This window comes from Streptomyces vulcanius, from assembly GCF_042653945.1.
GTDB classification, from domain to species: Bacteria; Actinomycetota; Actinomycetes; order Streptomycetales; family Streptomycetaceae; genus Streptomyces; species Streptomyces mangrovi.
Window position 1 is genome coordinate 56128 of sequence record NZ_JBHSFK010000035.1, and the last position, 53908, is coordinate 110035.

64 protein-coding genes (2 of these 64 running past the window's edge) are annotated in these 53908 nt (G+C 70.2%); 23 read left to right on the forward strand and 41 right to left on the reverse strand.

The genetic code is table 11. The features are described 5' to 3' along the window. Positions 1 to 7 carry the beginning of a winged helix-turn-helix domain-containing protein gene (locus ACFPIH_RS39890; protein ID WP_381182923.1) on the reverse strand. It extends 866 nt beyond the left edge of the window, so the window shows 7 of its 873 coding nt (coding positions 1-7); the start codon lies at positions 5 to 7; the stop codon falls past the left edge of the window. 172 nt (positions 8 to 179) lie between these two features. Between ACFPIH_RS39890 and ACFPIH_RS39895 the strand changes: the two genes are divergently transcribed. Next, the gene (locus ACFPIH_RS39895) at positions 180 to 362 is read left to right on the forward strand and encodes a hypothetical protein (protein ID WP_381182921.1); all 183 of its coding nucleotides are present in this window, start codon (positions 180 to 182) and stop codon (positions 360 to 362) included. On the opposite strand, the gene ACFPIH_RS39900 is transcribed toward ACFPIH_RS39895, so the two are convergent. After that, positions 353 to 1084, reverse strand: a complete 732-nt coding sequence (locus ACFPIH_RS39900) for an HAD family hydrolase (RefSeq protein WP_381182919.1) — start codon at positions 1082 to 1084, stop codon at positions 353 to 355. The two genes, ACFPIH_RS39895 and ACFPIH_RS39900, sit on opposite strands and share 10 nt — an antisense overlap. A 29-nt stretch (positions 1085 to 1113) precedes the next feature. Further along, positions 1114 to 2013 (reverse strand): FadR/GntR family transcriptional regulator, encoded by a 900-nt coding sequence (locus ACFPIH_RS39905; RefSeq protein ID WP_381182917.1) that lies wholly within the window; start codon positions 2011 to 2013, stop codon positions 1114 to 1116. A gap of 160 nt (positions 2014 to 2173) precedes the next feature. On the opposite strand from ACFPIH_RS39905, the gene ACFPIH_RS39910 reads away from it, so the two are divergent. Beyond that, on the forward strand, positions 2174 to 2368 hold the full coding sequence (locus ACFPIH_RS39910) for a hypothetical protein (RefSeq protein WP_381182915.1): 195 nt from the start codon (positions 2174 to 2176) through the stop codon (positions 2366 to 2368). On the opposite strand, the gene ACFPIH_RS39915 is transcribed toward ACFPIH_RS39910, so the two are convergent. From ACFPIH_RS39915 to ACFPIH_RS39925, 3 genes are all read right to left on the reverse strand, one after another. Then, positions 2358 to 3266: a winged helix-turn-helix domain-containing protein gene (locus tag ACFPIH_RS39915; RefSeq protein WP_381182913.1), complete on the reverse strand. Its 909-nt coding sequence runs from the start codon at positions 3264 to 3266 to the stop codon at positions 2358 to 2360. The two genes, ACFPIH_RS39910 and ACFPIH_RS39915, sit on opposite strands and share 11 nt — an antisense overlap. A 296-nt stretch (positions 3267 to 3562) precedes the next feature. Next, positions 3563 to 4810, reverse strand: a complete 1248-nt coding sequence (locus ACFPIH_RS39920) for a GNAT family N-acetyltransferase (RefSeq protein WP_381182911.1) — start codon at positions 4808 to 4810, stop codon at positions 3563 to 3565. Between the two features lie 63 nt (positions 4811 to 4873). Further along, the gene (locus ACFPIH_RS39925; protein WP_381182909.1) at positions 4874 to 5440 is read right to left on the reverse strand and encodes an RsiG family protein; all 567 of its coding nucleotides are present in this window, start codon (positions 5438 to 5440) and stop codon (positions 4874 to 4876) included. A 165-nt stretch (positions 5441 to 5605) separates the two neighbouring features. On the opposite strand from ACFPIH_RS39925, the gene dtd reads away from it, so the two are divergent. Continuing rightward, on the forward strand, positions 5606 to 6031 hold the full coding sequence (gene dtd / locus ACFPIH_RS39930) for a D-aminoacyl-tRNA deacylase (protein ID WP_381182907.1): 426 nt from the start codon (positions 5606 to 5608) through the stop codon (positions 6029 to 6031). Here dtd and ygfZ read toward each other — a convergent pair. The 6 genes from ygfZ to ACFPIH_RS39960 all read right to left on the reverse strand — a co-directional run bounded on the left by ygfZ (position 6028) and on the right by ACFPIH_RS39960 (position 10665). Continuing rightward, positions 6028 to 6993, reverse strand: coding sequence for a CAF17-like 4Fe-4S cluster assembly/insertion protein YgfZ (gene ygfZ / locus ACFPIH_RS39935; protein WP_381182905.1), 966 nt, complete (start codon positions 6991 to 6993; stop codon positions 6028 to 6030). The two genes, dtd and ygfZ, sit on opposite strands and share 4 nt — an antisense overlap. Before the next feature lie 9 nt (positions 6994 to 7002). Next, complete coding sequence (locus ACFPIH_RS39940) at positions 7003 to 7446, reverse strand: Fur family transcriptional regulator (protein WP_381182903.1); 444 nt, start codon at positions 7444 to 7446, stop codon at positions 7003 to 7005. 16 nt (positions 7447 to 7462) lie between these two features. Next, positions 7463 to 8038 carry a heme-binding beta-barrel domain-containing protein gene (locus tag ACFPIH_RS39945; RefSeq protein ID WP_381182901.1) on the reverse strand — a complete coding sequence of 192 codons (576 nt, stop codon included), beginning with the start codon at positions 8036 to 8038 and terminating at the stop codon, positions 7463 to 7465. A gap of 196 nt (positions 8039 to 8234) precedes the next feature. Continuing rightward, positions 8235 to 9179 carry a hypothetical protein gene (locus tag ACFPIH_RS39950; RefSeq protein ID WP_381182900.1) on the reverse strand — a complete coding sequence of 315 codons (945 nt, stop codon included), beginning with the start codon at positions 9177 to 9179 and terminating at the stop codon, positions 8235 to 8237. After that, positions 9176 to 9919 (reverse strand): hypothetical protein, encoded by a 744-nt coding sequence (locus ACFPIH_RS39955; protein ID WP_381182898.1) that lies wholly within the window; start codon positions 9917 to 9919, stop codon positions 9176 to 9178. The genes ACFPIH_RS39950 and ACFPIH_RS39955 overlap by 4 nt, the downstream gene beginning before the upstream one ends. After that, entirely contained in the window at positions 9916 to 10665 is a 750-nt protein-coding gene (locus ACFPIH_RS39960) for a hypothetical protein (RefSeq protein WP_381182896.1), read from the reverse strand. The genes ACFPIH_RS39955 and ACFPIH_RS39960 overlap by 4 nt, the downstream gene beginning before the upstream one ends. Before the next feature lie 81 nt (positions 10666 to 10746). On the opposite strand from ACFPIH_RS39960, the gene ACFPIH_RS39965 reads away from it, so the two are divergent. Beyond that, positions 10747 to 11109 carry a DsrE family protein gene (locus ACFPIH_RS39965; RefSeq protein ID WP_381182894.1) on the forward strand — a complete coding sequence of 121 codons (363 nt, stop codon included), beginning with the start codon at positions 10747 to 10749 and terminating at the stop codon, positions 11107 to 11109. Here the strand turns inward: ACFPIH_RS39965 and ACFPIH_RS39970 are convergent. The 9 genes from ACFPIH_RS39970 to ACFPIH_RS40010 form a co-directional block, all read right to left on the reverse strand. Next, on the reverse strand, positions 11103 to 11483 hold the full coding sequence (locus ACFPIH_RS39970) for a VOC family protein (RefSeq protein ID WP_381182892.1): 381 nt from the start codon (positions 11481 to 11483) through the stop codon (positions 11103 to 11105). The two genes, ACFPIH_RS39965 and ACFPIH_RS39970, sit on opposite strands and share 7 nt — an antisense overlap. A gap of 10 nt (positions 11484 to 11493) precedes the next feature. Then, on the reverse strand, positions 11494 to 11754 hold the full coding sequence (locus tag ACFPIH_RS39975; protein WP_381182890.1) for a DUF3099 domain-containing protein: 261 nt from the start codon (positions 11752 to 11754) through the stop codon (positions 11494 to 11496). Between the two features lie 198 nt (positions 11755 to 11952). Then, on the reverse strand, positions 11953 to 12240 hold the full coding sequence (locus tag ACFPIH_RS39980; RefSeq protein ID WP_020122955.1) for a DUF1416 domain-containing protein: 288 nt from the start codon (positions 12238 to 12240) through the stop codon (positions 11953 to 11955). 50 nt (positions 12241 to 12290) lie between these two features. Next, on the reverse strand, positions 12291 to 13130 hold the full coding sequence (locus ACFPIH_RS39985) for a sulfurtransferase (protein ID WP_381182888.1): 840 nt from the start codon (positions 13128 to 13130) through the stop codon (positions 12291 to 12293). Between the two features lie 140 nt (positions 13131 to 13270). Further along, positions 13271 to 13354, reverse strand: coding sequence for a putative leader peptide (locus ACFPIH_RS39990; protein ID WP_351766844.1), 84 nt, complete (start codon positions 13352 to 13354; stop codon positions 13271 to 13273). A gap of 229 nt (positions 13355 to 13583) precedes the next feature. After that, positions 13584 to 14324, reverse strand: coding sequence for an LmeA family phospholipid-binding protein (locus ACFPIH_RS39995; protein ID WP_381182886.1), 741 nt, complete (start codon positions 14322 to 14324; stop codon positions 13584 to 13586). Positions 14325 to 14435: 111 nt separating this feature from the next. Further along, positions 14436 to 15485, reverse strand: a complete 1050-nt coding sequence (locus ACFPIH_RS40000; RefSeq protein ID WP_381182884.1) for a hypothetical protein — start codon at positions 15483 to 15485, stop codon at positions 14436 to 14438. A gap of 2 nt (positions 15486 to 15487) precedes the next feature. Next, positions 15488 to 15742: a MoaD/ThiS family protein gene (locus tag ACFPIH_RS40005; RefSeq protein WP_381182882.1), complete on the reverse strand. Its 255-nt coding sequence runs from the start codon at positions 15740 to 15742 to the stop codon at positions 15488 to 15490. A 55-nt stretch (positions 15743 to 15797) separates the two neighbouring features. Continuing rightward, on the reverse strand, positions 15798 to 16646 hold the full coding sequence (locus ACFPIH_RS40010; protein WP_381182880.1) for an alpha/beta hydrolase: 849 nt from the start codon (positions 16644 to 16646) through the stop codon (positions 15798 to 15800). 181 nt (positions 16647 to 16827) lie between these two features. On the opposite strand from ACFPIH_RS40010, the gene ACFPIH_RS40015 reads away from it, so the two are divergent. The 6 genes from ACFPIH_RS40015 to ACFPIH_RS40040 all read left to right on the forward strand — a co-directional run bounded on the left by ACFPIH_RS40015 (position 16828) and on the right by ACFPIH_RS40040 (position 22554). Further along, the gene (locus ACFPIH_RS40015; protein ID WP_381182878.1) at positions 16828 to 17607 is read left to right on the forward strand and encodes a response regulator transcription factor; all 780 of its coding nucleotides are present in this window, start codon (positions 16828 to 16830) and stop codon (positions 17605 to 17607) included. A 116-nt stretch (positions 17608 to 17723) separates the two neighbouring features. Beyond that, on the forward strand, positions 17724 to 18746 hold the full coding sequence (locus ACFPIH_RS40020) for a LacI family DNA-binding transcriptional regulator (protein ID WP_381182876.1): 1023 nt from the start codon (positions 17724 to 17726) through the stop codon (positions 18744 to 18746). A 142-nt stretch (positions 18747 to 18888) separates the two neighbouring features. Further along, on the forward strand, positions 18889 to 20028 hold the full coding sequence (locus ACFPIH_RS40025; protein WP_381182874.1) for a S1C family serine protease: 1140 nt from the start codon (positions 18889 to 18891) through the stop codon (positions 20026 to 20028). Positions 20029 to 20057: 29 nt separating this feature from the next. Beyond that, on the forward strand, positions 20058 to 20267 hold the full coding sequence (locus ACFPIH_RS40030; protein WP_381182872.1) for a hypothetical protein: 210 nt from the start codon (positions 20058 to 20060) through the stop codon (positions 20265 to 20267). Between the two features lie 125 nt (positions 20268 to 20392). After that, positions 20393 to 21130 carry a response regulator transcription factor gene (locus tag ACFPIH_RS40035; RefSeq protein ID WP_381182870.1) on the forward strand — a complete coding sequence of 246 codons (738 nt, stop codon included), beginning with the start codon at positions 20393 to 20395 and terminating at the stop codon, positions 21128 to 21130. Next, positions 21127 to 22554 (forward strand): sensor histidine kinase, encoded by a 1428-nt coding sequence (locus ACFPIH_RS40040; RefSeq protein ID WP_381182869.1) that lies wholly within the window; start codon positions 21127 to 21129, stop codon positions 22552 to 22554. Before ACFPIH_RS40035 ends, ACFPIH_RS40040 begins: the two co-directional genes overlap by 4 nt. Here the strand turns inward: ACFPIH_RS40040 and ACFPIH_RS40045 are convergent. From ACFPIH_RS40045 to ACFPIH_RS40075, 7 genes are all read right to left on the reverse strand, one after another. Further along, positions 22529 to 22804, reverse strand: a complete 276-nt coding sequence (locus ACFPIH_RS40045) for a hypothetical protein (RefSeq protein ID WP_381182867.1) — start codon at positions 22802 to 22804, stop codon at positions 22529 to 22531. The genes ACFPIH_RS40040 and ACFPIH_RS40045 overlap by 26 nt on opposite strands. Continuing rightward, positions 22801 to 22986 carry a hypothetical protein gene (locus ACFPIH_RS40050; RefSeq protein ID WP_381182865.1) on the reverse strand — a complete coding sequence of 62 codons (186 nt, stop codon included), beginning with the start codon at positions 22984 to 22986 and terminating at the stop codon, positions 22801 to 22803. The genes ACFPIH_RS40045 and ACFPIH_RS40050 overlap by 4 nt, the downstream gene beginning before the upstream one ends. Positions 22987 to 23176: 190 nt before the next feature. After that, complete coding sequence (locus tag ACFPIH_RS40055; protein ID WP_381183018.1) at positions 23177 to 23263, reverse strand: DUF397 domain-containing protein; 87 nt, start codon at positions 23261 to 23263, stop codon at positions 23177 to 23179. Then, complete coding sequence (locus ACFPIH_RS40060) at positions 23247 to 23720, reverse strand: DUF5753 domain-containing protein (RefSeq protein WP_381182863.1); 474 nt, start codon at positions 23718 to 23720, stop codon at positions 23247 to 23249. The genes ACFPIH_RS40055 and ACFPIH_RS40060 overlap by 17 nt, the downstream gene beginning before the upstream one ends. Before the next feature lie 434 nt (positions 23721 to 24154). Further along, a complete protein-coding gene (locus tag ACFPIH_RS40065) occupies positions 24155 to 24280 on the reverse strand; it encodes a hypothetical protein (RefSeq protein ID WP_381182861.1) in 126 nt (41 codons plus the stop codon). A gap of 56 nt (positions 24281 to 24336) precedes the next feature. Further along, positions 24337 to 24735, reverse strand: a complete 399-nt coding sequence (locus ACFPIH_RS40070) for a hypothetical protein (RefSeq protein WP_381182859.1) — start codon at positions 24733 to 24735, stop codon at positions 24337 to 24339. Further along, complete coding sequence (locus tag ACFPIH_RS40075) at positions 24732 to 25019, reverse strand: hypothetical protein (protein WP_381182857.1); 288 nt, start codon at positions 25017 to 25019, stop codon at positions 24732 to 24734. Before ACFPIH_RS40075 ends, ACFPIH_RS40070 begins: the two co-directional genes overlap by 4 nt. A 136-nt stretch (positions 25020 to 25155) precedes the next feature. Between ACFPIH_RS40075 and ACFPIH_RS40080 the strand changes: the two genes are divergently transcribed. Both ACFPIH_RS40080 and ACFPIH_RS40085 read left to right on the forward strand, forming a co-directional pair. Continuing rightward, positions 25156 to 27201, forward strand: coding sequence for a pectinesterase family protein (locus tag ACFPIH_RS40080; RefSeq protein WP_381182855.1), 2046 nt, complete (start codon positions 25156 to 25158; stop codon positions 27199 to 27201). Between the two features lie 61 nt (positions 27202 to 27262). Next, positions 27263 to 28000: a response regulator transcription factor gene (locus tag ACFPIH_RS40085; protein WP_381182853.1), complete on the forward strand. Its 738-nt coding sequence runs from the start codon at positions 27263 to 27265 to the stop codon at positions 27998 to 28000. A 352-nt stretch (positions 28001 to 28352) separates the two neighbouring features. On the opposite strand, the gene ACFPIH_RS40090 is transcribed toward ACFPIH_RS40085, so the two are convergent. Then, positions 28353 to 30161, reverse strand: coding sequence for a bifunctional metallophosphatase/5'-nucleotidase (locus ACFPIH_RS40090; protein WP_381182851.1), 1809 nt, complete (start codon positions 30159 to 30161; stop codon positions 28353 to 28355). 156 nt (positions 30162 to 30317) lie between these two features. Here ACFPIH_RS40090 and mshD point away from each other — a divergent pair, with 156 nt between their 5' ends. After that, the gene (mshD, locus tag ACFPIH_RS40095; protein WP_381182849.1) at positions 30318 to 31244 is read left to right on the forward strand and encodes a mycothiol synthase; all 927 of its coding nucleotides are present in this window, start codon (positions 30318 to 30320) and stop codon (positions 31242 to 31244) included. 24 nt (positions 31245 to 31268) lie between these two features. On the opposite strand, the gene ACFPIH_RS40100 is transcribed toward mshD, so the two are convergent. The 5 genes from ACFPIH_RS40100 to ACFPIH_RS40120 form a co-directional block, all read right to left on the reverse strand. Beyond that, on the reverse strand, positions 31269 to 31892 hold the full coding sequence (locus tag ACFPIH_RS40100) for an ABC transporter (protein ID WP_385878604.1): 624 nt from the start codon (positions 31890 to 31892) through the stop codon (positions 31269 to 31271). Between the two features lie 83 nt (positions 31893 to 31975). After that, the gene (locus ACFPIH_RS40105; RefSeq protein WP_381182845.1) at positions 31976 to 33562 is read right to left on the reverse strand and encodes an ABC transporter permease; all 1587 of its coding nucleotides are present in this window, start codon (positions 33560 to 33562) and stop codon (positions 31976 to 31978) included. Next, the gene (locus ACFPIH_RS40110; RefSeq protein ID WP_381182843.1) at positions 33559 to 34440 is read right to left on the reverse strand and encodes an ABC transporter ATP-binding protein; all 882 of its coding nucleotides are present in this window, start codon (positions 34438 to 34440) and stop codon (positions 33559 to 33561) included. The genes ACFPIH_RS40105 and ACFPIH_RS40110 overlap by 4 nt, the downstream gene beginning before the upstream one ends. A 340-nt stretch (positions 34441 to 34780) precedes the next feature. Continuing rightward, complete coding sequence (locus ACFPIH_RS40115; RefSeq protein WP_381182841.1) at positions 34781 to 35620, reverse strand: cupin domain-containing protein; 840 nt, start codon at positions 35618 to 35620, stop codon at positions 34781 to 34783. Positions 35621 to 35726: 106 nt separating this feature from the next. Then, positions 35727 to 36275 carry an RNA polymerase sigma factor gene (locus tag ACFPIH_RS40120; protein WP_381182839.1) on the reverse strand — a complete coding sequence of 183 codons (549 nt, stop codon included), beginning with the start codon at positions 36273 to 36275 and terminating at the stop codon, positions 35727 to 35729. Positions 36276 to 36608: 333 nt separating this feature from the next. Here ACFPIH_RS40120 and ACFPIH_RS40125 point away from each other — a divergent pair, with 333 nt between their 5' ends. The 8 genes from ACFPIH_RS40125 (at position 36609) to pstB (ending at position 45888) form a co-directional block, all read left to right on the forward strand. Further along, positions 36609 to 36788 (forward strand): hypothetical protein, encoded by a 180-nt coding sequence (locus ACFPIH_RS40125; RefSeq protein WP_381182837.1) that lies wholly within the window; start codon positions 36609 to 36611, stop codon positions 36786 to 36788. Positions 36789 to 37351: 563 nt separating this feature from the next. Continuing rightward, complete coding sequence (locus tag ACFPIH_RS40130; RefSeq protein WP_381182835.1) at positions 37352 to 39805, forward strand: RNA degradosome polyphosphate kinase; 2454 nt, start codon at positions 37352 to 37354, stop codon at positions 39803 to 39805. Then, the gene (locus ACFPIH_RS40135; protein WP_381182833.1) at positions 39786 to 40970 is read left to right on the forward strand and encodes a CHAD domain-containing protein; all 1185 of its coding nucleotides are present in this window, start codon (positions 39786 to 39788) and stop codon (positions 40968 to 40970) included. The genes ACFPIH_RS40130 and ACFPIH_RS40135 overlap by 20 nt, the downstream gene beginning before the upstream one ends. 40 nt (positions 40971 to 41010) lie before the next feature. Next, complete coding sequence (locus tag ACFPIH_RS40140; RefSeq protein WP_381182831.1) at positions 41011 to 41469, forward strand: NUDIX hydrolase; 459 nt, start codon at positions 41011 to 41013, stop codon at positions 41467 to 41469. Between the two features lie 247 nt (positions 41470 to 41716). Further along, a complete protein-coding gene (pstS, locus tag ACFPIH_RS40145; protein WP_381182829.1) occupies positions 41717 to 42850 on the forward strand; it encodes a phosphate ABC transporter substrate-binding protein PstS in 1134 nt (377 codons plus the stop codon). A gap of 139 nt (positions 42851 to 42989) precedes the next feature. Next, entirely contained in the window at positions 42990 to 44003 is a 1014-nt protein-coding gene (gene pstC / locus ACFPIH_RS40150) for a phosphate ABC transporter permease subunit PstC (protein ID WP_381182827.1), read from the forward strand. Beyond that, entirely contained in the window at positions 44000 to 45064 is a 1065-nt protein-coding gene (gene pstA / locus ACFPIH_RS40155) for a phosphate ABC transporter permease PstA (RefSeq protein WP_381182825.1), read from the forward strand. The genes pstC and pstA overlap by 4 nt, the downstream gene beginning before the upstream one ends. A gap of 47 nt (positions 45065 to 45111) precedes the next feature. After that, complete coding sequence (gene pstB, locus ACFPIH_RS40160; protein ID WP_381182823.1) at positions 45112 to 45888, forward strand: phosphate ABC transporter ATP-binding protein PstB; 777 nt, start codon at positions 45112 to 45114, stop codon at positions 45886 to 45888. Between the two features lie 124 nt (positions 45889 to 46012). On the opposite strand, the gene ACFPIH_RS40165 is transcribed toward pstB, so the two are convergent. Together ACFPIH_RS40165 and ACFPIH_RS40170 are read right to left on the reverse strand one after the other, a co-directional pair. Then, positions 46013 to 47005, reverse strand: coding sequence for an inorganic phosphate transporter (locus ACFPIH_RS40165; protein ID WP_381182821.1), 993 nt, complete (start codon positions 47003 to 47005; stop codon positions 46013 to 46015). A gap of 7 nt (positions 47006 to 47012) precedes the next feature. After that, on the reverse strand, positions 47013 to 47633 hold the full coding sequence (locus ACFPIH_RS40170; protein WP_381182819.1) for a DUF47 domain-containing protein: 621 nt from the start codon (positions 47631 to 47633) through the stop codon (positions 47013 to 47015). 258 nt (positions 47634 to 47891) lie between these two features. On the opposite strand from ACFPIH_RS40170, the gene ACFPIH_RS40175 reads away from it, so the two are divergent. Next, positions 47892 to 48236, forward strand: a complete 345-nt coding sequence (locus ACFPIH_RS40175; protein ID WP_381182817.1) for a metal-sensitive transcriptional regulator — start codon at positions 47892 to 47894, stop codon at positions 48234 to 48236. Here the strand turns inward: ACFPIH_RS40175 and ACFPIH_RS40180 are convergent. Together ACFPIH_RS40180 and ACFPIH_RS40185 are read right to left on the reverse strand one after the other, a co-directional pair. After that, the gene (locus tag ACFPIH_RS40180; RefSeq protein WP_381182815.1) at positions 48222 to 48428 is read right to left on the reverse strand and encodes a hypothetical protein; all 207 of its coding nucleotides are present in this window, start codon (positions 48426 to 48428) and stop codon (positions 48222 to 48224) included. The genes ACFPIH_RS40175 and ACFPIH_RS40180 overlap by 15 nt on opposite strands. 96 nt (positions 48429 to 48524) lie before the next feature. Next, positions 48525 to 49370, reverse strand: coding sequence for an SCO4651 family lipoprotein (locus ACFPIH_RS40185; RefSeq protein WP_381182813.1), 846 nt, complete (start codon positions 49368 to 49370; stop codon positions 48525 to 48527). Positions 49371 to 49813: 443 nt separating this feature from the next. Here ACFPIH_RS40185 and ACFPIH_RS40190 point away from each other — a divergent pair, with 443 nt between their 5' ends. Next, on the forward strand, positions 49814 to 51364 hold the full coding sequence (locus ACFPIH_RS40190) for an FAD-binding oxidoreductase (RefSeq protein WP_381182811.1): 1551 nt from the start codon (positions 49814 to 49816) through the stop codon (positions 51362 to 51364). A gap of 77 nt (positions 51365 to 51441) precedes the next feature. Here the strand turns inward: ACFPIH_RS40190 and ACFPIH_RS40195 are convergent, their stop codons facing one another. The 3 genes from ACFPIH_RS40195 to ACFPIH_RS40205 form a co-directional block, all read right to left on the reverse strand. Continuing rightward, entirely contained in the window at positions 51442 to 52155 is a 714-nt protein-coding gene (locus tag ACFPIH_RS40195; protein ID WP_381182809.1) for a phosphatase PAP2 family protein, read from the reverse strand. 168 nt (positions 52156 to 52323) lie between these two features. Then, positions 52324 to 53331 carry a C40 family peptidase gene (locus tag ACFPIH_RS40200; protein ID WP_381182807.1) on the reverse strand — a complete coding sequence of 336 codons (1008 nt, stop codon included), beginning with the start codon at positions 53329 to 53331 and terminating at the stop codon, positions 52324 to 52326. A gap of 75 nt (positions 53332 to 53406) precedes the next feature. Then, positions 53407 to 53908, reverse strand: the 3' portion of a protein-coding gene (locus tag ACFPIH_RS40205; RefSeq protein ID WP_381182805.1) for a trypsin-like serine peptidase. The gene runs 221 nt beyond the window's last position; the window shows 502 of its 723 coding nt (coding positions 222-723); the start codon falls outside the window, past its right edge; its stop codon occupies positions 53407 to 53409.

The window sequence follows — 53908 nt, forward strand, 5'->3', positions numbered from 1 at the left end:
CGTCCACAGGGCGACCGTACCGCTCCCGGTCCACTGCCAAACCACTGACCGTCAAGTCTCAGGCAGGGTCGGCCGATTAAGGATCAGCGAGGCCGGGAAAATCCCACGCGAGGCGGCAACCAGTCCAATTGGACCGGAGGTTGCAAACTTCACTGACACCGGCAAGGAGGTGGAATGGCATGCTCCTGTGGTCCGTGTCACGGGAACTCCTCGGCCTCGCCCTGGGCAGTCTGGCGCAGGCAAGGTTCGGTACGGCGGGCCTGGTTCTTCTGATCATGCTCGGCGCGGGCGTACGGGCACGTCACAACGGCCTGGCCGTGACGGCGGCGGTCGCGCTGATGATCCTCGTGAGTCAGGCCTGATCCCTGACGAGTCGTAGGACCGCGTCCAGCGAGTTCACCACCGTCGTCGCGCCCGCTCCGCGCAGTGCCTTCTCCTTGTCCTGGTTACGCGCGTAGCCCAGGAAGGGAACGCCGGCGCCGCGGGCGGCCAGGAAGTCGGAGGGCGTGTCGCCGATCATCAGGGCGGTGTCGGGGGCGGAGCCCGTGGCGCGCAGGGCGCGGTGCAGACAGTGCGGGTGGGGCTTGAGGAGGTGGAGTTCCTGGGTGCGGCCGTAGATGTGCGGGGCGAAGCAGGAGTTGAGGCCGCGGGTGGTGAGGTACTTGGCCACCACCCGGGGCGAGTTGTTGGTGGTGATCGCCAGGCGCAGGCCCAGGGCCGCCCAGGTGCGTATCAGGGGGTCGGCGTACGCCGTCGGCATCGCCGAGGACGCGGCCCGCATTTCCTCCTGGGTGAGACGCTCCTCCAGTTCGGCCACCAGATCGCTGCCGGGATGTCTGCGGGCCACGGCACGCAGGACGGCGTGCGGATCGAGCGACTCGCGCTCGGCATCCGTCAGCAGGCCGTGCAGGCCCCGCCCTTCGAGCCACTCCACCAGGCCGTCGGCCACCCCTTCCGCCGAGTGGCCGGCGAAGAGCCGGCAGATCGGCCCGTCGAAGTCCCAGAGGACGACCCTCGCGCGCGTGATCGACTCCCGTAGATCCGCGGTCTCGTTCCGCTTCTCGTACCCGCTGTCGGCTGCCACCTGTTCAGTCTGCGTCGTATCAGAGGTCACTAGGAGAGTGTCAGGTCCGTCGTGATGGTTTCCCAGAGGGCGTCGAACCACTTCTGGGATTCCTCCACGAAGGCGGCGTCGCGCTGGCCTGCCGACCTCTCGAAGGAGAAGAGGAGGGACTCGGTGCCCAGCACGTCGTACATGTCGAGCGGCGGCCCCGTGTCGGGGCGCTCCTCGCGGCGCGTGACCATGTAGTACGCCATCAGCGCCTCCGTGCCGTTGAGCAGGTACAGCTTCACCGGCGGGGTGAACGGCAGCGCGCGGAAGGTGATGTCGACGTCGATGCCGTGGGAGCGCAGGGTCTGGAGGTTGTGGCGCAGGACGTGACCCTGGGCGTTGCGCATGGCCAGCCAGCGCTGGTGGACGGGGTCGTCGTCAGCGGTGGGGCCGGCGACCGGGACCGGGAAGGCGAGCGCGATGTCCCGGGACGGCAGCAGGATCCGGACGTCGATCTTCTGGGGGTGGATCACACCGCCGTGGATCAGGCGCAGGGGCTCGCCGAGGGCCGGGATCAGGCTCTCCGCGGTGAGACAGGCCGCGTCTATGCGGACGTGCGGGGCGGAGAAGGCGGCGGTGAGGCGGGGGGCCAGTCCGACCATGGTGGGCTGGGGCTCGTCGTGACCGGGGGCGGGCGGTTCGGCGATGCGCGGCGGGCTGCCCTTGCTGACGTTGGTGAGCAGTCCGTCGTCCTGGAGTGCGCGCAGGGCCTGGCGTACGGCGCCGCGCTCGACGCCGAACTCGTCGGCGAGCTCGGCCTGGGTGGGCAAACGGTCGCCGGCCTTGAGGTCGCCGCCGCGGATCCGCTCCCGCAGGACGTCGGCGATCTCCTGGGGCGAGGCCCCCCTTCTGTTGCCGTTCACTGCCACGCTCTCCGCCACGCTCTCCTGGGTCACGACCAAACGGTACAACTTAGATCCATCTAAAGGGAGTTGATTGAAAGTTGTTTAGAGGTTGTTGCCAAGTGGGGACAACATAGATGAAGTTGGCTACCAACTTAGCGAAGTTGCAGGAAGTTGGTAGGTGCTTCGCTTCCAGTGCTTTCGAAAGGGGGGAAACACCATGCCCGTCCTCGCCCTCGTCTCCGCCGTCGTCGTGGTCGGCGTCGAGCAGACCATCCAGTGGAAGTACGGCACCACAGGCGCCGTGGGTCTGCTGCTGCTCAGCGTCGGCATCAAGGTCAAGAGCCCGGCCATCAGCTCGGTCGGGGCCGTGATCCTCGCCCTTCTGGCCACCGGGCCCGCCGTCAGCTCGTGAGCAGCAGCTCCGAGCTGATCGTGTCCCACAGCGCGTCGAACCACAGGCGCGACTGTTCCACGAAAGCCGAGTCGCGCGGTCCGGCGCCCTGTTCGAAGGCGAACAGGACCGACCGCGTGCCCTCCGCGTCGTACATCTCCAGGTGCTCCTGATCGATCGTCTGTTCGCGGCGCTTCACCGTGTAGTACGCGAACAGCGCCTCCGTGCCGTTCAGCACGTACAACTTCACGGGCGGGGTGAAGGGCAGCGCGCGGAAGGTGACGTCGACATCGATGCCGTGCGTGGAGCGCAGCGTCAGCAGATTGTGCCGCAGCACCTGGCCCTGGGCGTTGCGATGGGCCAGCCAGTGCCGCTGGAGCCGCTCGGTGGCCGAGACGTCCACCGGAGTCGGGAACGCCAGTTCGATGTTCCTTGAGGGCAGCAGCACCCGGACGTCGATCTTGGCCGGTTTCAGTCGTTCGGCATGGATCTGACGCATCGCCTCGCCGATCGCGGCCGTGAGCGAGACCGCGGTCAGACAGAGGGCGTCCACCTGCACGTGATCCGCCGCGAAGGCCTCCGTGATCCGCGGGGGCAGGGCCGCCATCGAGGGCAGCGGGGTCGCGGCCGGGCCGATGAGCGGGCCGGCCGCGTCGGACCGGGGGGCGACGGTCGCCGGGCTTCCCTTGGAGACGTTGGTGAGCAGGCGCTCCGACTCCAGGATCCGCAGCGCCTGGCGTACGGCACCGCGCTCCACCCCGAACTCGTCCGCCAGCCTGGCCTGCGTGGGCATGCGTTCGCCCGGCCGCAGCACCCCGGTTCTGATGCGGGTGCGCAGCTCGTCGGCCACCTCGCGGTGCGAACGCTGCGGCCGTTCCGCCCTCCTCCGACCGTTGACGGAGGCATGTTCCGGCTCCACGTCCGAACAGTACAACTTCCCGCCATCTTTGGGCAGTTCAAAGAGAGATGGTTATAAGACGCTTCCAAGCGGACATAAGTACAGTGAAGTTGGCTGCCAACTTCGCTAACCTGGTAAAAATTCCAGACGGTTGGCTGATCGAGCTCCCTTCCGGAGGGGAGCCGGGAGCCCGACAGCCGGCACCGAGCACAGCCACAACTGCAGATCGCCGCACAGCCACAACCGAACATCGCACGCACAGCCACAACTGAACAGCTACGGATGCACAGACACCGATCCCGCTACCCGAGGGAGGTTCAGAACAGATCCGGGCACCAAGGCCGCCCGGACGTGCGCAGCAGGGCGTCCGCCCGTCGGGCGGCGCCCGCTCGTTCTTCCCTGATCCGGCCCAGCGCCGCGAGCCGCACCGCCGACTGGTCGCCCAACCAGAGCGACCCCAGCTCGGCCACGTCCAGCGTGAGATCGGCGCTGCGGCTCGTCGGCACACAGGACGCGCCCTCGGCGCCCGCGTCCAGCGCGAAGCGCCCGCCGGCCGGCCCCGCCCGGTCGACCACCTCCAGGACCAGACCGGCGCCCGTCCCGTCGTACGTCCGCGCCTCCATGGCCGCCACCACGTCCAGCAGCCGCACCCACAGCCAGTCCGCCTGCGTGGTGATGCTCGCCGCGCGCGGGTCCGGCAGGAGCAGCGGAAGCAGGTCGTCCGGGGAACGCCAGCCGGACTTCACCCGGGCGATCCAGTCGATGGAGCACAGGTAGTGCCACAGGGCGCGCTCCGCCGCCGGGGTCACCGACAGCAGCCAGTGCACCGAGGCGGTGTTCCACGGCTGCTTGCCGTCGGTCCACTCGTCGTCCGAGCCGTACGCGACCATGCCCTCGACCTCGCCGTCCGCCGAGCGGTACACCGCGTGGAAGGGCTCGGCCCAGTCACGGCCGTTCACGTTCAGCACCCCGGTGTTCATGTCCCACCAGCGCTCGTGCCGGCTGACCGCGCCGGGCTGGGCGCGCCGCAGCCGGTCGTGCAGCCCGGGGCCGAGCTTGCGGACCTCCTCGCCGTCGACCAGGTCGATCCGGCCGCCGCTCAGGGGGACCTCGCCACGCGGGTCGAGACCGGCACGGGCGACGTCGATCGTCCACTCGGTCATGGTCGTGGCCGGGCCGAAGCCGTACCGGCCGTAGATCCGGTACTCGGCGGCTATGAGGGTGGCGACGACGTCCCCGCGGTCCTTCGCCGCCGTCAGGTCCTCGGCCATCATGCGGGTGAGGAGGCCGCGCCGGCGGTGGGTGGGCGACACGGTGACGTTGGAGACGGCGTCGGCGGGGACGGAAGCGCCGCCCACCACCGTGAGCTCCTGCGGGAAGGAGCGGAACGTGGCCACACAGGCACCCTCGTCGAAGGCGCCGTAGGTACGGGAGCCGGAGTCGGCCAGCGAGGTCCTACGGTCGGCGAGGGCCTGCGGAGTGGGGTTCGGCGGGCGGAGGAAGCCCGTGTTCAGGGCGCGGATCCAGGCCGGCAGTTCGGGGTCGGTGATGAGGCGGACGTCCATGGCGTCACGGTAGGTGCGGGCCAGGACGACTGTCGCCGCAATTTCCCTCCTCCCGAGGACGGGCTACACCAGCAGGTCGTCCACCTGGGCCTCGCCCTCCCGGTATCTGCGGGTGATCTCCGCGCCGCAGTCGTCGGCCGTGCGCTGAAGACGCTGCCGGCACCGGGAGACCTGCTGTTCGTACCGGACCAGGCGGGCCATCGCCGTGTCGAGTTCGGGGTCGGTGCGGGCGCCGAGGTCGGAGAGTTCGACGTCGGAGAGCATGTCGGCGGCCAGCCGGCCGTACTCCTCGCTGTGCGGGGTGCCGAGCGTGACATGGCGGGCCGAGGAGCGGTGGCGGGCCGGGGCGTCGGTGAGGATCTCCGGCAGCCGGTCGACGACGGAGGCGGCGCCCGTCGGGGAACGCCGGGCCAGTTCGGCGCGCAGGATGTCGATACGTCCCTGCAGCAGCCGGCGCACGTAGCTGAGGTCCGCCTCGTCGCGCTGGGCGCCCTGGCGCAGGGTGCGCAGTTCGGGCAGGCTCAGCCGGCCCAGATCGTGCTCGGGCGGTTCCGCGGGCAGTGCGGGACTGTCGCCGCGCTGGGCGGGCGGCCGGTGTGTGGCCGGCCGCCCGGTACTCGGTGTGCTCATGGGTGTCCCTCTACCGTCCCCTCGACCGGCGCGTGGTGGAAGCATCGTGCCACCCCAAGTCGCCGCTATGTGACCGAGTCCCCCCGAACGGCCCCAGATAGTGCCTTAAGGAGCAAAAATGGGCCCTGCGCACGTGCGTGCGAGGCACCCGGCATGATGGTCCGCATGCGAGCGGTGGTGCAGCGCGTGGACGGCGCGAGTGTCGAGGTGGACGGCGAGACGGTCGGGGAGATCACCGGCGAGGGACTGTGCGTCCTGGTCGGGGTCACCCACGAGGACACCAAGGAGAAGGCCGCCCAGCTCGCCCGCAAACTGTGGTCGGTGCGGATGCTGCACGAGGAGAGGTCGTGCAGCGACATCGACGCGCCCCTCCTGGTCATCAGCCAGTTCACGCTGTACGGCGACGCCCGCAAGGGCCGCCGCCCCACCTGGAACGCCGCCGCTCCCGGACCGGTCGCCGAGCCGCTCGTCGAGGAGGTCGTGGCGCAGCTGCGGGCCCTCGGCGCGACGGTGGCGACGGGCCGGTTCGGCGCGCGCATGCGGGTCGCGCTGACGAACGACGGCCCGTTCACCGTGCTGCTGGAGATCTAGGGCTCGACCACCATTTCCTGGGCGGCGGCCGTCGTACCGGCGATCAGCGGGGCGTCCACCGGTACGTTCCGCTTCACCAGGGCGAGCGCCACCGGGCCCAGCTCGTGATGCCGTACGGACGTCGTGATGAAGCCGATCTTGCGACCGTCGGGGGCCTCGTCGGCGACGCGGAGCTCGGTGCCGGCGACGGGGAGGTGGACCTCGCTGCCGTCGAGGTGGAGGAAGACCAGCCGGCGCGGCGGCTTGCCGAGGTTCTCGACCCGGGCGACGGTCTCCTGCCCCCGGTAGCAGCCCTTCTGCAAGTGCACCGCCGTACCGATCCAGCCCAGCTCGTGCGGGATCGTGCGGTGGTCGGTCTCGAAGCCGACGCGGGGGCGGTGCTGCTCGACGCGCAGTGCCTCGTAGGCCAGGATCCCGGCCGCGGGACCGGCCTTCCCGGCGTACGCCTCCAGGTCCGCGCGCGGCAGGAAGAGATCACGGCCGTACGACGTCTCGCGTACGACGACCCCGTCCGGGACCTCGGCGATGGAGCCGGCGGGCAGGTACAGGACCGCGAACTCGTCCGTCCGGTCGGCGACTTCGACCCGGTAGAAGAACTTCATCGACTCCAGGTAGGCGATCAGCGCCTCCTGGCTGCCGGGCTCGACATGGGCCCAGACCGTCTCGCCGTCGTCGACCAGGTAGAGCGCGTGCTCGATGTGGCCGTGCGCGGAGAGGATCAGCGCCTCGGTGGCCCGGCCGACCGGCAGGTCGCTGACGTGCTGGGTGAGCAGCAGATGCAGCCAGCTCAGCCGGTCCTCGCCGGTGACGGCGACGACTCCGCGGTGGGAGAGGTCGACGAATCCGGTGCCGTCGGCGAGGGCGCGCTGCTCACGGAACAGGTCGCCGTAGTGGGCGGCGACGCTTTCGTCCACGCCCTCGGCGGGGACGGCGCCGGGCAGGGTCAGCAGAGGGCTCTTCATGTACCTAGCCTACGACTCGGTAGTTGAAGTCTTTAGCTTGAACGAGCAGTCCTGGCAGCGGCCGAAGATCGCGAAGTGCTTCATGTCGGTCTCGAAGCCGAAGGTCTCGCGCAGCTTGGCCGTGAAGTCGGCGGCCACCGCCACATCGGTCTCGATGACGTTGTCGCAGTCACGGCAGACCAGATGGATGTGGTGGTGCCGGTCGGCGAGATGGTAGGTCGGCGCGCCGTGCCCGAGATGGGCATGGCTGACCAGCTCCAGCTCCTCCAGCAGCTCCAGCGTCCGGTAGACGGTCGAGATGTTGACCCCCGACGCCGTCTTCCGTACTTCGCCGAGGATGTCGTCGGGGGTCGCGTGCTCAAGAGTGTCCACGGCTTCGAGCACGAGCTGCCGCTGCGGCGTCAGCCGGTAGCCGCGCTGCCTGAGATCGCTCTTCCAGTCGGTGCTCACCACACCACAGAGTCTAGGACTACTTGAAGAAAGCGATCCCGTCGTCCGGCATGTCGTCCGGAAGGGCCTTGGCCCAGCGTTCGACGTCCTCCGGGGTGACGACCTTCTTCAGGTGGGCCGACATGTAGGGGCGCAGCTCGACCTCGGGGGTCTGCTTCTCGCCGACCCACATGAGGTCGCTCTTGACGTAGCCGTAGAGCCGCTTGCCCCCGGTGTAGGGCCGCGAGGCAGCGGTACGCGCCACGGCGTCGGTCACCAGGTCGATCTGCGGCTGCTTGGCGGCGAGCTCGCCGTACCAGATCTCGATGACGCCGTCGTCGCGGGTCATCGTGACCTCGACCTTGCGGGCGCCGTCGATCCGCCAGAAGCCGGACTCGGACTCCAGGGGCCGGACCTTGTTGCCGTCGTTGTCCAGGACCCAGGTGTGGGAGTGGTACTCCAGGAAGTCCCGGCCGTCATGGGTGAAGGTGACCTCCTGCCCGAAGTTGCACTTCTGCGAGCCGGGGAAGTCGTGCACGCCCGCGCCCGCCCAGGTGCCCAGCAGGAAGGCGAGGGGGACGAGGTCCTTGTGGAGGTCGGACGGGATCTCGATCATTGGTCTTCCTAGACGTGGGTCAGCGCTGGCCCTGGTACAGCTTCTTCACGGTCAGACCGGCGAAGGCGAGCACGCCGACGCAGACCAGGACCAGCAGGGTTTCGAAGAAAGTCTCCACGGGTGCTCCTCGGATGAGCGTGTGCAAGGCCGGGCCCCAGCTTACGCGGCCGGGGCCCGGCCCTTCCTCCGAGGGGGCTCAGCCCAGCAGCTGGCTCTGCAGGGTCACCGTCTGCTGGAAGGGGACGGCGGCAGTTTCCCCCTTGCGGGACTGTACGACCACGGCGACGACGTCACCCGCGCGCAGATACGCCTGGCGCACGTGTTCGGCGCCGTACGGCTTCACCTCGTCGTAGGAGTAGCGCGAGACCCCCTCGACGTCGGCGGCGGTCGGGTACCCGTCGTCGAAGTCCGTGTCCGCGGCACCGCGTGCGGCGAAGGCGGGTTCGTCGTAGTCGGTGAGGTTCCCGTAGACCTCGTCGGCGACGGCGCCCGTGTCGAACTGCAGCAGGTAGATGCCGGTACGGGTGCCGTCCTCGGTGGTCCAGCCACGGGCCGCGACATGCCGCAGCCCGTAGTCGGTGAGGAGCTGGCCGACCTCGTCGCGGTCCTCCTTCTCGGCGTACACCGTCAGGAAGTCCTTCGTCGCCAGCCAGCCGTCCGCGCCGCGCAGGGCCTTGTCCTCCGTGGCGCCCTCGGGCGCGGGCAGCAGCAGGGCGCGCAGGTCCGCGTAGTGGGCGGCGGCCCAGTTCCCGGTGTCGAACGGGCCCGGGCTGCCGGACGGCAGCGGCGCCCTGCTGATCTCCGGGTACACCCACCGCCCGTCCGACTCGGTGGCCAGCCCCGGCAGATCGGTCCGCTCCATCCCCGCGATCCCGAACGCCGTCCCCGCCCCCACGGAAGCGAACACGGCCACCACGGCAACCCACCGCGACACGGCCCGCAACACCCGCCGGTCCTTCGGCGGCGGGACGGGCACGGGCACGTCGACGGCGGGCACGTCGACGGACACCGGCCCGTCCGGGGCCTGGGCGGATGACGGCTCAGGGGCGGTGGGCTCCGCGGGCTCGATCGGCTCCCCCGGCTCGGAGCCGACCGCCCGGTTCGGTTCGGTGGTGGCCGGCTGGTGCTGCTGGTCGGTCATACGGACTGTCCCGGGTCGTCGATACGGTCGAGTTGTGCGGCGAAGAACTTGGCGACGAAGTCGCCGTCGAGCGGGCCAGGCCCGTCCGCGGTGACGTTGACCAGCACATCTCCCACGGAGGTGGTGCAGAACGCGCCGCCCAGTTCGTCGTCGCCGCCCTTGGGCGTCAGGAAGCAGCGCACACCCTTGTGCCCCTTGATCTCCGGGCCCCTGCGGAAGACGTCCGTGGCGTCCAGGTACGTGTTGAAGGACGTCGCCATCCGGCGTACGGCGGTACGGTCCGCCAGCCGGGTCAACGTCACGTCGAACGTGATCGCGTCGACTTTGTTGTAGCTCTCCCGGCCGACGACATAACTCCGCATCCCCATGCCCTGGATGCGCTGCTTGTCGATCAGCTTCTCCATCTCCCGGCGGGTCGCGGCGGGCAGTTCCTTGACCGACTCCTTGCTCAGGGCCGTGGCCTGCGCCCCGCTGAACGCCGCGTCCGGGCCGAACTCCGCGAGGTCGGGACCGCGGTTGTAGCCGTCGGTGCCGAACGGCAGGAACAGCGCGCGCAGCCCCGACGCCGGCTTCGCGTCCGGTTCGGCCTTGGCCGCCGCCGGGAACCGCCACGTCGGCTGTTCGGGCGCCCGGTCCGCGTCCCGCACGCTCACCACGGTGTAGCCGACGCCACCGACCAGCGCGCCCGCAAGCACCACGGATCCGGCGACGGCCGCGACCCGGCCGGTACGCGCTCTCACAGCTTCCCCATCTGTCGCTGGGCCAGGTCCATGATCTTCGCCTTGGAGATCGGCTTGCTGTCGTTCACCCAGACCTCCACGCAGACGTCCCCGCGCCAGGCGTAGGCCTCGGCCCGGTACAGCGGGAGGTAACCCGCCCTCCGCTTGGGTGAGGTGTGCACGTACGCCCTCCCGTCCCCGGTCCCCGGAATGGACCAGCTGCGGGTGTCGTCCCCCTTCGCGGCCCAGTAGTGGTCGTGCTCGGCCCACTCCGACGCGGCCGGCTTGCTCTCCTGGAGGAACTGCACGAGAGCGATCCCGACCTCGTACGTGTCGCCCACCCGCCACGAGGTGACCGCCACCCGACGGAACTCGTCGTCGACAAGGTTGTTGAACGCGTTGTCCGGCCTCTCGTACCGGTCCGCGTACGACGCGATGTCCTCCCAGCCGTCGTTGCCCGCCGAGAACTGGCCGTCCGCCGCCCCCTTGGGCCGGGACAGCAGCAGCTTCCGGAGGTCGCCGTGCGTCTTCACCCCGCGGTCCCGCGCCGCCGACAGCGGCTCGACCTCGCCCTTCGCCTGTCGCAGCACGGGTTGCGACAGCGGCGGCAGCGCGGTGGGCTCGCGCCCGGCCTGGACGACGTACCCGGTGCACACGCCCGCGACGACGCCCAGTACGACGGCCGCGGCGATCATCGTCGCGGTACGACCCCGGCGGCGCGTCCGCCCCGCGGGCACCGCTTCGTCAACCCTCTCGGGCTCTTCCACAGCATCCCCCTCATTCACATGTGTCACAGCTGACTCATGGACAACGCGGGCAGTTGTAGACGGGCTGATTACGATTCAGGCATGGCGAAGAAGCTCGTGATCAAGGTGACGGCGGGGGCCGATGCCCCCGAGCGGTGCTCTCAGGCGTTCACGGTGGCGGCGGTGGCCGTGGCCAGCGGGGTCGAGGTGTCGCTGTGGCTGACCGGGGAGTCCGCGTGGTTCGCGCTGCCGGGCCGGGCCGCCGAGTTCGAGCTGCCGCACGCGGCCCCGCTGCCCGACCTGATCGGGTCGGTCCTGGCCGGCGGCCGGCTCACCCTCTGCACCCAGTGCGCGGCCCGGCGCGACATCACGGAGAAGGACGTCATCGAGGGCGTACGGATCGCGGGGGCGCAGGTGTTCGTGCAGGAGGCGATGGCGGACGGGACGCAGGCGCTCGTCTACTGAGCCTGCCACAGGCAGAAGGGGTGTCCCGACGGGTCGAACAGCACCCGGACGTCGTCCTGGGGCTGGTACTCGGCGAGCCTGGCCCCCTCCGCGACGGCCCGCGCGGTCTCGCTTCCGAGGTCGTCGACCTGAATGTCGAGGTGCAGCATCATCTGCTGGTCGCCGGGGTCGCGGCCGGGCCAGACGGGCGGGACGTACGCGGGTTCCGTCTCGAAGGCGAGGGACGTGCCCCCGGTGCCGGGCGGGGGGCCGATGAGCACCCAGTGGGGTTCCTCGGCGCGTACCTCGTACCCGAGCAGCCGCAGATAGAAGCCGGCGAGTTCATGCGCGTCGTGTGCGTCGAGCACGACGGTGGACAGCCTGGTGGGCGACATGCCCACCTTCCTACTGGCGGCGCTTCTTGCCGTCCAGTTCGTCCCACCACTCGTCCGACTTAGGGTCGCCGGAGGGGTCGTCCCACCAGCGGTCCTCGGGGCCCCGGCGGTTGGCGACCATCGCGGCCAGGGGCGGGATGACCATGGCGACCAGGCACATCCCGACGGCCACCGGGACCGACCAGATACGGACGACTCCCCAGGCCAGCACGAACAGCCCGATACAGGTGCCCATCATCGCGAAGTAAAGGTGCCGCCGACGCGCGTACATAGGTTCAGGGTAGATCCGAGGCAGCGAGTCCGGGCGGCCCGGGAACCCGGCACGCAGACCCACACCGAAGGCCGACGGACGGAGTCCGGCGCAGGGGCCCGAAGCCTGCGCAGCAGTGCGAGGGGCCCGTCAGGGACAGCTCCGGGCAGCCGGAAGGGCCGTACCCCGCACGGGATACGGCCCTTCCGGCAGGCAACGTCAGACCGCGATCGCGACCTCCGCCAGGCCGCCCTGCTGGGCGACGACCGTGCGGTCGGCGGTGGCGCCGGGGACGAGGGCGCGGACGGTCCAGGTGCCCTCGGCCGCGTAGAAGCGGAACTGTCCCGTGGCGGAGGTCGGGACCTCCGCGGTGAACTCACCGGTCGAGTCGAGGAGACGGACGTATCCGACCACCGGCTCGCCGTCGCGGGTCACCTGGCCCTGGATCGTCGTCTCACCGGGCTTGATCGTCGAGGCGTCCGGGCCACCGGCCTTCGCTCCACACATGCTGCTACTCCAGAGGTCTTGAACGGTCGGTCGGGTGCTTGCTTACTTGGTTACTTGTTGGCGCCGAGCTCGATCGGGACGCCGACGAGGCTGCCGTACTCGGTCCAGGAGCCGTCGTAGTTCTTGACGTTCTCGACACCGAGCAGCTCGTGCAGGACGAACCAGGTCAGGGCCGAGCGCTCGCCGATACGGCAGTAGGCGATGGTGTCCTTGGCGAGGTCGACCTGCTCCTCGGCGTAGAGCTCCTTGAGCTCGTCGTCCGACTTGAAGGTGCCGTCGTCGTTGGCGTTCTTGGACCACGGGATGTTGCGGGCGGACGGGACGTGGCCCGGGCGCTGCGACTGCTCCTGCGGGAGGTGGGCGGGCGCGAGCAGCTTGCCGCTGAACTCGTCGGGCGAGCGGACGTCGACGAGGTTCTGCGAGCCGATGGCCGCCACGACGTCGTCGCGGAAGGCGCGGATGGCGGTGTTCTGCGGCTTGGCCGTGTAGGAGGTCTCGGCGCGCGCGGGCACCTCCTCGACCAGCTCGCGGGCGTCCAGTTCCCACTTCTTGCGGCCACCGTCGAGGAGCTTGACGTTCTCGTGGCCGTACAGCTTGAAGTACCAGTAGGCGTAGGACGCGAACCAGTTGTTGTTGCCGCCGTACAGGACGACCAGGGTGTCGTTGCCGATGCCCTTCGCCGAGAGGAGCTTCTCGAAGCCCTCCTGGTCGATGAAGTCACGGCGGACCGGGTCCTGGAGGTCCTTGGTCCAGTCGATCCGGATCGCGTTCCGGATGTGGTTCTTCTCGTAGGCCGACGTGTCCTCGTCGACCTCGACAATGGCGATGTCGGCGCTGTCGAGGTTGGCCTCGACCCAGTCGGCGTCGACCAGGACGTCGTTGCGGCTCATGCTCGTTCTCCTCCGGGGCAGGTGCGGCGGGGGTGTGCAAGAAGGAAGGGGTGCGCGGCCGGGTCTCGCCGGCGGCCGGCGCACGGATGCCCTCTGGTGGAGGGCGCCGGGAGGGGCGGAAGGCCGGCGGCGCTTCCGCTTCAGAAAGTGCGACAGAGCATGGCGGCGACGCGGCACAGGTCGACTGCCCGCCGCTTCGTGAGATCCGCCTGTCGCTGCATCATGCCGTCGATCGTAGGGACGGACAGGCGGGCGTGTCATCAGCTGGCCGAATGGCGAGACGCGATCGTCCGGACTGTGAGACAAGGACCCCGTCGGGGGCGCGGCGCAGGGGTTCCGGGTGCGTGTATCCGTCGTCACATCGACCACGCATCTACGGTGTGGACGGCGCCGTCTCGCCTGTCGGACGGACGTGCCCGTACCCGCGCTCCGGGACGAAGTCCGAAATCAGCCTTACCCGGCCAGCCTGACGTTCGAACCCTTCACCGAGATCTCCACACCGTTCTTCGCCGCCTCGACCCTGTCCAGCTTGATCCCGCCGGGCAGGTCGTCGATCTTCTGCTCGAAGTCGGTGATGGAGCGCACCTGGTTCTCCGCGGTCTGCACCCCGCCGAAGCTGGGCAGGCTGTCGGCGTGCACCCGGACGACGTCGCCGTCGACGACGGTGACGGTGCTCAGCACGGAGAGGGGCTCCGGCAGCTCGGTGCCGAGGACGGTCGCCTCGACGGTGACCTTGATCTTGCCGTTGCCGCCGTCGGAGAGGCCGACGACCCGCGCGGTGACACCGGGCGTGACCTGCGTCGGCTCGGACTTGGCGGTCTTCAGCAGCTCGGAGTACGCGATGGTCGCGGAGCCGGAGGCGCTGACGGCGGTGGCGGAGCTGTAGTCGCCGGAGAACTCGACACCCTTCATGTCCGCGTTCAGGTCGGCGATGCGGATCGTCTGGCCGCCGGTGCCGGTCTGCGCCTCGTAGTCCTTGATGCCGACCTTGACGTCGTCCAGCGAGCCCCCGACGACCTGGGTGAGGAACGGGAAGCCCTTGATGGACACGTCGGGGGTGGCCGCGAGGTTCTCGGACGTCTTCAGCTTGTCCGCGACCTCGCCCTCGGCGAAGTGCAGGGCGAGCCGGTCCGCGAGGACGAACAGCCCGCCGAGCACCACGACGAGGATGAGCAGTATTCGCAGCGCGCGCATTGGTGGTGTCCCCCGGGTTCGGTCGGTTGCCGCCCCACGGTAGCCCCGTGGGGAAGGGCCGCCCCGGAATTGTCGATCACCTGTGACACATTCGCGGCGCCCCGGGCCCGGTTACCCCAGAGCGCGGCCCAGCATGTACACCGCCGGTGCGGCCGCCGCCAGCGGCAGGGCCACGCCCGCCGTGAAGTGGACGAAGCGGGAGGGGTAGTCGTAGCTCGCGGCCCGGTGGCCGATCAGCGCGCACACCGCCGCGCCCGCGCCGAGCAGCGCGCCCTCGGTGCCCACGTCGGTCATCTCACCGACCGCGATGCCGGCGCCCGCGGCGGCGAGCAGCGAGACGACGACGGAGGCCGGGGTGGGCAGCGGCAGCGCCCTCGCCAGGACCGCGACCGCGACCGCGGCGGCTCCGACGGTCACCGCGTCCGGGTCGGCGCCCAGGTATCCGGTGGCGACGATCGCCAGCGCGGACGCGGCGACGGTCGCCATCAGGCCGTACATCCGCTCGTCCGGCTCGGCGTGCGAGCGCAGCTGGAGGACCAGGCAGAGCAGCACCCACACGCCCAGCGAGCCGAGGATCGCGGCGGGCGCCTGCGTCCGGCCGGCCACGAGCAGGACGGTGTCCGAGACCAGCGCGCCGAGGAAGGCCAGCGCGATGCCCTGGCGGGCCGGCCACATGCCGTTCAGCCGGAACCAGCCGGCGGCCGTCACGGCCTGCAGGACGACGAGCGGCACGAGGAGTGCGTACGACCCGACGGCCGCCGTACCGGAGAGCAGCAGACCGAGCAGCGCGGTGAGCGCGGCGGGCTGCATCCCGGGCTCGATGATCGGCGAACGCCCCTCGAGCCGGGCCCGCTGGGCATCGGTGACGCGCGCGTTCCCGGCGACGGTCGCGGGGCCGTAGCCGGCCTGGCCGGCGGGCGGCTGCGGCGCGGGCGGCTCGACGGCGGGTACGGGTACGGGTGCGGGAGCCGGCTGCTGTGGGTACGCGGGCTGCTGCCATTCACCTTGGTACGCCGGGTCCGGGGCCGTGACCGGGGGCTGCACGCTGGTCTCCCAGGTCTGGCCCTGCCACTGCTGGGTGTACGCCTGCGGGTCGTCGTACCCCTGCTGGTCGTAGCCCTGATACGGCTGGTACGGCTGATACGGCTGCTGGTCGGTCATCCTCACCCTCCTGCGAACGGCGGGAGCACCTCGACCGTGCCGCCGTCGGCCAGCCGTACCGTCTCATGTTCGCGGGTGCCCACGGGGTCACCGTCGATGAGGAACGAGCATCGCCGCAGCACACGCTCGAGTTCCCCGGGGTGTCGCGCCCGCGCGGCGTCGAGTGCCTCGGCGAGGGTGTCCGCGTCGTACGGCTCCTCGGCGGTCCCGGCCGCGGCCTTGGCGGCGGCCCAGTAGCGCACGGTGACCTTCGGCATCCGCTTCCTCGTTCGATTCGGTGAGGTACATCGCTCGGTGATGTACACGGTCAGGCTAGCCCGCCCGCGACGCCGCCCAGTCCCCGATGCGGGCCAGCAGGGCGTCGTCGGCGGCATGCTCGGCGTGGCCCATGCCGGGTTCCAGCCAGAGTTCGCCGTGGTCACCGGCGGCCTCGGCGAGCATCCGGGGGTGGTCGACGGGGAAGTAGCCGTCCCGGTCGCCGTGGACGATCAGCAGCGGGGTGGGGGCGATCCTGGGCACCGCCTCGGCCGGGGAGAGCGGGACCGGGTCCCAGCCGCGGCCGTGGATGCGGGTGCGGAAGCCGTAGCGGCCGACGAGACGGCCCTCGGGGCGGGTGATCAGCCAGTGCACCCGGCGCATCGGCGGGGTGCCCCGGTAGTACCAGCGGGCCGGCGCGCTCACCGAGACGACGGCGTCCGTGCGCTGGTGGTCCTGGTGCAGGGCCGCGTGCCGCAGCACCACCGAGCCGCCCATGGAGAAGCCGACGGTGACCACGCGCGCGTGGGGCTGCAGTTCGCGTGCCCACCCCACCGCCGCCGCCAGGTCGAGCACCTCGCGGTCGCCGACGGTCGAGCGCCCGCCGGAGCGTCCGTGGCCCCGGAAGGAGAAGGTGACGACATCGCCGTACCGGGCGAAGGCGGCGGCCACCCGGCGCACATGCGGACGGTCCACGTCGCCGGTGAACCCATGGGCCATGACGAACACGATGTGACGCGTGGATGGCGTGGAGGTGTTGTATACAACCGACCCCCGGTCGTATACGGAATCGATGGAAATCCCGTCGGCGGTGGGCAGAAACGTCCGCAATGGTGTGCGGCTGCCCGTCTCGCAGTTCGGACTTACGGTGGAACGCACCACATGACCTGCCGGACTGTTGCTCATGTGGGCTATTCTGCTCGGCAGAGGACTCGGGCAGCGAAGCCCCCGGGTCCTTTTGTGCTTTCGGAAGGGCTGTATACGAAGCGGGAAACTCCAGGTGACCGCTGGTGTACGGACCCCCGGAACGCAGCGCGGTGTGGCATCGCACACACGTCCTCGCAGGGACCGAGGAGGAACCAGACGTATGAGTTCACTGCTGCTTCTGACCAATGCCCTCCAGCCGTCGACCGAGGTGCTGCCGGCACTCGGGCTGCTGCTGCACAACGTGCGCGTGGCGCCGGCGGAAGGCCCCGCCCTCGTCGACACCCCTGGTGCCGACGTCATCCTCATCGACGGCCGCCGCGACCTTCCACAGGTGCGCAGCCTCTGCCAGCTGCTGCGCTCCACCGGCCCCGGCTGTCCGCTCATCCTGGTCGTGACGGAGGGCGGCCTCGCGGCCGTCACCGCCGACTGGGGCATCGACGACGTCCTGCTCGACACGGCGGGCCCGGCGGAGGTGGAGGCCCGGCTGCGCCTCGCCATGGGCCGGCAGCAGATCGTCAACGACGACTCCCCGATGGAGATCCGCAACGGCGATCTGTCGGTCGACGAGGCGACGTACAGCGCGAAGCTGAAGGGCCGGGTCCTCGACCTCACCTTCAAGGAGTTCGAGCTGCTGAAGTACCTGGCGCAGCACCCGGGCCGGGTCTTCACCCGCGCCCAGCTCCTCCAGGAGGTCTGGGGCTACGACTACTTCGGCGGCACCCGCACGGTCGACGTGCACGTACGACGGCTGCGCGCCAAGCTCGGCCCGGAGCACGAGTCGCTGATCGGCACCGTCCGGAACGTGGGTTATCGATTCGTTACGCCCGAGAAGGTGGAGCGCGCCGCCGAGGAGGCGAAGGCCAGGGCCGAGCGGGCAAAGCTGGAGGAGTCGGACAACGCGGCCCCCGCGAGCGCCGAAGAGGCCGTCGCGGAGGCGTAGTACTCGCCGGTAGCCGTCCATGGCCCTTGGCCCCCGCTCAGGGGAGGCGTGCCCTCCGCACAGGGAAGGCACAGTACGCCCTGCCCAGAGCGGGTCCATCCGCGTAGACTCCGCGCGTGGCCAAGGTGACCAGAGACGACGTGGCACGGCTGGCGGGGACTTCCACCGCCGTCGTCAGCTATGTCATCAACAACGGACCCCGGCCGGTCGCCCCGGCCACGCGCGAGCGTGTCCTCGCCGCGATCAAGGAGCTGGGGTACCGCCCTGACCGGGTCGCCCAGGCGATGGCCTCGCGGCGGACGGACCTCATAGGCCTGATCGTGCCGGACGCCCGCCAGCCCTTCTTCGGGGAGATGGCGCACGCGGTCGAGCAGGCCGCCTCCGAGCGCGGAAAGATGGTTCTGGTCGGCAACTCCGACTACGTCGGGGAGCGCGAGGTGCACTACCTCCGCGCCTTCCTCGGCATGCGCGTCTCGGGCCTGATCCTGGTCAGCCACGCGCTCAACGACAACGCCGCCGCCGAGATCGACGCCTGGGACGCCCGGGTGGTCCTGCTGCACGAGCGGCCCGAGGCGATCGACGACGTCGCCGTCGTCACCGACGACCTGGGCGGCGCCCGGATCGCCGTGAGCCATCTCCTGGAGCACGGTTACGCCTACGTCGCCTGTATGGGCGGCACCGCCGAGACGCCCGCCGTCGGCGACCCCGTCTCCGACCACGTCGAGGGCTGGCGGCAGGCCATGGCCGACGCCGGGATCAGCACGGAGGGCCGCCTCTTCGAGGCGCCCTACAACCGTTACGACGCCTATCGCGTGGCTCTGGAACTCCTCTCCGGCCCGCAGCGCCCGCCGGCGATCTTCTGCTCCACCGACGACCAGGCGATCGGTCTGCTGCGCGCGGCCCGCGAGCTGCGCATCGATGTCCCGGGCGAACTGGCGGTCATCGGCTTCGACGACATCAAGGAAGCGGCCCTCGCCGATCCGCCGCTGACCACGATCGCCTCGGACCGCTCGGCGATGGCCCGAGCGGCGGTGGACCTGGTCCTGGACGACGGGGTACGGGTCGCGGGGTCCCGGCGCGAGCGGCTGAAGGTGTTCCCCTCGGCGCTGGTACCGCGGCGGTCGTGCGGCTGTGTCTGAGCGTTTCAGTCGTCGTATGAGGGTTGTCTGAGAGACCCCCGGGGAAGCCCGGATCCGTCTTTATTTCGGACGAACGAGGTTCTGGCGGCGTTCTCAGGGAGCACTCAGGGAGCTCTCATGGTCAAGGGACAAGCTTCTTGTCATGACCGAGAGCATCCGCCGCAGCGGCGAGTACGAGAGCTTCGAGAACCCCTACTTCCAGGGCACCCAGCAGCAGGCCTCTTCTCCCGTCAACCCGGAGTGGCCGCCCCCGCCGGCATACCAGCCGGTCACCGCGCAGACCGCGCAGCAACCGGTGGTCGAGCCGACCGCCGTGTGGCAGACGGCGCCCGGTGGCGGTGACGGCCACGGCGGCGGAGCCGGTCCCGAGACCGCGGTCGCGGCCGAGCCCGCCCCCCGCAAGAAGCGCAAGCGGGGCCCGATCGCGCTGCTCGCCGCGGTGGCGTTCGTCGCCGCGGCCATCGGCGGCGGCACGGCGTACGGCATCCAGGAGCTGACCGGCAAGGACCAGGTGGTCTCGTCCTCCACGACGACCAGTGTGGTGCCTACCGGCAAGACCGGGAACGTCGCCTCGATCGCGGCGGCGGTCAGCCCGAGCGTCGTCGAGATCAACGCCACGCTCAGCAGCGGGACGTCCACCGGCTCGGGCGTGATCATCACCAGCGACGGCGAGATCGTCACCAACAACCACGTCATCTCGGGTGCCACCTCGGTCAAGGTGACGACGAGCGACGGCAAGACGTACACCGCGCAGGTCGTCGGCACCGACAGCAAGAAGGACCTCGCGCTGATCAAGCTGGAGAACGCGTCCGGCCTGAAGGCGGCGACCCTCGGCGACTCCGAAGGCGTCCAGGTCGGCGACGAGGTCGTCGCGATCGGCTCCCCCGAGGGCCTGACCGGCACGGTGACCAGCGGCATCGTCTCCGCCCTGAGCCGTGACGTGACCGTGTCGACCGACGAGGGCCAGCAGCAGCAACAGCAGCAGGGCGGCGGCAACGGCAACTGGCCGTTCTCGTTCGGCGGCCAGGAGTTCAACGGCGACACCGGCAACTCGACCACGACCTACAAGGCGATCCAGACCGACGCGTCCCTCAACCCGGGCAACTCCGGCGGCGCGCTCATCGACGCCAGCGGCAACATCATCGGCATCAACTCCGCGATGTACTCCGCCGCCAGCGACTCCTCGACCGACGCCGGCAGTGTCGGCCTCGGCTTCGCCATCCCGATCAACACCGTCAAGTCCGACCTGGCCACGCTGCGGGCCGGCGGCTCCGACAGCTGAATTTCCCCATCGAGCTCAGGGAGTACGTCATGATCAAGCAGGTGTCCCACACGGTGACCGGAGTCGGCGCGGCCGACGTGACGCTGGCCCTGGCGGTGGCGTACGAGCTGCACGAGCCGCTGACCTCCACTCGGGCCCCGGAGGTGGCCGCCCCGCAGTTGATGGGCCTGCGGACCACCACCGCCCACCCGCACCGCCGCAAGGTCCCGCTGAACCGCCTCACGGCGATACGCGGCTGAGTCTTCCGCCCCTCTCTTCTGCTCTTCACGTCTTTACGCGGCGCCGGGTGAGCATGCGAGGCTGATGACGTTCAGCCCGCTCCGTCCCCTCCCGTCGTCCCACCGCACCCGAGGAATCCACGCCCATGAGCCCCGCCGAAGGCGACCGTGACACCCAGCGCATCCTGATCGTCGACGACGAGCCGGCGGTGCGCGAAGCACTCCAGCGCAGCCTCGCCTTCGAGGGCTACGACACGGAGGTCGCGGTCGACGGCGCCGACGCCCTGGACAAGGCGACGGCCTACCGCCCCGACCTGGTGGTCCTCGACATCCAGATGCCCCGCATGGACGGCCTCACCGCCGCACGCCGCATCCGCGGGGCCGGCGACACGACCCCGATCCTCATGCTCACGGCCCGCGACACGGTCGGCGACCGCGTGACCGGCCTCGACGCGGGCGCCGACGACTACCTGGTCAAGCCCTTCGAACTCGACGAGCTCTTCGCCCGCGTACGGGCCCTGCTGCGGCGCAGCTCCTACGCGGCGGCGGCCGGTGCCGCCGCCGTCGAGGAGGACGAGGCGCTCACCTTCGCCGACCTGCGCATGGACCTCGCGACCCGCGAGGTCACCCGGGCCGGCCGCCAGGTGGAACTGACCCGCACGGAGTTCACCCTGCTGGAGATGTTCATGGCGCACCCCCGCCAGGTCCTCACCCGTGAGCAGATCCTCAAGGCGGTCTGGGGCTTCGACTTCGAGCCCTCCTCGAACTCCCTCGACGTGTACGTGATGTACCTCCGCCGCAAGACGGAGGCGGCCGGCGAACCGCGCCTCGTGCACACCGTGCGGGGTGTGGGGTACGTGCTGCGACAGGGCGGCGCGGAGTGAACAGACTCGTACGCCGCTTCCGAACCCTCCCGATCCGGGCCCGCCTGTCGATGCTGGTGGCTGCCGCCGTGGCCTTCGCGGTGGCGGCGGTATCGGTGACGTGCTGGTTCATCGTGCAGGGGAAGCTGTACGAGCAGGTCAACAACGACCTGAAGGAAGCCCTGGCGCAGCCGAGGCTCGAGGACCAGATCGAGAGTGTCCTCACCAACTGCTACCAGGACACGGCGAACACCAACCGCGGCTTCCCCCCGGGCAACACCTACTTCCAGGTGATCACGGAGGACGGGACGGTCTGCGTCAGCCCGTTCTCCGTGGGCAAGGTCAAGGTCTCGGCCACCGACAAGCAGGTGATCAAGAACGGCAAAGAGGCGGTCTTCCACGACGGCACGACCGAGACCGGCGAAGCCGTCCGTGTGGCGACGGCCCCCCTCAGCACGACCAACGGGCCGGCGGCTCTTGTCCTCGCGACATCGCTCAAGGGAACCCATGCCACCCTCAACGAACTCGCTCTCATCCTGCTCCTCGTCTCCGGCGTAGGAGTCCTGGGCGCCGGAGCCGCAGGCCTCGCCGTGGCCCGTGCGGGTCTGCGCCCCGTCGACAAGCTCACCGAAGCCGTCGAGCAGGTGGCCCGTACGGACGACCTGAGCATCCGCATCCCCGTGGAGGACGACGCCGAGGACGAGATCGCGCGGCTCTCCCGCTCCTTCAACTCGATGACCGGGTCCCTGGCCAACTCCCGTGAGCTGCAACAACAACTCATCGCGGACGCCGGTCACGAACTCCGTACCCCCCTCACCTCCCTCCGGACCAACATCGAGCTCCTCACCCGCAGCGAGGAAACCGGCCGTCCCATCCCCGCCGCCGACCGCAAGGCACTGCTCGCCTCGGTGAAGGCGCAGATGACGGAGCTGGCGTCGCTCATCGGCGACCTCCAGGAGCTGTCCCGCTCGGAGGGCCAGCGCGGCGAACGCGTCCAGGTGGTGTCGCTGGAGGACACGGTGGAGTCGGCCCTCCGCCGAGCGCGGCTCCGCGGCCCGGAGCTGACCATCAACGCCCACGTCGACCCCTGGTTCACCCGGGCGGAGCCGGCCGCGCTGGAGCGCGCGGTGGTCAACATCCTGGACAACGCGGTGAAGTTCAGCCCCGAGGGCGGCACGATCGACGTCCAGCTGACGCACGGCACGCTGACCGTCCGCGACCACGGCCCCGGCATCCCCGAGGACGAACTCCCCCACGTCTTCGACCGCTTCTGGCGCTCCCCGAGCGCGAGGGCCCTCCCGGGCTCGGGCCTGGGCCTCTCCATCGTCGCCCGCACGGTCCAGCAGGCGGGCGGCGAGGTCACCCTGACCCGGGCACAGGGGGGCGGCACGGTGGCGACCGTCCGGTTGCCAGGCGCGCCTACGCCTCCGCCGGAGACTCCGTGACGGGATCGGCTCCCTGCCAGAAAACCTGTTCCACGATGATCTGGGGGTCTTCGATGCGGGGTACGAAGGTGTACTTCAGCCAACCCTGGCCCTCGTCAAAGAAGTGGCGGTACGGATCTTTCGCCGTGACCAGCTCGGCGCGCGCGGCATAGACCATTTCCCGCACATGCGCGGGCAGCGCTTCGAGGACGGCGAGAGCATCGAGCCGCCAGTCCATCTGCCAAGGCGGCCCCATGAACCCTTCGGTCACTCGCCGGGCTCCAGTTCTTGCACTCGGTGGCGAATCTTCGCCGCCTCTTCGAGAAGGGCCTTCGCTTCGGCGATGTCGGTGGACTCTGCGGCCCGGAGTTCGAGACCGTGCACGTGTGCGTCCAGCTCAGGGTCCTGGGCGAGGGCGTACTCGCCCCACCAGAAGGCCATGAACGCGGGCACGGGGCCTACGTTGTAGGCGTCGGCAATCGCCCACTTCCAGTGCTTGTCGAAGTCGGGCAGTAGCTTGGGAGTATCCGCAGCGATGGCCTCGCGCAGCGCCTTCGGGGCCGCTCCGGCATGGGAGGAACGGCCGGATCCGATTCCGCAGCGTGAGCCGTCATGACCGATGCCCTCCTTCGACGCGCCGTCTCTACGACGATACGCAGTCGTTGGCTCCCCCTCCGCTGTAACTCGACTTGCGCCACACAGCGACGGTGAGATCAGGGGTGTGCGTCATGGTGTCTTTGCTCCTTCAGGACGGCCCTGATGAACTTCAGCGAGTCCGACGGGGACAACGCCAGGTCGCGAAGCCGATCGCAGGACAGTCGGTGCCGAAGAACCTCGTCCGGATCCTCCTCCAGCCGACTGCACTCGTTGCCTTCCTTGTAGGCAACAGCGCTTCCATCCTTCTGCCAGAGCAGCGTCAACGATCCCGTCATGTGATGGTGAACGCCTGCGGAGAAGGGCAGCACTTGAAGCACCACGTTGGGCCACTTCGCGGCAGCCTCAAGGTGAAGCAGCTGATCCTGCCAGGTCCTGGCGCTGGCGGCAGGGCGTCGGAGCGCGACCTCGTCCATGACGATCCGAACGTTGGGCTCCGGCTTCTGTCGTAGCAGGTGCTGTCGACCGAGCCGCGCCGCCACCTGTTCCTCGACCCAGTCCTCACCGTCGGCCGTTGTCTGGGCCCCGGACAACACCTCCCGCGTGAAGCCCTCTGTTTTGCAGCAGGCCTGGCACCGCCGGTGTAAACAGCCGCATGATCCGAGCCGTCGCCTCCCGCTTCATGTACTCCTTGTACTGATCCCTGAACGCGTCCAACCGCGCCGCATGCCAATGCCGAACCAGCAGGTCACCGGCCCCGTAGTACCCGTCCAGATCCTCCATGCAACACCGAGCCTCTTCCGCAGGGTGCGGCGAAGCTGTGACGATCTAGGCACGAACGGTAATCACCGCTCGTCACGCCCTGTGCCACGACGAACCCCCGCGACCGATGCTGCTCGGCCCGGGGGCGTGGCCGACGCTTCGAAGGAGCGCCGACATGCGCGAACGTAGCGCCGGCTTCACCGAATGGCTACTGCTCGTACTAGCTCCGCCTGCTGCCCTGGACCACCTCCGATGGCAAACCCTGCTACCTCAGCACCGACAGCGACCACAGCAGGCTCTCCCTGCTCGCCGACGCCAAGGCGGGCGAACGCGCGGTGCGCTTCGCGCTCACCAGAGCGGTGGAATCCCTGGGGTAGCGAATGGTGAGCATCGGACACCTCGCACGCTCTGAGTTCGGCGGGGCGTGGCAGCGTGCGACGGCGACCTTCAGTGGAAGCCGAGCATTCCGGGGGAGTCGATGTCGACGGTGACGACCCCCGGCGGGTAGTCGGCTTCGCGAGTCGTCAGCAGGATCGACATGCCCGTGAACTCGGCGCGTGGCAGCGCGCAGTACAGGGCGTGGCAGGTGTCCGCGCCGCCGTAGCCGTCCCGGATCATGGTGCCGACGGTCGCCGAGGAGACGGTGTCCAGGAGGTCGACGACGACCGAGGAGTACGAGAGCACCCGGCCCGAAGCCCCCGCGTCCTCCGACTCCGCCCGCATGAGGCAGAGCGCGGGAATCCGCAGGAGGTCGCCCGGAGTGCGGGCCATGTTTCCGGCGAGCAGGTTGAGCGTCTTGTGTCCCTCGGCGAGGGCACGGGTGGCACCGGTGTCCAGGATGATCACGTGGCGGCCCCCCGCGCCGCACGCACCTTCTCGGCGGCGATGCGGTAGATGTTGCCGAGCACATCGGGCGCCCGCTCGAACTCCTCGTCGCTGATGTCGACGCCGATCACGTCCCTGGCGACCTGTCGGTCGGCCGCCAGCCGCTCGGCCGTCTGCTCGGCCGTGAGCTGCTGTGCCGCCAGTTCCTCCACCAGTTGCCCCAGGGTCATCCCCCGGTCCTTGGCCACCTGGGCGAGATGGTCGCGAGCCGCCCGGGACACCTGAATGGTCGTGTGGTCTGCCATGGACCCACCATAGCCACACTACAGCGCAACACACCCGGCCCTTCCGGACCGCTTCACCCGATCGTGGCAACCTTCCCGCCCCCGGCAACGACTACCGATCACCCTCAGCCCACAACTGACCGGATCGGAGTCCCCGTTGACCACGCAGACCCCCCACCGCCGCAGGCGCCGCACGTCGATCGCGGTCGGCGTCCCGCTCGCCCTCACGGGTGCCGGCGTCCTCGCCTACGGCGGCGTCTTCGGCGTCGGCGCACAACAGGCGGCGTCGGCCGCCGCCCCCGCCTGGGCCACCGCCACCGCCGACGGCTTCGCCTCCGTCAACGCGCTCGGGCAGAACGGGACCTACGGCGGCCGGGACGGACAGACGGTCACCGTCAAGACCCTCGCCGACCTCGAGAAGTACGCGACCGCGGCCGAGCCGTACGTCATCGTCGTCGCGGCGACGATCACCATGAACCCGGTGGGGAAGGAGATCAAGGTCCAGTCCGACAAGACGATCATCGGCTCCGGGACCTCCGGGCAGATCGTCGGCGGCGGGTTCTTCCTCGGCCAGGGCGTCCACAACGTGATCATCCGGAACCTCACCATCCGGGACGCGTACCAGGGCGTCTGGAACGACAAGGAGCACGACTACGACGGCATCCAGATGGATGGCGCGCATCACGTGTGGATCGACCACAACGACATCCGGCACATGGCCGACGGCCTCATCGACAGCCGCAAGGACACCAGCTATCTGACCGTCTCCTGGAACAAGCTCAGCCAGGAGAACAAGGCCTTCGGCATCGGCTGGACCGACAACGTCACCGCCGACATCACCATCCACCACAACTGGATCCGCGAGACCGAGCAGCGCAACCCCTCCACGGACAACGTCGCCCACGCGCACCTCTACAACAACTTCCTCGAGGACGTCGCGGGCACCGACATCACGTCGTCGTACGGGAACTACTCGCGCGGCGGGACCAACATGCTGCTGGAGAACTCCTACTTCCAGGGCCTCACCAACCCCGTCGTCAGGGACGCCACCGCCACCGTCGTCCAGCGCGGGAACGTCTTCTCGGGGACCACCGGCAAGAACGAGAGCGGGGGGACGGGCGCCGCCTGGGATCCCAAGACGTACTACCCCTACACCCTCGACAAGGCGGCCGACGTCCCCACACTCCTCAAGTCGGGCGCGGGGCCCCGCAGTTCCCTCGGTACCGCCGCCGCCGTCAAAGCCGCGGCCACCACGCTGACGGTCGCCCAGGACGGTTCCGGCCAGTACAGGACCGTCCAGGCCGCCGTGGACGCCGTACCCGCGAACAACGCCTCCCGGGTGGTCATCTCCGTGAAGCCGGGGACCTACCGGGAGGTCGTGAAGGTCCCGGCCAACAAGCCGCACGTCACGATCCAGGGGTCCGGGGGGAGCCGTAAGGACACCACGATCGTGTACGGGAACGCGGCCGGCATGACCAAGCCCGACGGGTCGGGGACGTACGGCACCCCGGGCAGCGCGACCCTCTCCGTGCAGTCGGACGACTCCCAGGTCCGCAATCTCACCGTCACCAACGACTTCGACGAGGCGGCACACCAGGACATCGCCAACCAGGCGGTGGCGCTGCTGACGCAGGCCGACCGGATCGTCCTCGACGGGGTCATCGTCAACGGCGACCAGGACACCCTGGAGCTGGAGACCGCCGCCAAGGAGAAGGAGGGGCGGGTCTACATCAGCAACTCCTACGTCACCGGCAACGTCGACTTCGTCTTCGGGCGGGCGACGGTCGTCGTCGACAAGTCCGTCATCACGCTGAAGAAGCGCTGGAACGGGACCTCGGCGGGTTACGTGACCGCGCCCAGCACGCCCGCCGGGCGCAAGGGCATCCTCATCAGCCGCTCCTCCATCGGCGGTGACGTGTCCGCGGCGTCCTTCTTCCTCGGCCGCAACTGGCACCCCGGCGGCGACACGACCGTCGACCCGCAGACCACCGTCCGCGACACCACCCTCAGCGCGGCGGTCAAGACCACTCCATGGTCGGACATGGGCGGTTTCTCATGGAAGGACGACCGTTTCGGCGAATACCGGAACACGGGCGCCGGAGCGGGCACCGCGAGCTCCGACCGGCCTCAGCTGACCGCCGCCCAGGCCGCGGACCAGGAGGTTTCGGACTGGCTGGGCGACTGGACCCCGTCGGCCGGCTGATCCCAGCCCAGCCACACCCCGCTGCCAGCTCCGCCACAGCCCTCCGCCCCACCGTGAGGGAATGGTGAACGGAAGTGTGAAGGAGACGGTGACGGCGGGGCGGATTCTGCTCGCCGACGACGACGAGGACATCCGGGAGGGTCTCGGCAGACTGCTGCGCTTCGAGGGCTACGAGACCCTCCTCGCCGACGACGGCCGCCTCGCCCTGGATCTCCTCGGCGCACCCGGCGGCGCCCCCGACCTGGTCCTGATGGACGTCACCATGCCCGGTCTGGACGGCCTGGCCGCGACCCGCCGCATCCGGGCCTCCGGCTGTACCGTCCCGATCCTGATGATCACCGGCCGGGCCGCCGTCGGAGACCGGATCGTCGCCCTCGACAACGGCGCGGACGACTATCTCGCCAAGCCGTTCGCCGTGGAGGAGCTGCTCGCCCGGGTCCGGGCCCTGCTGCGCCGGGCCGCCCGCCGTATGCCGAGCCCGCAGGGGCGGACCGCCGCCGAGCACCTCACCTTCCACGACGTCACCATGGACCTGACCTCCCGGACCGTCACCCGGGCCCTGCGTCCCCTCGACCTCACGCGCACCGAGTACACGCTCCTCGAGTACCTGCTGCGCCACCCCGCCAAGGTCCTCAGCCGCTCCCAGATCCTCCACGACGTCTGGGGCTTCGACTTCGAACCCACCTCCAACACCCTCGACGTCTACGTCATGTACCTCCGCCGCAAACTGGAGCACTACGGCGAACCCCGGCTGATCCAGACGGTGCGGGGGCTGGGTTACATGCTGCGGGCGGGCTGAGGCCCTCGTCGATCACCAGGACGCGGTCGGCGTCGGGGGCCAGCCTGAGGTCATGGGTAATCACGATCGTCGTACGGCCGGACATCAGACGCCGCGGGGGCCGCACGATCTGACGGGCCGCCACCGGGTCGAGGCCGGTGGCCGGTTCGTCGAGGACGAGCGCGGGCCTCGCAGGACGAACGCGTCGCCGACGGCGCGTCGTGCTCACGCAGGCGTAGTGATCGGCCTCGGCGTCCGGGAGAGCCGGCTTCGGGGCAGCCTTGTGGGCCTTCTTGACCGAGGTTCTAGTACGAAGAGGCGGCCACGTCGGTGACGTGGCCGCCTCTGGGCTGTGCTGCGGAAAGGGCTGCCGCTACTGCACGATCGTGATCCGGTTCGCCACCGGCGGGACGATCGGGGTGCCGGCCGAGGAGTTGGCCGTCAGGTACTGCTCCAGGGCGCTGAGGTCGTCGGCGCCGACCAGGTCACCCGTGCCCTGGCCGAGCGTGGTGAACCCGTCGCCGCCGCCCGCGAGGAAGCTGTTCGTCGCGACGCGGTAGGTGGCGGCCGGGTCGATCGCCGCGCCGTTCAGCCTGATGGAGTCGGTGACCACGCGGTCCGCGCCGGTCTTCGTCAGGTCCAGCGTGTAGGCCAGGTTCCCGGACGGCTGGAGGATCTTCGGCGCGCTCGCGTTCGTCCCGCTGACCTGCTCCTTGAGGACCTGGATCAGCTGGGCGCCGGTGAAGTCCTGGAGGTTCACGGTGTTGGAGAACGGCTGCACGGTGAAGCCCTCGGCATACGTCACCACGCCGTCGCCCTCGCTGCCCTTGGCCGCGTAGGTCAGGCCGGCCCGCACACCGCCCGGGTTCATCAGCGCGAGGTCGGTCTCGGCGTCGAGTTCCTTGCCGTACCAGAACTGCGCGTCCGCGATCAGGTCGCCCATCGGGGACTCGGTGCCGGTGTTCGCGACGTCGGCGGAAATGTAGCCGATCGCGCGGTTGCCGATCGGGGCCGCCAGGGTGTTCCACTTGCCGATCAGCTCGGTCATGTCAGGCGCCTTGGCGACGGTCCGGGTGACCACGTGGTTCGCCGTCTTCACCGCCGTACGCGCGATGTCACCGGTGTAGCGGTCGTACGTCAGCGTGGTGTCCGTGTACAGCCGGCCGAAGGACGCGGCCGAGGTGACCGTGCGCGGCTTGCCCGACGGGTCGGGGATCGTGCACGCGTACGCGGCGTGCGTGTGACCGGTGACCAGCGCGTCCACCGACGGCGTGACGTTCTTCGCGATGTCCACGATCGGGCCGGAGATACCGGCGCCCGCGCTCGGGGAGTCGCAGTTGTAGTTGTACGAGCCCGAGGCCGGCAGCCCGCCCTCGTGGATCAGCGCGACGATCGACTTCACGCCCTGCTTCTGCAGCTCCTTGGCGTACTTGTTGATCGTCTCGACCTCGTCCTTGAACTTCAGGCCCTTGACGCCCTCCGCGGACACCACACCCGGGGTGTCCTCCAGCGTCACACCGATGAAGCCGATCTTGACGTCCTTCTTCTTCCAGACGAAGTACGGCTTGAGGATCGGCTTCTTCGTCTTCTCGTCCAGGACGTTCGCCGCCAGGTAGGGGAAGTCGGCACCCTTGAACTTCTTGTTCGTGTAGCAGCCGTCCGTGGGGTGGCAGCCGCCCTTCTGGAGCCGGGCCAGTTCCTTGGCGCCCTCGTCGAACTCGTGGTTGCCGACCGAGGTGACGTCCAGGTCCAGCTTGTTCAGCGCCTCGATGGTCGGCTCGTCGTGGAACAGACCCGAGATCAGCGGGGACGCGCCGACCATGTCGCCGCCGGCCGCCGTGACCGAGTACTTGTTGCCCTTGCGCGCCTCACGCAGATGGGTCGCCAGGTACTCCACGCCGCCCGCGTCGATCGTCTTCGTCGTACCGTCCGCCTGCAGCTCGGTCACCCGGCCGGACGACCCGGACGGGGGCTCCAGGTTGCCGTGCAGGTCGTTGAACGACAGCAGCTGCACGTCCTGGTAACGGCTCGGCAGCGGCTTGCCGTGCTTGTCGTGGCTGCTGTGCGCGTCCGCCGGGATCGCGGCGGCGAGGGCACCCGCGGTGGCGAGCGTGGCAGCGGCCGCGACCAGACGGTACGTACGGCGTCTGTGGCCCGGGTTCGGCTGGGTTGTGGCTGGCATGCGCCCCCCTGTGAATGGCTGAGGTAGGTGGCCCCGTCCGGCGCAGCCTAGAGTCAACGCGCGTAGCACGACAGGGGGTTCTTGGTTACATCCTGGTTTCCCTTTGCCCTCTGCTTTGCCGCACCTTTGTGCGTCCCTCCCCTTACCCTCGTACCCATGACCAGCGACGACACCGCAGGGACCCGCGGCCCCCGCTCCATCGAGACCCTCTCCTCGCTCACCCCCGAACAGACCGAGGCCGTCCTGGACTTGCTCGCGGAGGCCGCCCGCACGGACGGCCAGCAGGCGGTGTCCGAACAGGGCCGGCTCCAGCTCCGCGGCGGCGCCCGCGAGGGCGTCTCCCACCTCGTCCTCACCGTCGGCGACGAACTCGTCGGCTATGCCCAGCTGGAGGACACCGACCCCGTCGAGGCGCCCGCCGCCGAGCTGGTCGTCCACCCCTCGGACCGCGGCCACGGCCACGGCCGCGCCCTCGGCGCCGCCCTCCTCGCCGCCTCCGGCAAGCGGCTGCGGGTGTGGGCCCACGGCGGCCACTCCGCCGCCCGCCACCTCGCCCAGGTCCTCGGACTCACCCTGTTCCGCGAACTGCGCCAGATGCGGCGGCAGTTGGCAGGCCTCGACCTGCCCGCCCCGGCACTGCCCGACGGTGTCCACGTCCGCCCCTTCGTCCCCGGCCGGGACGACTCCGCCTGGCTCGCCGTCAACTCCGCCGCCTTCGCCCATCACCCCGAACAGGGCTCCCTCACCCAGCGCGACCTCGACGACCGCAAGGCCCAGCCCTGGTTCGACCCCGCCGGCTTCTTCCTCGCCTTCCGCGAGGACCGGCTCATCGGCTTCCACTGGACCAAGGTCCACGCCGAGGAACAGCTCGGCGAGGTGTACGTCCTCGGCGTCGCCCCCGGCGCACAGGGCGGCGGACTCGGCAAGTCCCTCACCACGATCGGCCTCCAACATCTCGCGGGGCAGGGGCTGCCGACGGCGATGCTGTACGTCGACGCCGACAACAAGGCGGCGGTGTCGGTGTACGAGCGGCTGGGCTTCGTCACCTACGAGACGGACCTGATGTACCGCACGGAGACGTGAGGCAGGTGGGCCGGTGACCGGGTGTCAGGCGCCGGTCGGGCGGCCATGTCTGCGGCGTTTCAAGGGCTCCGGGGTCCACGCCGTGCATATCGCCAGGGTCAGCAGGAGCAGTACCGCCCATCGGAGGTGCGTCGCCTCCCACCAGCGGTCTTCCGGGGTGGTCAGCAGGCCCCAGCGGCTCGGGACCAGGAACATCACCGCGGCCACCGAGCCCAGCCGGATCGCCGTGTTCCTGCCCACCTCCGCGAAGTCCGTGAAGCGGACGGCGGTCGTGGCGAGGGCGAGCGCGCCGACGGCGGTCGCCGCCGCCTCCAGCGTGACCAAGGCCGCGTGCGGGCGCGCCGCGGACGGTATGAGGAGGACGGCCGTCGTCCACCACACTGCGGCCAGCGGGGCCGCGAGGCCCAGCCGCAGGGCGGTGCGGAGCACACGGCCGACCGGGGCCGCCGCACTGGTGTTACGGGCGGGGTCGTCCAGGAGGAAGGCCAGGCCCAGCGCGCCGACGAGGGCGATGACACGCAGGACCAGCAGGCCCAGCTCCTCGTCGGGGGCCTGGTCCGGCAGCCGGGTGCTGCCCGCGAGCAGCAGGCCCAGCACTCCGGCCGTGGCCAACGCCCGCCGGGGCAGCGTGCGCCACACCGGTCGCACGAGGGACCGGAGCAGGGTGCCAAGATCGTCCCGCCCCGCAGCCTCGCGGGTGTCTGTTTCTGCTCCTGCTGCTGCCTCTGCTTTTACTCGCCGCACTTCTCTGCCTCCTTCGGTTGCTCGACGCCCAGCAGCCGCGCGGCCTGGGCCGTCGTCGTGGCGGCGGAGGTCAGTTCCGTCCAGTGCTCCTTGACCCGGGCGGCCACCTCGGCGTGCGGGCGCTCGAGGAGTTCGTTGACGACCGTGCTCTGATTGGCCGTCATACCGATGCCGTCCGTCGGGGTGAGGAGTAGCCCGGAGCCCTCGGTGCTGTCGTCGAGCCGGACGTTCTGGAACGTCTTCGCCGGCGACGGATCGTTGCCCAGGACCAGCCACATGATGGTCACCATGCGGGCGTCGCACATGTCCTGGAGCACCGACTTCTCCGTACCCGTCACCAGGACCGTGGCGACGCCGACCGCGAACTCGGGAACGCGGTTGCCTCCCCAACGGGTGCCGACGGTGACCTGGCCGGGGGTGGTCGCGGGCTCGATGTAGGTGTCGGCCTCCACGCCGCCGCTGGTGTCGATGCGCTGGCGGACCGTCAGTGCGGTGGTCGCGGCCTTGCCGCCCGCCAGGGACTGGACGCGGTCGACGACTGCCGACCAGTCGTCCCGTACGCCGCTCCACTCGGGGAAGGAGCAGTACTTCGAACCGTCGTACTCGGTGCAGGACTGGACCTTCTCCGGGGTCTCGGACGCCGCCCTGCGCGCCGCCTCCAGGGCCGCCTTGTCGTGCGGCAGCTGTCCGACGACACCGGCCGCGGTGGTCGCGAGGGCGACGGCGGTCACCACCTTCACGGCCCGGGTACGACCGCCGGAACGCAGCAGCGCGACGCAGGCCAGCACGGCGCACAGGCCCAGCAGATACACGGCGTGCCAGCCGGCGGGGCGGCCGAGCAGATCGGCGGGGACCGGGTCGCCCGGGAAGTAGGCCGGGAAGACGAGCGGGGAGAGCCAGCCCCACCACTTGCCCTCCGCTGCGGCGTCGGAGGCGACGACCATCGCCATGTAGAAGGCGATGACGAACACGAGGGGGGCGAATCCCGAGGGCACCAGCCGGGCCAGCAGCACACCGGCGATCCCGGCCAGCATGATCGTCAGGGGGGCGATGGCCAGTTCACCGAGCGAGCCATGGCCGATCGCGCCGGGCTTCAGCGCCTCCCAGAGGTACTCGGCCGCGACCAACAGCGCGGTGAGGGCCGCGTACGGGACGACGGAGAGCACATGGGCGACCGTGCGCCGCCAGGGCTCCATGGCCAGGACGTCGAACTGCTGCGTCGTGCCGTGCTTGCGCGAGCGCAGCACGGCCGCGTTGACGCAGACGAGGACCGCTATGGCGAACAGCAGCGGTTCCGGCTGGGTGGCGCGGTCGACCTGGTTGAGGACCGGGTAGTCGTCCATGCCCTCCTGGAGCGTCATCTGCAGGACGACATAGACGAGGTCGAGGGCGAAGAAGAGCAGGATCTGGACCTGGAACAGCAGCTCACGGGTCTCGAAGCGGGCGAGGGCGAGAAGGGCCCCGGCACGGCGGCGGGTCTCGCCCGGCGAGCCGGAGACGGTGACGGAGGGTTCCTCGGGCGGGGACTGGGGGGCCGTGGACTCGGGCGTCGTCAGGGCCGCGTTGCCGGTCATGCGGAGACCTCCGCGCTCTCGCCGTCCAGGGTGAGCAGGTAGCCGTCTTCCAGCGTGGGGTCCAGGAGTTCGGCGCCCGGGGGCGGGTCACCGATGTTGCGATAGGTACCTGTTCCGGTGCGCCAGCCGGCCAGGGCGCCCGGGTCGCGTTCCGCGCTGCTCCAGACCCGGCCGTCCGCGCGGGCGGTCAGGTCGGCGGGCGTGCCCTCGAAGCGGACGCGGCCGTGGGACAGGACGACGACACGGTGGCAGAGCATCGCCACGTCCTCCGTCTGGTGCGTGGACAGCAGGACCGTCCGGCCCTCGCCCGCCTCGGCGATCAACTCCCTGAACCTCATGCGCTGTTCGGGGTCGAGACCGACCGTCGGCTCGTCCAGGACGAGGAAACCGGGGTCGCCGACCAGCGCGGCGGCCAGGGCGACGCGCTGGCGCATACCGCCGGAGAGCCGCTTGAGGCGCTTGCCGCGCACGTCCGAGAGGTCGACGGCCTCCAGCACGCGCCGCACCTCCTGGTGGCGGGCGGTGCGGTCGGACAGCTCCTTGAGGATCGCCACGTAGTCGACGAACTCGAAGGCCGTGAAGTTCGGGTGGAAGCCGGGCGTCTGGGGCAGGTAGCCGAGCGTGCGGCGCAGGGCGAGGCGGCCGGAGGCGGTGCCGGGGTCGTGCCCCAGGGCCGTGAACTCGCCGCCGTCGGCCGGCACGGCCGTGGCCAGCACCCGCAACAGGGTGGTCTTTCCGGCGCCGTTCGGCCCCAGGAGCCCGGTGACGCCACGCGTCAGCCGCAGCGAGACACCGTCGAGCGCCTGGGTGCCGCCGTAGCGCAGGGCGAGATCGGTTGCCGTCACAGTGGCCGGACCGGCGAGGAATTCGGTGGTCATGCGGGGCTCCAGGGAGTCCGGTGGGCGGAGGGGAGGAAGGCGGGGGGAGGGGGCTCGGGTGGAGCCAGGGGCCCGGGTGGAGCCAGGGGCCCGGGTGGAGCCAGGGGCCCGGGTGGAGCCAGGGGTGCGGGTGAGGCCGGGGGCGCCGGTTGAGCCGGGGGTCTCCAGTGGCGCTGCGCGACCAGGGGTAGAGCCGGAGGTAGGACCGGCGGGAGAGCCGGCGGGAGGACCGGAGATAGGAGCGGCGGTAGGACCAGCGGGAGAGCCGGAGATAGGAGCGGCCGTAGGACCAGCGGGAGAGCCGGCGGTGGTAGCGGCGGTGGTAGGGCCGAGGGGTGTCTCATGCTGGTCCTCCGCCCGCGAAGCCGCCCAGCGGGCGGGTGTCGAAGCGGTCGCGGGAGCGGTAGAGGAGCAGGGCGGCGAGGGCCGCGACCGCTGCCGCGGTGGCCTGGCCGGCCGGGGTGAAGGGGGAGAACGCGGGATGCGCCTGGGTCTGTGTCTGGGCCACCACCAGCAGGGTCAGCCAGCCGCCTCCGACCAGGGCGGGGGCGAGGGCCGGACCCAGCCGGGCGGAGAGCGCCAGGGCGGTCGTGGTGAGGGCGAGTGCCGGCATCAGCCAGGCCAGGGCCATCAGGCCGTATCCCGGGAGAGCCAGGCTTGCCAGGCCGTTGAGCGCCAGGCCCGCGGTGAGCACCGCGACGGTACGGATCATCAGCAGCCGGAAGCCGTGCAGCGGGGCGACGACCGCCATCTCATAGGTGGGATCGAGCGTCGGGCCGTAGGACAGGGCCACTCCGGCGAGCGGAAGCAGCGGGGCGAGTGCGAGGAACAGCGCGGGCCGGTCCGCCATCCGCACCGCCAGCACCGTCATGACCAGCAGGAACAGCACCGACAGCAGCCAGGAGCGGCGCAGTACCGGCGTCGCCGTGAGCAGCCGCGCGGTGTGGTCGCCCACGCCGAGCCGGATCAGCAGCCGCTCGACGACGGTCGGCCGCGGTGCGTCCAGCTCGGCGTCCAGCCGCTCCCAGCCGGCGTCCAGCGCCACCGGGTCGGCGACCGTGAGCCTGGCCCGGCACTGCGCGCACGCGGTGAGGTGGGTGTCGGCCGACCACAGCAGGGGCGGCGCCAACTCGCCGTGGGCGTACGCGCGCAGATCGTCTTCCGCCACGTGCCACGTCATGCCACTGCCTCCTTCGACTGGTCGTCACTCGTGCCGTCCGCCGGTGCGGCGGCGGCCCCGGCCCGCGCGTCCCGGCGCCGGCCCTGTCCTCGGTCCTCGAACCGCCTCATGCCAGCGCCTCCCGCAGTTGCTTGCGGGCACGCAGGGCCCGCGTCTTGACCGTGCCGGGCGGGATGCCGAGCAGGACGGCCGCCTCCCGTGTGGTGAGCCCATCGATGACGGTCGCCTGAAGGACGGCCCGCAGTTCCGGCGAGAGGCGAGTGAGGGCACCGGCGAGGTCCCCGTGCTCCACCCCCGCGAGCACGCGCTCCTCGGCCGAGACCTCGTCGCGGTGGCGCAGGCGCGACAGGACCTGCCGCAACCGGCCGCGGGCGCCGTCGCCGCGCAGGGCGTCGACCAGGCGGCGGGCGGCGATGCGCCACAGCCAGCCGGCGGCGTCCTCGGAGTACCCCTCGCGATAGCTGGCGGTACCGCGCCACACCGCGAGGAACGTCTCCTGTACGACGTCGTCGACTATCCCGGCGTCGGCGCAACGGCCGCGCATCCGCGCGGTCAGCCACGGCGCGTATCGCCGGTACAGCTCCTCGAAGGCGTGACGGTCCCGGTCTGCCGCGATGGCCCGCAGCAGCTCCCCGTCGCTTCTCGTTTCGCTCACAACCCCTCATCGGAACGACCTCGTCGATCGGTTCACGATCCACCAGAAAAATTCTCCGGAGCACCCCGGCGCCTTCGCACGTCGTCGCCGAGCCGGCCTGATCGCGGCCCACGCCCGGCGAGCGCCACGACGGAGTCACCGGACACTCTCTGCACCGCGCCGCCCTCATCGTCTTGGGCATCTCGTCGTGGATGTGGTGGCTGGCTGGTGTGACTCACCGAGGTCACCGAGGTCACCGAGGTCACCGGCGAGAAGGCACAGGCCGCGGCCGAGGCGTGCGGCCGGAGCGGCGAGGACTGCACGACGTCCGGCTGGGGCGGCCACAGCGAACCGATGAGCTGGACCTACCTGCTCGTCTCCTCCCTCGCCGTGGCCGGCAACGCGGGCGCCGCGCTCTTCGTCCGCGAGCCGGAGCACGGCACCGCGCACCCCACCCGCACCCCACCCGCCCCCAGGGCGTCAGCCCCACCCGCCGGCCGGCCGCCAAGCTCAGCGTCCCCGCGCTCGCGATGACCGACGTCGCCGCGCTCGCGATGACCGCCGTCGCCGCCGTCCTGCCCTCGTCCTGCCCTCGTCCAGCGCTGGGCCTGAGCCGCCCACCAGCATCTGCTTCCCGACGGATGATGGGCAGGCGAAGGGTCCGTCCCGCGCGGCCCGCCCCCGTCGCCCACGGCCTCTGCGCACTCGCCCTCGGAACGCCCAGCGCACTCTTTGGTGTGCCGCACGCTGCCGACGCTCGCGGCCTCCACCGCACGGCCCGAACCCGACCCCGGGGCGCAGCCCGAACACAAACGCGCACGGGCCCGAACCCGACCCCAAAACGCGGCCCGAACACAAGCGTGTACGCCCCCGAGGACGAGGGAAGGACCCGCACACCACGCCCCATCACCCCCCAGGGCGAGGAAAAGACCCGCACAACACCCACACACCCCGCATACCCCCCGCCCGCACTCGCCCGCACCCACCCGCACTCACCCACCCGCCCCCGCGAAGCGCCCCCTGCGAGCCGCCCCCCGATATCCCATACGCCATGTCTCCGTAACCAGCGGTTCAGACGACCTTGCGACGCTCAGCCAATGAAGCCCGCCGTGCCCGAGCCCGTGCCGCCTCCCGAGGGGAACAGCCCCGACGGAGACCTCACCGCGCTCCCGCCCGCACGCTCCGACGCGCCCGTATCGATGCTGACGCGGAAGAATGGGTTCATGAGCCAGCAGAACACCCAGGCAGCGAACAAGGCAGCGAACACGGCAGCGAACCCCCGGGAAACAGAGAGTCACCCCTCGTCCACCGCCGCCCGCGGCGGAGAACCCGGGGGCCACGACGCCGACGCGGCCCCACAGCCCTCCGTGGGCTTCATAGCCGCGCACCGCCCGCACACCGTGGCCGCGACGGTATCCGACCTGGAACCCGACCTCGACGCCGACCTCGACGCGTACGAGGACTCGCAGACGGACGGCGTCCAGCTCCCGCAGGGCCGCTTCCTGGACCGGGAGCGCAGCTGGCTCGCGTTCAACGAACGTGTCCTGGAGCTCGCCGAGGACCCGACCACCCCGCTCCTGGAGCGGGCCAACTTCCTCGCCATCTTCGCGAGCAACCTGGACGAGTTCTTCATGGTGCGGGTGGCCGGCCTGAAGCGCCGCATCCACACCGGTGTGGCGACCCGCTCGGCCTCCGGACTCCAGCCGACCCAGGTCCTGGAGATGATCTGGGCGCGCTCGCGCGAGCTCATGGCCCGGCACGCCGCCGCCTACCACGAGGACGTCGCCCCCGCTCTCGCGGAGGAGGGCATCCACCTGGTCCGCTGGAACGAGCTCACCGAGAAGGAGCAGGCGCGCCTCTTCACGCTCTTCCGGCACCAGATCTTCCCGGTGCTGACCCCGCTGGCCGTCGACCCCGCGCACCCGTTCCCGTACATCTCGGGTCTCTCCCTGAACCTCGCGGTCGTCGTACGCAACCCGGTGAGCGGTCACGACCACTTCGCGCGCGTGAAGGTGCCGCCGCTGCTGTCCCGCTTCCTGGAGGCCTCCCCGGGCCGCTACGTCCCCGTCGAGGACGTCATCGGCGCGCACCTGGAAGAGCTGTTCCCGGGCATGGAGGTCCTGAAGCACCACGCCTTCCGGCTCACCCGCAACGAGGATCTGGAGGTCGAGGAGGACGACACCGAGAACCTCCTGCAGGCCCTGGAGAAGGAGCTCATGCGGCGCCGGTTCGGCCCGCCGGTGCGCCTGGAGGTCGAGGAGTCCATCGACCGCGAGGTGCTCGACATCCTCGTGCGCGAGCTGAAGATCACCGAGGCCGAGGTCTACCCCCTCCCCGGCCCGCTCGACCTCACCGGTCTCTTCCGTATACACCGCCTCGACCGCCCCGAGCTGAAGTACAAGAAGTTCATCGCGGGGACGCACCGCGACCTGGCGGAGGTGGAGTCGTCCTCCGCGCCCGACGTCTTCGCCGCCCTGCGCAAACGGGACGTGCTGCTGCACCACCCGTACGACAGCTTCTCCACCTCCGTGCAGGCCTTCCTGGAGCAGGCGGCCGGCGACCCGGACGTCCTCGCGATCAAGCAGACCCTGTACCGGACCTCCGGCGACTCGCCGATAGTCGACGCGCTGATCGACGCCGCCGAGTCGGGCAAGCAGGTCCTCGTCCTGGTCGAGATCAAGGCCCGCTTCGACGAGCACGCCAACATCAAGTGGGCGCGCAAGCTCGAGGAGGCCGGCTGCCATGTCGTATACGGTCTGGTCGGTCTGAAGACGCACTGCAAGCTGTCGCTGGTGGTCCGTCAGGAGGGCGAGACGCTACGGCGCTACTGCCACGTCGGCACCGGCAACTACCACCCGAAGACGGCCCGGCTCTACGAGGACCTCGGCGTGCTCACCGCCGACCCGCAGGTCGGCGCCGACCTCTCGGACCTCTTCAACCGGCTCTCCGGCTACTCCCGCCGCGAGACCTACCGCCGTCTCCTCGTGGCCCCCAAGTCGCTGCGCGACGGCCTGATCTCGCGGGTCGAGAAGGAGATCCAGCACCACCGCGCCGGACGTCCCGCCTATGTCCGCATCAAGGTCAACTCGATCGTCGACGAGGCCCTGATCGACTCCCTCTACCGGGCGTCACGCGCGGGCGTGCCCGTCGAGGTGTGGGTGCGCGGCATCTGCGCGGTGCGCCCCGGCGTGCCCGGCCTGTCGGAGAACATCAGGGTCCGCTCGATCCTCGGCCGCTTCCTGGAGCACTCCCGTGTGTTCGGCTTTGGCAACGGCGGCGAGCCCGAGGTGTGGATCGGCAGCGCCGACATGATGCACCGCAACCTCGACCGGCGCATCGAGGCCCTGGTCAGGGTCACCGACTCGGCCCACCGGGCGGCCCTGAACCGGCTGCTGGAAACAGGTATGTCCGACTCCACCTCCTCCTGGCACCTCGGCCCGGACGGCGAGTGGACCCGGCACGCGACCGACCCGGACGGCCAACCCCTGCGCAACGTCCAGGAGATGCTCATAGACGCCCGGAGGCGCCGGCGTGGCACAGCGACACCATGACCTGACGGAACCCGCGGCCAGGCCCACCACCGGGCCCTCCACCGGCCCGGTGACCGGGCCGGCCACCGGAGAGGCCCTCGCGGGGTACCTCCGGGCCCAGGCCACGGACTTCCTCCGCGCGCTGCGCACCCACCGGGAGACCGGTGGCACCACGGGGGGCACGGAGGACTCCGTCGACGCGGCGCGCGCCCTGCGCCGCACGGCCCGCCGCGTCAGCGGCAGCCTGCACACCTTCCGCCCGCTCCTCGACCCCGACTGGTCGGAACAGATCCGCCCCGAACTGGCCTGGCTGTCCGGCACGCTGGCCCTGGAGCACGCGTGCGAGGCCCGCCTGGAGCGGCTGCTGCTGGCCCTGCACCGCCTGTCTGGCGGCACACCGCTCCCGGCCCAGCAGGGCCGCACCGGCGGAGCCACGGGGGGCTCCTCGTCCGACCCCGGCACCGGCGCCACCACCCCGGGCAGTCGTACGACGTCCACGACGGCCGCCCACCGCAAGGCCGCGGCCGGCACCGCGCCCCAGCCCGCGACCGCCCCCGACCGCGGCAACCTCACCGTGGGCGCGGCGAAGGCGGGCGCCCTGCTCGACCGCCAGCTGACGCTCGCCCGCACCCGGGCACACAGCACCGCGCTCCAGGCGCTGGGCTCCTCCCGTTTCCACGCGGTCGCCGACAAGGTCGCCGTGCTGGCCAGCGAGGTCCCGCTCACCCCCACGGCGCCCACCGCCGACCTGCGTCCGTTCGCGCTCGCCGCCGAGGAGCGGCTCACGGACGCCGTCGCCGCCCTGCCCCTGCTCACCGCGGGCAGCCCGTACAACGCGGAGGCGCTCGTCCACGGCCTCTCCCCGGACCCGGCGCCGCATCCGCAGGACGCCCCCTGGCACCAGGTACGGCTGCTGCTGCGGCTGCACCGCTACGCGTGCGAGGTGCTGCACGGCCGCGGCGCGCCCCTGGACGTCCGGCTGCTCACCGCCGGCCAGGCCCTCGACCGGCACCGGGACGCCTCGGAGGCGGCGGCCGCCGCGGCCCAGGCGGCCCGTACGCCCCGGATCGCGCCGGCCACGGCGTACGCGCTCGGGGTGCTGCACGCGGACCAGCGGCATGAAGTGGAGGCGGCGCGGTACGCGTTCCAGCGCAGCTGGCAGAAACAGACCGTCGGCACCCTCTGACCTCTTCTGCCCCCTTCGGCCCCACAGGCGGTGAGAACCAGTGACCTCCTCCGAACACACCACCGAACACGCCTCCGAGCACGCGTCCGACGACTCGACCGTGCAGGCGGCGGGCTGTGTCCTGTGGCGCCGATCCCCTGGCGGCGGTGAACTGGAGGTGTGCCTGGTCCACCGGCCCAAGTACGACGACTGGTCGCACCCCAAGGGCAAGCTCAAGGACGGCGAGGAACACCTCGCCGCCGCACTTCGCGAGGTCGAGGAGGAGACGGGCTACCGGGCGATCCCCGGCACCGGTCTGCCGACCACGTTCTACGAGGCGAACGGGCACCCCAAGGAGGTCCGCTACTGGGCGGCGGAGGCGGTGTCCGGTGGCTTTTCGCCGAACGACGAGGTAGACCGTCTGCTGTGGCTCCCGCCGTCGGCCGCTCGCCTTCGCCTCACGCAGCCGAGGGACCGCGAGCTGGTTGACGCGCTCCTGGACACCTTGCGTCTCACCTGACCCGGGTTCCTGCGCGAGCGGACCGGGATGCGACCGTTTCCCCGGCGTAAGCGTTCCGTGACCTTACCGGGTCGTCCCCAGGGGTTCACCCTCCGTTTACTTACGCCCGTAGGTGCCTTCACCTGATCTGCCTAATTTCGGCCTTACACGGTGCGGCGCTCGCTCCAGTCGGAGACGCCCACACCACAAGTCGACTTTCGCACGCCGCCGAATTCAGGCCGGCGGCTCCTGGAAGGATTTCCCTCAAGTGAAGCTTCAGCGCATGAACCGGCGGGCCCTCACCCTCGGTGCTCTCGCCGTCTCCGGCGCCCTGGCCCTCACGGCGTGCGGCTCCGACGACACCGGCTCCGGCAGCGACAGCTCCAGCAGCTCCTCCTCGACCGCCGCCGCGGGCTCCATCAAGTGTGACGACGCCAAGGGCCAGCTGCTGGCCGACGGCTCCTCCGCGCAGAAGAACGCGATCGACGCCTGGGTGAAGAACTTCACGCAGGCCTGCTCCGGCGTCCAGATCAACTACAAGGGCGGCGGATCCGGCGCCGGCGTCACCGCGTTCACCCAGGGCCAGGTCGCCTTCGCCGGTTCGGACTCCCCGCTGAAGCCCGAAGAGGTCACCGCCTCCAAGTCGGTCTGCTCCGGCGGCCAGGGCATCGACCTGCCGATGGTCGGCGGCCCGATCGCCGTCGCGTACAACGTCTCCGGTGTGGACAACCTCGTCCTGGACGCCCCGACGATCGCGAAGATCTTCAACGGCAAGATCACCAACTGGAACGACAAGGCGATCAAGGCGCTGAACCCCTCCGCGACGCTGCCCGACCTCAAGATCCAGGCGTTCCACCGCTCGGACGAGTCCGGCACCACGGACAACTTCACCAAGTACCTGATCGCCACCGCCAAGAGCGACTGGCCCTACGAGGGCGGCAAGGCCTGGCAGGCCAAGGGCGGCCAGGCGGCGCAGGGCTCCTCCGGTGTCGCGCAGGGCGTGAAGCAGACCAACGGCGCGATCGGCTACATGGAGCTGTCGTACGCCAAGGACGGCCTCAACCCGGTCGCCATCGACACGGGCGCCTCCGCCCCGGTCGAGGCCTCCTCCGAGGGCGCCACCAAGGCCATCGCGGACGCCAAGGTCGTCGGCACCGGCAGCGACCTGTCGCTCCAGCTGAACTACACCACCAAGGCCGACGGCGCCTACCCGATCACCCTGGTCACGTACGAGATCGTCTGCGACAAGGGCAACAAGGCCGCGACCCTGCCGGCCACCAAGGCGTTCCTGACCTACCTCGCCAGCGAGGAGGGTCAGGGCATCCTCTCGGGCATCGACTACGCGCCGGTCCCCGACGCCATCATCTCCAAGGTCCGTACCACGATCGACGGCCTGAGCTGATCTGAAGGCGCGGTCCGGTACCGGGAAACCCGGACCGGACCGCGCCGGTCCGGTGCACCGCCGCCAGGGACCGGCCCCACCGGTCCCGCCCGAGCCGCCCCACACCCGCAGGCGGCTCCGCAGACCGGAGACCCCCATCATGGACATATCGACACAGAAGACAGACAGCGGCGCAGAGGCGCCTCCCCCCGCCCCGCCGACCGCCGCCCAGAAGCGCGCGGCCCGCGGCGCCACCCGACCCGGCGACCGGATCTTCCTCGGTCTCTCCCGCGGGTCGGGCATCCTGCTGTTGGTGATCATGGCAGCGATCGCGGTCTTCCTGACCTATCGCGCCATCCTCGCCATCAACAAGGACGACGCCAACTTCCTCACCACCTTCGAGTGGAACACCAGCCTGGTCCCGCCGAAGTTCGGCATCGCGGTCCTCGCCTTCGGCACGGTGGTCTCCTCGATCATCGCGATGGTGATCGCGGTCCCGATCGCCGTGGCCATCGCCCTCTTCATCAGCCACTACGCCCCGCGCCGCCTCAGCGGCCCCATCGCGTACGTGATCGACCTGCTCGCCGCCGTCCCGTCCATCGTGTACGGCCTCTGGGGCGCCCTGGTCCTCGTGCCGTACATGGACGGCCTGTTCGGCTGGCTGAACGACTTCTTCGGCTGGACCGGGATCTTCTCCTGGGACGAGGGCGCGCCGCGCTCCATGCTGACCGTCGGCATCCTGCTGGCCATCATGATCCTGCCGATCATCACGAACGTCAGCCGTGAGGTCTTCCTGCAGGTCCCGCAGATGCACGAGGAGGCGGCCCTGGCGCTGGGCGCCACCCGCTGGGAGGTCATCCGCATGTCGGTGATCCCCTTCGGCCGCTCCGGAGTGATCTCCGCCTCGATGCTCGGCCTCGGCCGCGCGCTCGGCGAGACGATGGCCGTCGCCACGGTCCTGTCCCCCGACTTCGAGATCCACGCCAGCCTGCTGAACCCCGGCGGCGGCACCTTCGCCCAGAACATCGCCAGCAAGTTCAGTGAGGCGACGGAGTTCGGCCGTGACGCGCTCATCGCCTCCGGTCTCGTCCTCTTCGTCATCACCCTGCTGGTCAACGGTGCGGCCCGCATGATCATCGCTCGCCGCGCGGAGTACTCGGGGGCCAACGCATGAGCCACGCAACAGCAGTCGCCGACAAGCAGCCCAGCACGCTGCAAGGCGCCACTCTCCCCTCCTGGTCCCCCTGGGCCATCGCCGGCGGGTCGATCGTCCTCGCCGTCCTCATCGGTCTCGTCGGGGGCCTGGACAGCAAGGTCCAGTGGGGCCTGATCGCGGGCATCCTCTTCCTCGTCGGCACGTTCGGCTTCGCCGCCAAGGTCGAGGGCCGCCGCCAGGCCAAGGACCGGATCGCGACCGCACTGGTGTGGACGGCGTTCCTGCTCGCCGTGGTCCCGCTGGTCTCCCTCCTGTGGACGACCATCGTGCGCGGCGTGAAGGTCCTCGACATCTACTTCCTCACCCACTCGATGGGTGTGGTCGCCGACTCCGAGCCGGGCGGCGGTATCTACCACGCCATCATCGGCACCCTGGAGCAGGTCGGCCTGGCCACCCTGATCGGCGCGCCGATCGGCATCCTGACGGCGATCTACCTCGTCGAGTACGGCCGGGGCAGCCTGGCGAAGGCGGTCACGTTCTTCGTGGACGTCATGACGGGTATCCCGTCGATCGTCGCGGGTCTGTTCATCCTCAGCCTCATGCTGATGCTCGACATGCAGCCCTTCGGCTTCGCGGGCTCCCTCGCGCTGGCGATCCTGATGATGCCGGTGGTCGTGCGCTCGACCGAGGAGATGCTCAAACTCGTCCCGAACGAACTGCGTGAGGCAAGCCTGGCGCTCGGCGTGCCGAAGTGGCGCACAATTCTGAAGGTGGTCGTCCCGACCTCGATCGGCGGCATCATCACCGGTGTGATGCTGGCCATCGCCCGTATCGCGGGTGAGACCGCCCCCGTTCTGCTCCTTGTCTTCGGCAACCCCTTCATCAACAACAACCCCTTCGAGGGCGCGCAGGCCTCGCTGCCGCTGTACATCTACCAGCAGTACTCGCAGAGCGCCGGCTCGACGGCGGCGTACGACCGTGCCTGGGCGGCGTCGCTCACGCTGATCGCCTTCGTGATGATCCTCAACCTGGTGGCTCGCGGCATCGCCCGCTGGAAGGCCCCGAAGACCGGTCGCTGACGCGGCCCCCACAAGTCAGCGACCGAGACGGAAGTGAAGAAGTAACCATGGCCAAGCGAATCGACGTAAGCGGACTGACCGCCTACTACGGTGCCCACAAGGCGATCGAGGACATCTCGATGTCGGTCGAGCCGCGCTCGGTGACGGCGTTCATCGGCCCCTCCGGCTGCGGCAAGTCGACGTTCCTGCGCACGCTCAACCGTATGCACGAGGTGACGTCCGGCGGCCGGGTCGAGGGCAAGGTGCTCCTCGACGACGAAGATCTGTACGGTGCCGGCGTGGACCCCGTGTCCGTCCGCCGCGAGATCGGCATGGTCTTCCAGCGCCCCAACCCCTTCCCCACGATGTCGATCTTCGACAACGTGGCGGCGGGTCTGCGGCTCAACGGCAGCTACAAGAAGAGCGAGCTCGCCGACGTCGTCGAGAAGTCCCTCAAGGGCGCGAACCTCTGGAACGAGGTCAAGGACCGCCTCAACAAGCCGGGTTCCGGCCTGTCCGGCGGCCAGCAGCAGCGCCTGTGCATCGCGCGGGCGATCGCGGTCGAGCCGAAGGTCCTCCTCATGGACGAGCCCTGCTCGGCCCTGGACCCCATCTCCACGCTCGCCATCGAGGACCTGATCGGTGAGCTGAAGGAACGCTTCACCATCGTCATCGTGACGCACAACATGCAGCAGGCGGCGCGCGTCTCGGACCGCACCGCGTTCTTCAACCTCGCGGCGGTCGGGCAGCCCGGCAAGCTGATCGAGATCGACGACACGGAGCGGATCTTCTCCAACCCGTCGGTGCAGGCCACCGAGGACTACATCTCGGGCCGCTTCGGCTGAGCAGGACCCGTCGACCCCTCGCGGTGCTGCATGGCGGTGCCACCGCGAGGCCGCAAAGGGCCCGCCCCCGAGAGGGGGCGGGCCCACAGCTTTCCGCCGACCCGGTCAGCGGGAAGACGGTGCGTCACACCAGGCTCACCAGCCAGAACGCCCCCGCCGCGACCCCCGCGGCCGCCGGCATGGTGATGAACCACCCCAGCACGATGTTCTTGGCGACACCCCACCGCACCGCGTTCACCCGCTTCGTCGCCCCGACCCCCATGATCGCCGACGTGATCACATGGGTCGTGGAGATCGGCGCCTTGAACAGATACGCCGTGGTGAACATGATCGAGGCCCCCGTGGTCTCCGCCGCGAACCCCTGCGGCGGATCCAGTTCGATGATCTTCCGCCCCAGCGTCCGCATGATGCGCCACCCACCCGCGTACGTCCCCAGCGACAGCATCACCGCACAAGCGATCTTCACCCACACCGGAATCGGATCATCGGACGACTGCACATCCCCGATGACCAGCGCCATCACCACGATGCCCATGGTCTTCTGCGCGTCCTGGAGACCGTGCCCGAGGGCCATCCCCGCGGCGGACACGGTCTGCGCTATCCGGAACCCCCGTTTGGCCTTGTGCGGGTTGGCCCGCCGGAAGATCCACATGATCGCCGTCATCACCAGGTAGCCGACGATCAGCCCCACCACCGGCGACACGAACATCGGGATGACGACCTTGTCGAGCACGCCGGACCAGATGACGTCCGTACCCCCCGCGAGCGCGGCCCCCACCATGCCCCCGAACAACGCGTGCGAGGAGGACGAGGGAAGCCCGAAGTACCAGGTCACGAGGTTCCACACGATCGCACCGACCAGCGCCGCGAAGAGGATCCCCATCCCCCTGTTCCCGGTGGGCGTCTCGATCAGCCCCTTGCTGACGGTGTGCGCGACCCCGCTCCCCAGAAACGCACCGGCGAGATTCATCACGGCGGCCATCGCCAGCGCGGCGCGCGGTGTCAGCGCCCGCGTCGAAACCGACGTGGCGATGGCGTTGGCCGAATCATGGAAGCCGTTGGTGTAGGTGAAACCGAGCGCGACACAGATGGTCACGACCAGAGCAAAGGTGTCCATGAAATGCTCAGGACTCCTTGACGGCGATGGTCTCCACCGTGTTCGCCACATGCTCGAACGCGTCGGCAGCTTCCTCGAGCACATCCACGATCTGCTTGAGCTTCAGCACCTCTATCGCGTCGTACTTGCCGTTGAAGAGGTGCGCCAGCAGCTTCCGATGGATCTGGTCCGCCTGGTTCTCCAGCCGGTTGACCTCGATCCAGTACTCGGTGAGGTTCTCCATGGTCCGCAGGTTCGGCATGGCTTCCGCCGTCAGGTCCGCCGCCCGCGCCAGCACCTCGATCTGCTGCTCGACACCCTTGGGCAGATCCTCGACGTTGTAGAGGACGACCAGGTCGACGGCCTCCTCCATGAAGTCCATGATGTCGTCGAGCTGCGAGGCCAGGGAGTAGATGTCCTCACGGTCGAACGGTGTGATGAACGACGAGTTCAACTGGTGGAAAATCGCGTGGGTGGCGTCGTCACCGGCATGTTCCGCGGCCCGCATACGCTCTGCGATCTCGGCCCGGGCGGCGGTGTCCGCCCCGAGCAGTTCCATCAGGAGTTTCGAGCCCGTGACGATGTTGTCCGCGGATGCGGCGAACATGTCATAGAAGCTCGTCTCCCGGGGGGTCAGACGAAAGCGCACTTGTGGTCCTCAGATGCATCGGTTTCGGTCAAGCGGGTGGCCAGGCTGATGCTAAGCGCACCATCCGGCCATGGCTATCGGGCCGTCCTCCAGTGTCACCCATCAGACAGAGTGATCAGCACGGGGGCAGATCAGACAGCTTTGGGGCAGGTCGGGGACGGATCGTGGGCGGATCAGGGTCGCCTCAGGGGCCTATACCCAGCAAAGTTCGTTACGATATACCCGGCAGGGGTATATGTCCGAAACTGGGAGGACGCGATGACGACGACCGAGCCCGCACCCTCCGATCACGCGGCACCCGCACCGCACGAACCGCACGCCACTCACGGCTACCACAAACAGAAGGAAGAGCACCTCAAGCGTCTCCGCCGCATCGAGGGCCAGATCCGCGGCCTGCAACGCATGGTCGACGAGGACACCTACTGCATCGACATACTCACCCAGGTGTCCGCCTCCACCAAGGCCCTGCAGTCCTTCGCCCTCCAACTGCTGGAGGAACACCTCCGCCACTGCGTCGCCGACGCGGCGGTCAAGGGCGGCGAGGAGATCGACGCGAAGGTCGAGGAGGCCACCAAGGCGATCGGCCGCCTACTGCGCACCTGACGCGGAACCGCCGGCGCCCCCTGCCGCAGCCGCCCGCTCCTCCCCCACCCGCAGCACCTCGTCGATGCTCTCCAGGCTGAGACGTTCCTCACCGGCCGCCGACGCCGCGATGATCAGCTCCCCGCACAGCTCGATCTCGGCGAGGGCCACGTGGTCCTGAACTGCCGTACCGCCGACCGGAGCCACGCGCATCACCTCGTCCCTGCCGTCACCGGCTTCCTAGAGTAGGGAGCGCTATACACCGCGCGCATGGCACGGACGGGCTAGTCCAAGGGACTACCCAATGGTCTAGTCCTGTGCGATCCGCCCCGCGTAGATGTCCCGCGCCGCAGGCAGCCGTACGTCGACGGGGGCCCCGAAGTCGTACAACAGGGTCGTCGAGGCCACCGCCACGGCGTCCGCCCGCTTCCCGTTCACAAAGCTGAACCGGTGCCGGACCTTGCGGATCCGCCCCTCGTCGTCCAGATACACGTCGAACGGCACCCGAGCCGTGGCGAACCCTTTCGCCGCAGCCGCGAGCGACCCCCTGTTCCCCTCCGAGGCGTCGTCCGCGGCGACGGCGAGATCAGCGGTCCCGCGATAGTGCCGCACCGAGGTCCCCGCGACCTCGGTCCGCCCCACGTACGTCGCCGCCCGCGCCCCCCGCAACACCTCGGCCGCGGCCAGCGGATCGGTGGCCCCGCCGGTCACCAGGTTCCCGTCGGACAGCTCGGCCGTCTCCACCCGTACCCATTTGTCGGCCGGCACCCCGGCGCCCCGGTTCTTCATGAACAGCGCGCCGGGGGCGAGGAGTTCGGTGATCGGCCGGTGGTAGCTCGTCCCGGCCGGATCCTGCGGCAGCATCACCTTCAGCCGGCCCAGCTGTCTGCGGTAGTCGTAGACCCCCTCGCCGCGGATGGTGACCCGGGTCCCGCCGGTGGCCATCTCCATCGACGTACGGGCCTTGGAACTGCCCGCCGCCCGCAGCGCGTCGGCGGCCCGGTGCAGCGCCTCCACCGGATCCCCGGCGCGCGCGTCCTCCCCGGCCGCGGCCCCGCCGCCCGAACACCCCACCACCCCCGCCCCCGCGCAGACCCCGGCCACGAGCCCCACGACGACCACCGCACCACGCCGTCCGTGCCACTGCTCCGCCATCGTCTGCCTACCCCCAAGCCGGTACGTCCGTCACGGGTCCCGTATTCGCCCCGCCTAACGACCGTCAGGTGCCCCCGTCACGCGCGCTCCCCGGTCGTGCGACCGCCGAACGGGCCATTCCGGCCACCCCCCGCACACCTATACGAGTGCTTTACCAAGGGTCGTTACCGTGGTGGATGTGACACAGCAGGACGGTTCGGCGTCCCCCCGCGCCGACGGAGAACACATCACGACGACCGTCGAACGAGGCCGCTTCTGCCTGGCCCACTGCACCTGCGGCTGGCGCGGTCCGGCCCGCAGGGCGAGAAGCCTGGCGAGAACGGACGCCAGGACCCACGCCCGTGGCTGACGTCACCGTTCCGTCACCGCAGGCCCCGCCCCGGAACCCGCGGTGCGGGGCTCCCGTCTCGCACCACGAAGCAGGCCGACGGAAGGCACAGGACATGGAACGGCGTACGTTCATCGCAGGCGGCACGGCCGCGGTCGCGGCGGCGGCCACGACGGCGTGCAGCGGCGGAAACGGCGGCACCGCGGGCGCCACCGGCGAAACCACCGGTACCGGCCTCTCCGCCCTCACCGCCTCCGCCCCCGCGAACTGGGCGGCCCTGGCCCGTGACCTGGACGGCACCCTGGTCCGCCCCGGCGACGCCTCCTGGACGACGGCCCGCCAGCTCTACAACACCCGCTTCGACAACCTGAAGCCGGCCGCCGTGGCCTACGTCGCACACGCCGACGACATCCGCACGGCTCTGGCGTACGCCCGCGCGCAACGCATCAAGGTCGCGATCCGCAACGGCGGTCACTCCTACGGCGGCTGGTCCTCCGGCGACGGCCGCCTGATCGTCGACGTCTCCAGGCTGAAGACGGTCCGCGCGAGCGGCAGCACCGCCGTGGTCGGCGCGGGCGCCAAGCTGATCGACGTCTACCGCGCGCTCGCCGCGAAGGGCGTCACGATCCCGGCCGGCTCCTGCCCGACGGTCGGCGTCTCCGGCCTGGTCCTCGGCGGCGGCCACGGTGTCGTCTCCCGCGCGTACGGCCTGACCTGCGACAGCCTCACGCAGGCGACGATCATCACGGCGGACGGCAAGCAGCTGGTCACCAACGCCACCCAGAACAAGGACCTCTTCTGGGCGCTGCGCGGCGCGGGCAACGGCAACTTCGGCATCGTCACGGAACTGCACTTCAGGACCCACCCCGCACCCCAGGCCGTCACCGGCTATCTCACCTGGCCCTGGGCGAAGGCGGCGGCGGTGGTGAAGGCCTGGCAGGAATGGGGCCCGTCGCAGCCGGACGAGATCTGGTCCTCCCTGCACCTGTCAGCGTCGGCCGGCGGCAACCCGACCGTCTCCGTCGCCGCGTTCTGCATAGGCACCTACGGCCAGCTCCAGAACGCGGTGGACCGGCTGGCCGACAAGGTCGGCGCCTCGGCGTCGAGTGTCTCCCTGCGCCGCCGCGGCTACGAGGAGGCGATGGAGGGCTACGCCGGCTGCTCCTCCTTCTCGGCCGACGCCCAGTGCCATCTGCCCGGCTCGACCCCGGGCCGCTCCCCGCAGGGCAAGCTGGGCCGCGAGACGTACGCGGCCCGCTCGGACTTCTTCGACCGCTCACTGACGGCGGCGGGCATCCAGACCCTCCTCAAGCAGCTGAAGACGGTCCAGGGCGGCGCCGGCAGCATCGCGCTGACCGCCCTCGGCGGCGCGGTGAACCGCGTCTCCCCCACGGCCACGGCGTTCGTCCACCGCCGTTCCCGGATGCTGGCCCAGTACATCGTGTCGTGGCGGGCGGGTACGACCGGCTCGGCCGCCCAGTCCTGGCTGAACTCGGCCCACAAGGCGATGACGCCGTACGCCTCGGGCGCGGCCTACCAGAACTACGCGGACCCGACCCTGACGAACTGGCGCAAGGCCTACTACGGCGACGCGCTCCCGCGCCTGACCCAGCTGAAGAAGCAGTACGACCCGGACAAGGTCTTCACCTACCCGCAAGCCCTATAGCCCCGTAAGGGGCGCGGGGAACTGCGCGACCAGCCCCCACCGGCCCGCGGTTTCATCGCCACGCTTCCAGCGAAGCGTCAGGCGGCCAGATCCCGTTCCTCCGCGGCAGCGGCCTCGCTCCGGGCCCCCGGGATGAACGCGTCCCGGGCCCCGGCCCGGGCGGCCCGGCTCCGTACGAGCCACCCCACCCGCGGCGACCGCTCGACGGCCTGCATCAGCGGATTGAGCAGCATGGCGGCGAGGGGAGCGAGCAGCAGCGCGACGGCGGTCCCGAGCGCGAACCCACCGACCACATCGGTCGGATAGTGCACGCCCATATAGACCCGGCAGAACCCCTCGACCAGCCCCAGCCCGATCCCCACCAGCCCGAACTTCCGGTGGGCGATGAACAGCCCGATGCCCATCGCCATGGTGATGGTGGCGTGATCGCTCACGAACGAGTAGTCGGTCTTGCCGGAGACGAGAACGTCCAGCCCCTGATGGTCGAGAAAGGGCCGAGGGCGCTCCACGAACCCCCGTATGGGCACATTGACGAGCACGGCGACGGCCGCAGCCAGCGGCGCCCACACGAGCGCGGCGACGGAGGAAGCGGCCTCCTCGGCCCCGCCGGCCCGGCGCCGCACACTCGCCCAGCACCAGAGAATCAGCAGCACCATGGCGGCCAGCAACCCGTACTCACCGACGAACCCGACCACCTGGTCGACCCAGTGCGGGGCGTCCTTGGCGAGTCCGTTGATGTCGTAGAGCAGGTCGACGTCGGGGTTCGACCCGGATTCGGCGAGTCCAGCCATGGCGCTGTGGCCCCTTCGTCGTGTCCTGCCCGGCGCTACTGTCGTGCGCCCACCTCAACAGGAACGCACGGCCCCGCTTGATACGTTCCAATCTCCACTGAACGATCACCGAGACGTTATCGAAGAGAGATACATCACCGCAGCTCAGGGGGTGGGTACCCGGCCGTCTCAGACGTTCGTGGGGAGCGCTTTCGCGCCATCCGCGGTAACCCGGGTGGCCCCAAAATAGTCACCGCCGTCGATGGGATCAAACCGGATGACGGCACCGGTGTACGGCGCGTTGATCATGTACCCCCCACCGACATAGATCCCGACGTGGTGGATGGCCCGGGAGTTGTTCGGGTCCGTCGAGAAGAACACCAGATCCCCCGGCATCAGCTCGCTCCGCTTGGGGTGCGGCCCCGCGTTGTACTGGTCGTTGGCGACCCGCGGCAGGGTGATCCCCACGCTCTCGTAGGCGGCCTTGGTCAACCCGGAACAGTCGAAGCGTCCGCCCTGGTCAGCGGTGCCGTTGCCGCCCCACAGATAGGGCGTGCCGAGCTTCTTCTGCGCGTAGTAGATAGCCCCGGCGGCCTGCTTCGACGGGTCCACCCGCCCGACGGGCGCGGCGAACGACTCCTCCAGAGTCGTGATCGTCTTCACATAGTTCTGGGTCTCCTTGTACGGCGGCACGCCCCCGTACTTGATGACCGCGTACGCCCCCGCGTTGTAGGACGCGAGCATGTTCCTGGTGATGTCCCCGGGGACGTCCTTGACGTACGAGGCGAGCTGGCAGTCGTAGCTCGCGGCCGATGGAATCGCGTCATTCGGGTCCCAGACGTCGCGGTCGCCGTCGCCGTCGCCGTCGACGCCGTGCGTGGCCCAGGTGCCGGGGATGAACTGAGCGATCCCCTGCGCGGCGGCGGGGCTCTGCGCGCGCGGGTTGAATCCGCTCTCCTGGTAGAGCTGGGCGGCGAGCAGCGCGGGATTGATGGCGGGGCAGAGATTGCCCCACTTCTGCACGAGCGCCGAGTAGGCGGCGGGAACGGCCCCCTTGGCCAGCGCCTTGGTGGTCCCCCCCACCCCGTTGACCATGTTCCCGGCGACGAGGTAGACCCCCACGACCAGCACCATCATGAAGGCGGCCCCGGCGCCGACGACTGCGGATGCCACGACCCACGGCTTACGCACCGTCAACCACCCCTCACCGCCTGCCAGTCCGGCCCAGGTCAGTGTAGAGGCGGCTCCGCCGCCATGGGGTGATCATGTGGCTCAAGGGTCCGCGGCCGCGTCCCGGTACAGCTCGGCCGCCTGAGCCCCCAGCACCACGCTGTAGGAGATGTCGGCGGTCGCGCCCCCCTGCTCGTGCCCGCCGAGCACCCCCACGACATCCCCGTCCCCGTTCACCCAGGGGCTCCCGCTGGTCCCGCCGGTGAAGTCCGGGCAGGCGATGCGCTGTTGGGTGGCGCTGTGGGCGACCGGCCGGTTGGTGCAACGGACGGGGACCTCACGGGAGTCCGGATACCCGGTGACGGTGACGGCGGTGGCCCCGGTCGCCGTACGGCCGACAAACCGATTCCCGCCGACGAGATCCTCTATCTCCCTCCCCCCGACCGGCGCCAGAGTCGCGAACGCGACGTCACTGTCCTCGTCCTGCCGCCCCTTGGCCCACCCGTCGGGCAGAAAGACCCGTACGACCTTCCAGGCGCCGTAAGGGGCCTTCCCGTCCCGGTAACCGGGCGCGAAGACGAGCCCCTGCGCCCCTCCCAGACAG

Bases quoted from the DNA above. Each gene is read 5' to 3' on its own strand.
- ACFPIH_RS39895 (WP_381182921.1), top strand. From the start codon at position 180: ATGCTCCTGTGGTCCGTGTCACGGGAACTCCTCGGCCTCGCCCTGGGC.
- ACFPIH_RS39910 (WP_381182915.1), top strand. From the start codon at position 2,174: ATGCCCGTCCTCGCCCTCGTCTCCGCCGTCGTCGTGGTCGGCGTCGAG.
- ACFPIH_RS39920 (WP_381182911.1), bottom strand. From the start codon at position 4,810: ATGGACGTCCGCCTCATCACCGACCCCGAACTGCCGGCCTGGATCCGC.
- ACFPIH_RS39925 (WP_381182909.1), bottom strand. From the start codon at position 5,440: ATGAGCACACCGAGTACCGGGCGGCCGGCCACACACCGGCCGCCCGCC.
- dtd (WP_381182907.1), top strand. From the start codon at position 5,606: ATGCGAGCGGTGGTGCAGCGCGTGGACGGCGCGAGTGTCGAGGTGGAC.
- ygfZ (WP_381182905.1), bottom strand. From the start codon at position 6,993: ATGAAGAGCCCTCTGCTGACCCTGCCCGGCGCCGTCCCCGCCGAGGGC.
- ACFPIH_RS39945 (WP_381182901.1), bottom strand. From the start codon at position 8,038: ATGATCGAGATCCCGTCCGACCTCCACAAGGACCTCGTCCCCCTCGCC.
- ACFPIH_RS39950 (WP_381182900.1), bottom strand. From the start codon at position 9,179: ATGACCGACCAGCAGCACCAGCCGGCCACCACCGAACCGAACCGGGCG.
- ACFPIH_RS39965 (WP_381182894.1), top strand. From the start codon at position 10,747: ATGGCGAAGAAGCTCGTGATCAAGGTGACGGCGGGGGCCGATGCCCCC.
- ACFPIH_RS39970 (WP_381182892.1), bottom strand. From the start codon at position 11,483: ATGTCGCCCACCAGGCTGTCCACCGTCGTGCTCGACGCACACGACGCG.
- ACFPIH_RS39975 (WP_381182890.1), bottom strand. From the start codon at position 11,754: ATGTACGCGCGTCGGCGGCACCTTTACTTCGCGATGATGGGCACCTGT.
- ACFPIH_RS39980 (WP_020122955.1), bottom strand. From the start codon at position 12,240: ATGTGTGGAGCGAAGGCCGGTGGCCCGGACGCCTCGACGATCAAGCCC.
- ACFPIH_RS39985 (WP_381182888.1), bottom strand. From the start codon at position 13,130: ATGAGCCGCAACGACGTCCTGGTCGACGCCGACTGGGTCGAGGCCAAC.
- ACFPIH_RS39990 (WP_351766844.1), bottom strand. From the start codon at position 13,354: ATGATGCAGCGACAGGCGGATCTCACGAAGCGGCGGGCAGTCGACCTG.
- ACFPIH_RS39995 (WP_381182886.1), bottom strand. From the start codon at position 14,324: ATGCGCGCGCTGCGAATACTGCTCATCCTCGTCGTGGTGCTCGGCGGG.
- ACFPIH_RS40000 (WP_381182884.1), bottom strand. From the start codon at position 15,485: ATGACCGACCAGCAGCCGTATCAGCCGTACCAGCCGTATCAGGGCTAC.
- ACFPIH_RS40005 (WP_381182882.1), bottom strand. From the start codon at position 15,742: ATGCCGAAGGTCACCGTGCGCTACTGGGCCGCCGCCAAGGCCGCGGCC.
- ACFPIH_RS40010 (WP_381182880.1), bottom strand. From the start codon at position 16,646: ATGAGCAACAGTCCGGCAGGTCATGTGGTGCGTTCCACCGTAAGTCCG.
- ACFPIH_RS40015 (WP_381182878.1), top strand. From the start codon at position 16,828: ATGAGTTCACTGCTGCTTCTGACCAATGCCCTCCAGCCGTCGACCGAG.
- ACFPIH_RS40025 (WP_381182874.1), top strand. From the start codon at position 18,889: ATGACCGAGAGCATCCGCCGCAGCGGCGAGTACGAGAGCTTCGAGAAC.
- ACFPIH_RS40030 (WP_381182872.1), top strand. From the start codon at position 20,058: ATGATCAAGCAGGTGTCCCACACGGTGACCGGAGTCGGCGCGGCCGAC.
- ACFPIH_RS40035 (WP_381182870.1), top strand. From the start codon at position 20,393: ATGAGCCCCGCCGAAGGCGACCGTGACACCCAGCGCATCCTGATCGTC.
- ACFPIH_RS40055 (WP_381183018.1), bottom strand. From the start codon at position 23,263: ATGACGCACACCCCTGATCTCACCGTCGCTGTGTGGCGCAAGTCGAGT.
- ACFPIH_RS40065 (WP_381182861.1), bottom strand. From the start codon at position 24,280: ATGCTCACCATTCGCTACCCCAGGGATTCCACCGCTCTGGTGAGCGCG.
- ACFPIH_RS40075 (WP_381182857.1), bottom strand. From the start codon at position 25,019: ATGGCAGACCACACGACCATTCAGGTGTCCCGGGCGGCTCGCGACCAT.
- ACFPIH_RS40085 (WP_381182853.1), top strand. From the start codon at position 27,263: ATGGTGAACGGAAGTGTGAAGGAGACGGTGACGGCGGGGCGGATTCTG.
- ACFPIH_RS40090 (WP_381182851.1), bottom strand. From the start codon at position 30,161: ATGCCAGCCACAACCCAGCCGAACCCGGGCCACAGACGCCGTACGTAC.
- mshD (WP_381182849.1), top strand. From the start codon at position 30,318: ATGACCAGCGACGACACCGCAGGGACCCGCGGCCCCCGCTCCATCGAG.
- ACFPIH_RS40105 (WP_381182845.1), bottom strand. From the start codon at position 33,562: ATGACCGGCAACGCGGCCCTGACGACGCCCGAGTCCACGGCCCCCCAG.
- ACFPIH_RS40110 (WP_381182843.1), bottom strand. From the start codon at position 34,440: ATGACCACCGAATTCCTCGCCGGTCCGGCCACTGTGACGGCAACCGAT.
- ACFPIH_RS40115 (WP_381182841.1), bottom strand. From the start codon at position 35,620: ATGACGTGGCACGTGGCGGAAGACGATCTGCGCGCGTACGCCCACGGC.
- ACFPIH_RS40125 (WP_381182837.1), top strand. From the start codon at position 36,609: ATGAGCTGGACCTACCTGCTCGTCTCCTCCCTCGCCGTGGCCGGCAAC.
- ACFPIH_RS40130 (WP_381182835.1), top strand. From the start codon at position 37,352: ATGAAGCCCGCCGTGCCCGAGCCCGTGCCGCCTCCCGAGGGGAACAGC.
- pstC (WP_381182827.1), top strand. From the start codon at position 42,990: ATGGACATATCGACACAGAAGACAGACAGCGGCGCAGAGGCGCCTCCC.
- pstA (WP_381182825.1), top strand. From the start codon at position 44,000: ATGAGCCACGCAACAGCAGTCGCCGACAAGCAGCCCAGCACGCTGCAA.
- pstB (WP_381182823.1), top strand. From the start codon at position 45,112: ATGGCCAAGCGAATCGACGTAAGCGGACTGACCGCCTACTACGGTGCC.
- ACFPIH_RS40165 (WP_381182821.1), bottom strand. From the start codon at position 47,005: ATGGACACCTTTGCTCTGGTCGTGACCATCTGTGTCGCGCTCGGTTTC.
- ACFPIH_RS40175 (WP_381182817.1), top strand. From the start codon at position 47,892: ATGACGACGACCGAGCCCGCACCCTCCGATCACGCGGCACCCGCACCG.
- ACFPIH_RS40180 (WP_381182815.1), bottom strand. From the start codon at position 48,428: ATGCGCGTGGCTCCGGTCGGCGGTACGGCAGTTCAGGACCACGTGGCC.
- ACFPIH_RS40185 (WP_381182813.1), bottom strand. From the start codon at position 49,370: ATGGCGGAGCAGTGGCACGGACGGCGTGGTGCGGTGGTCGTCGTGGGG.
- ACFPIH_RS40190 (WP_381182811.1), top strand. From the start codon at position 49,814: ATGGAACGGCGTACGTTCATCGCAGGCGGCACGGCCGCGGTCGCGGCG.
- ACFPIH_RS40195 (WP_381182809.1), bottom strand. From the start codon at position 52,155: ATGGCTGGACTCGCCGAATCCGGGTCGAACCCCGACGTCGACCTGCTC.